Source organism: Dysgonomonas sp. GY75, assembly GCF_015234155.1.
GTDB lineage: Bacteria > Bacteroidota > Bacteroidia > Bacteroidales > Dysgonomonadaceae > Dysgonomonas > Dysgonomonas gadei.
In genome coordinates this window covers 1-57,671 of the sequence record NZ_JADCLQ010000009.1, presented here as the reverse complement: position 1 = coordinate 57,671, position 57,671 = coordinate 1, and the positions used below count along the sequence as shown (strand labels likewise).

58 protein-coding genes and 1 tRNA gene (1 of these 59 running past the window's edge) are annotated in these 57,671 nt (G+C 37.9%); 43 read left to right on the top strand and 16 right to left on the bottom strand.

Going from position 1 to position 57,671, the window contains the following annotated elements; genetic code table 11:
• A protein-coding gene (locus tag IR083_RS04595; protein ID WP_194223424.1) for a DUF3943 domain-containing protein crosses the window boundary here: on the top strand, positions 1-611 show its 3' portion. The gene continues 868 nt to the left of window position 1, outside the view; only the last 611 of its 1,479 coding nucleotides appear in the window; its start codon lies off the left edge, out of view; its stop codon occupies positions 609-611.
• 6 nt (positions 612-617) lie between these two features.
• Here the strand turns inward: IR083_RS04595 and IR083_RS04590 are convergent, their stop codons facing one another.
• Both IR083_RS04590 and IR083_RS04585 read right to left on the bottom strand, forming a co-directional pair.
• A complete protein-coding gene (locus IR083_RS04590; RefSeq protein WP_194223423.1) occupies positions 618-1,880 on the bottom strand; it encodes a hemolysin family protein in 1,263 nt (420 codons plus the stop codon).
• Between the two features lie 73 nt (positions 1,881-1,953).
• On the bottom strand, positions 1,954-2,619 hold the full coding sequence (locus IR083_RS04585) for a DUF2461 domain-containing protein (RefSeq protein WP_194223422.1): 666 nt from the start codon (positions 2,617-2,619) through the stop codon (positions 1,954-1,956).
• Positions 2,620-3,094: 475 nt separating this feature from the next.
• Here IR083_RS04585 and IR083_RS04580 point away from each other — a divergent pair, with 475 nt between their 5' ends.
• From IR083_RS04580 to IR083_RS04560, 5 genes are all read left to right on the top strand, one after another.
• A complete protein-coding gene (locus tag IR083_RS04580) occupies positions 3,095-4,483 on the top strand; it encodes a hypothetical protein (RefSeq protein ID WP_194223421.1) in 1,389 nt (462 codons plus the stop codon).
• A 75-nt stretch (positions 4,484-4,558) separates the two neighbouring features.
• Positions 4,559-5,611 carry a hypothetical protein gene (locus IR083_RS04575; protein WP_194223420.1) on the top strand — a complete coding sequence of 351 codons (1,053 nt, stop codon included), beginning with the start codon at positions 4,559-4,561 and terminating at the stop codon, positions 5,609-5,611.
• Between the two features lie 226 nt (positions 5,612-5,837).
• Positions 5,838-6,407, top strand: coding sequence for a hypothetical protein (locus tag IR083_RS04570; protein WP_194223419.1), 570 nt, complete (start codon positions 5,838-5,840; stop codon positions 6,405-6,407).
• A 120-nt stretch (positions 6,408-6,527) separates the two neighbouring features.
• Positions 6,528-7,481, top strand: a complete 954-nt coding sequence (locus IR083_RS04565; RefSeq protein ID WP_194223418.1) for a TIGR01777 family oxidoreductase — start codon at positions 6,528-6,530, stop codon at positions 7,479-7,481.
• 188 nt (positions 7,482-7,669) lie between these two features.
• On the top strand, positions 7,670-8,704 hold the full coding sequence (locus IR083_RS04560) for a threonine aldolase family protein (RefSeq protein WP_194223417.1): 1,035 nt from the start codon (positions 7,670-7,672) through the stop codon (positions 8,702-8,704).
• A gap of 241 nt (positions 8,705-8,945) precedes the next feature.
• Here IR083_RS04560 and IR083_RS04555 read toward each other — a convergent pair whose 3' ends face one another.
• The 4 genes from IR083_RS04555 to IR083_RS04540 form a co-directional block, all read right to left on the bottom strand.
• Positions 8,946-9,752 (bottom strand): metal-dependent hydrolase, encoded by an 807-nt coding sequence (locus tag IR083_RS04555; RefSeq protein ID WP_194223416.1) that lies wholly within the window; start codon positions 9,750-9,752, stop codon positions 8,946-8,948.
• A gap of 12 nt (positions 9,753-9,764) precedes the next feature.
• Positions 9,765-10,304 (bottom strand): hypothetical protein, encoded by a 540-nt coding sequence (locus IR083_RS04550; protein ID WP_006799400.1) that lies wholly within the window; start codon positions 10,302-10,304, stop codon positions 9,765-9,767.
• A 226-nt stretch (positions 10,305-10,530) separates the two neighbouring features.
• Entirely contained in the window at positions 10,531-11,535 is a 1,005-nt protein-coding gene (locus IR083_RS04545; protein WP_194223415.1) for a helix-turn-helix domain-containing protein, read from the bottom strand.
• A gap of 243 nt (positions 11,536-11,778) precedes the next feature.
• Entirely contained in the window at positions 11,779-12,288 is a 510-nt protein-coding gene (locus IR083_RS04540) for an RNA polymerase sigma factor (protein ID WP_194223414.1), read from the bottom strand.
• 474 nt (positions 12,289-12,762) lie between these two features.
• On the opposite strand from IR083_RS04540, the gene IR083_RS04535 reads away from it, so the two are divergent.
• The 4 genes from IR083_RS04535 to IR083_RS04520 all read left to right on the top strand — a co-directional run bounded on the left by IR083_RS04535 (position 12,763) and on the right by IR083_RS04520 (position 18,912).
• Positions 12,763-15,351 (top strand): hypothetical protein, encoded by a 2,589-nt coding sequence (locus IR083_RS04535; protein ID WP_194223413.1) that lies wholly within the window; start codon positions 12,763-12,765, stop codon positions 15,349-15,351.
• 27 nt (positions 15,352-15,378) lie between these two features.
• Positions 15,379-15,891 carry a hypothetical protein gene (locus tag IR083_RS04530; RefSeq protein ID WP_194223412.1) on the top strand — a complete coding sequence of 171 codons (513 nt, stop codon included), beginning with the start codon at positions 15,379-15,381 and terminating at the stop codon, positions 15,889-15,891.
• A 72-nt stretch (positions 15,892-15,963) separates the two neighbouring features.
• Positions 15,964-17,517, top strand: coding sequence for a family 43 glycosylhydrolase (locus tag IR083_RS04525; protein ID WP_194223411.1), 1,554 nt, complete (start codon positions 15,964-15,966; stop codon positions 17,515-17,517).
• A 330-nt stretch (positions 17,518-17,847) separates the two neighbouring features.
• Positions 17,848-18,912 (top strand): glycosyltransferase family 9 protein, encoded by a 1,065-nt coding sequence (locus tag IR083_RS04520; RefSeq protein WP_194223410.1) that lies wholly within the window; start codon positions 17,848-17,850, stop codon positions 18,910-18,912.
• Positions 18,913-18,995: 83 nt separating this feature from the next.
• Here the strand turns inward: IR083_RS04520 and IR083_RS04515 are convergent, their stop codons facing one another.
• From IR083_RS04515 to IR083_RS04505, 3 genes are read right to left on the bottom strand one after another with little or no spacing between them, the layout of a single operon-like run.
• The gene (locus IR083_RS04515; protein WP_194223409.1) at positions 18,996-19,838 is read right to left on the bottom strand and encodes a M48 family metallopeptidase; all 843 of its coding nucleotides are present in this window, start codon (positions 19,836-19,838) and stop codon (positions 18,996-18,998) included.
• Positions 19,839-19,867: 29 nt separating this feature from the next.
• Positions 19,868-20,278 carry a large-conductance mechanosensitive channel protein MscL gene (mscL, locus tag IR083_RS04510; RefSeq protein WP_006799392.1) on the bottom strand — a complete coding sequence of 137 codons (411 nt, stop codon included), beginning with the start codon at positions 20,276-20,278 and terminating at the stop codon, positions 19,868-19,870.
• Between the two features lie 56 nt (positions 20,279-20,334).
• Entirely contained in the window at positions 20,335-21,150 is an 816-nt protein-coding gene (locus tag IR083_RS04505) for a hypothetical protein (protein ID WP_194223408.1), read from the bottom strand.
• Between the two features lie 34 nt (positions 21,151-21,184).
• Here IR083_RS04505 and gldG point away from each other — a divergent pair, with 34 nt between their 5' ends.
• The 19 genes from gldG (at position 21,185) to IR083_RS04415 (ending at position 36,378) form a co-directional block, all read left to right on the top strand.
• Positions 21,185-23,578 carry a gliding motility-associated ABC transporter substrate-binding protein GldG gene (gene gldG, locus IR083_RS04500; protein ID WP_194223407.1) on the top strand — a complete coding sequence of 798 codons (2,394 nt, stop codon included), beginning with the start codon at positions 21,185-21,187 and terminating at the stop codon, positions 23,576-23,578.
• A 407-nt stretch (positions 23,579-23,985) separates the two neighbouring features.
• Complete coding sequence (gene ligA / locus IR083_RS04495; protein WP_194223406.1) at positions 23,986-25,983, top strand: NAD-dependent DNA ligase LigA; 1,998 nt, start codon at positions 23,986-23,988, stop codon at positions 25,981-25,983.
• Positions 25,984-26,022: 39 nt separating this feature from the next.
• Positions 26,023-27,165, top strand: coding sequence for a galactokinase (gene galK, locus IR083_RS04490; protein ID WP_006799388.1), 1,143 nt, complete (start codon positions 26,023-26,025; stop codon positions 27,163-27,165).
• Positions 27,166-27,316: 151 nt separating this feature from the next.
• Entirely contained in the window at positions 27,317-27,826 is a 510-nt protein-coding gene (locus IR083_RS04485) for a DUF6913 domain-containing protein (RefSeq protein ID WP_006799386.1), read from the top strand.
• A gap of 83 nt (positions 27,827-27,909) precedes the next feature.
• Positions 27,910-28,803: a 4-hydroxy-tetrahydrodipicolinate synthase gene (dapA, locus tag IR083_RS04480; RefSeq protein ID WP_044215870.1), complete on the top strand. Its 894-nt coding sequence runs from the start codon at positions 27,910-27,912 to the stop codon at positions 28,801-28,803.
• Between the two features lie 91 nt (positions 28,804-28,894).
• Positions 28,895-28,968: transfer RNA gene (locus IR083_RS04475), tRNA-Arg, on the top strand.
• Between the two features lie 297 nt (positions 28,969-29,265).
• Positions 29,266-29,904 (top strand): DNA polymerase III subunit beta, encoded by a 639-nt coding sequence (locus IR083_RS04470; protein ID WP_194223405.1) that lies wholly within the window; start codon positions 29,266-29,268, stop codon positions 29,902-29,904.
• Position 29,905: 1 nt separating this feature from the next.
• Positions 29,906-30,388, top strand: coding sequence for a DNA polymerase III subunit beta (locus IR083_RS04465; RefSeq protein ID WP_052303076.1), 483 nt, complete (start codon positions 29,906-29,908; stop codon positions 30,386-30,388).
• Between the two features lie 3 nt (positions 30,389-30,391).
• Positions 30,392-30,715: a hypothetical protein gene (locus IR083_RS04460; RefSeq protein ID WP_006799379.1), complete on the top strand. Its 324-nt coding sequence runs from the start codon at positions 30,392-30,394 to the stop codon at positions 30,713-30,715.
• Positions 30,712-30,861, top strand: coding sequence for a hypothetical protein (locus tag IR083_RS24605; RefSeq protein ID WP_006799378.1), 150 nt, complete (start codon positions 30,712-30,714; stop codon positions 30,859-30,861). Before IR083_RS04460 ends, IR083_RS24605 begins: the two co-directional genes overlap by 4 nt.
• Positions 30,862-30,966: 105 nt before the next feature.
• Complete coding sequence (locus IR083_RS04450) at positions 30,967-31,329, top strand: PcfK-like family protein (RefSeq protein WP_006799374.1); 363 nt, start codon at positions 30,967-30,969, stop codon at positions 31,327-31,329.
• Positions 31,330-31,332: 3 nt separating this feature from the next.
• The gene (locus tag IR083_RS04445; protein WP_194223404.1) at positions 31,333-31,992 is read left to right on the top strand and encodes a hypothetical protein; all 660 of its coding nucleotides are present in this window, start codon (positions 31,333-31,335) and stop codon (positions 31,990-31,992) included.
• Complete coding sequence (locus IR083_RS04440) at positions 31,989-33,317, top strand: PcfJ domain-containing protein (protein WP_006799372.1); 1,329 nt, start codon at positions 31,989-31,991, stop codon at positions 33,315-33,317. Before IR083_RS04445 ends, IR083_RS04440 begins: the two co-directional genes overlap by 4 nt.
• Positions 33,283-33,462: a hypothetical protein gene (locus tag IR083_RS24440; RefSeq protein WP_006799370.1), complete on the top strand. Its 180-nt coding sequence runs from the start codon at positions 33,283-33,285 to the stop codon at positions 33,460-33,462. The genes IR083_RS04440 and IR083_RS24440 overlap by 35 nt, the downstream gene beginning before the upstream one ends.
• An 8-nt stretch (positions 33,463-33,470) precedes the next feature.
• Entirely contained in the window at positions 33,471-33,665 is a 195-nt protein-coding gene (locus IR083_RS04435) for a hypothetical protein (RefSeq protein WP_006799369.1), read from the top strand.
• A complete protein-coding gene (locus IR083_RS04430; RefSeq protein ID WP_006799367.1) occupies positions 33,666-33,893 on the top strand; it encodes a hypothetical protein in 228 nt (75 codons plus the stop codon). It abuts the gene before it with no gap.
• Between the two features lie 12 nt (positions 33,894-33,905).
• Positions 33,906-34,178 (top strand): hypothetical protein, encoded by a 273-nt coding sequence (locus tag IR083_RS04425; protein ID WP_006799366.1) that lies wholly within the window; start codon positions 33,906-33,908, stop codon positions 34,176-34,178.
• Between the two features lie 257 nt (positions 34,179-34,435).
• A complete protein-coding gene (locus IR083_RS04420) occupies positions 34,436-35,794 on the top strand; it encodes a replicative DNA helicase (protein WP_006799365.1) in 1,359 nt (452 codons plus the stop codon).
• An 11-nt stretch (positions 35,795-35,805) separates the two neighbouring features.
• Positions 35,806-36,378 (top strand): hypothetical protein, encoded by a 573-nt coding sequence (locus IR083_RS04415; protein WP_194223403.1) that lies wholly within the window; start codon positions 35,806-35,808, stop codon positions 36,376-36,378.
• A 51-nt stretch (positions 36,379-36,429) separates the two neighbouring features.
• On the opposite strand, the gene IR083_RS04410 is transcribed toward IR083_RS04415, so the two are convergent.
• A complete protein-coding gene (locus tag IR083_RS04410) occupies positions 36,430-36,606 on the bottom strand; it encodes a YodC family protein (protein WP_006799361.1) in 177 nt (58 codons plus the stop codon).
• A 92-nt stretch (positions 36,607-36,698) separates the two neighbouring features.
• On the opposite strand from IR083_RS04410, the gene IR083_RS04405 reads away from it, so the two are divergent.
• Genes IR083_RS04405 through IR083_RS04370 form a run of 9 tightly spaced genes read left to right on the top strand, consistent with a single transcriptional unit; the run spans position 36,699 to position 43,881 of the window.
• Positions 36,699-37,199, top strand: a complete 501-nt coding sequence (locus IR083_RS04405; protein ID WP_194223402.1) for a phBC6A51 family helix-turn-helix protein — start codon at positions 36,699-36,701, stop codon at positions 37,197-37,199.
• The gene (locus IR083_RS04400; RefSeq protein WP_242052363.1) at positions 37,183-37,503 is read left to right on the top strand and encodes a hypothetical protein; all 321 of its coding nucleotides are present in this window, start codon (positions 37,183-37,185) and stop codon (positions 37,501-37,503) included. Before IR083_RS04405 ends, IR083_RS04400 begins: the two co-directional genes overlap by 17 nt.
• A 1-nt stretch (position 37,504) precedes the next feature.
• The gene (locus IR083_RS04395; protein WP_194223401.1) at positions 37,505-38,413 is read left to right on the top strand and encodes a sialate O-acetylesterase; all 909 of its coding nucleotides are present in this window, start codon (positions 37,505-37,507) and stop codon (positions 38,411-38,413) included.
• A gap of 12 nt (positions 38,414-38,425) precedes the next feature.
• Positions 38,426-39,244 (top strand): hypothetical protein, encoded by an 819-nt coding sequence (locus IR083_RS04390; RefSeq protein ID WP_194223400.1) that lies wholly within the window; start codon positions 38,426-38,428, stop codon positions 39,242-39,244.
• A gap of 2 nt (positions 39,245-39,246) precedes the next feature.
• Positions 39,247-42,336, top strand: a complete 3,090-nt coding sequence (locus tag IR083_RS04385) for a hypothetical protein (protein ID WP_006799355.1) — start codon at positions 39,247-39,249, stop codon at positions 42,334-42,336.
• Positions 42,337-42,385: 49 nt separating this feature from the next.
• Positions 42,386-42,559: a hypothetical protein gene (locus IR083_RS24600; RefSeq protein WP_006799354.1), complete on the top strand. Its 174-nt coding sequence runs from the start codon at positions 42,386-42,388 to the stop codon at positions 42,557-42,559.
• A gap of 44 nt (positions 42,560-42,603) precedes the next feature.
• The gene (locus IR083_RS24595) at positions 42,604-42,861 is read left to right on the top strand and encodes a hypothetical protein (protein WP_006799353.1); all 258 of its coding nucleotides are present in this window, start codon (positions 42,604-42,606) and stop codon (positions 42,859-42,861) included.
• On the top strand, positions 42,848-43,366 hold the full coding sequence (locus IR083_RS04375; protein ID WP_194223399.1) for a glycoside hydrolase family 108 protein: 519 nt from the start codon (positions 42,848-42,850) through the stop codon (positions 43,364-43,366). The genes IR083_RS24595 and IR083_RS04375 overlap by 14 nt, the downstream gene beginning before the upstream one ends.
• Positions 43,363-43,881, top strand: a complete 519-nt coding sequence (locus IR083_RS04370) for a hypothetical protein (RefSeq protein ID WP_006799350.1) — start codon at positions 43,363-43,365, stop codon at positions 43,879-43,881. The genes IR083_RS04375 and IR083_RS04370 overlap by 4 nt, the downstream gene beginning before the upstream one ends.
• Positions 43,882-43,957: 76 nt before the next feature.
• Here the strand turns inward: IR083_RS04370 and IR083_RS04365 are convergent, their stop codons facing one another.
• From IR083_RS04365 to IR083_RS24780, 3 genes are read right to left on the bottom strand one after another with little or no spacing between them, the layout of a single operon-like run.
• Positions 43,958-44,407, bottom strand: a complete 450-nt coding sequence (locus tag IR083_RS04365; protein ID WP_006799349.1) for a hypothetical protein — start codon at positions 44,405-44,407, stop codon at positions 43,958-43,960.
• Positions 44,407-44,847 (bottom strand): hypothetical protein, encoded by a 441-nt coding sequence (locus IR083_RS04360; protein WP_006799348.1) that lies wholly within the window; start codon positions 44,845-44,847, stop codon positions 44,407-44,409. The genes IR083_RS04365 and IR083_RS04360 overlap by 1 nt, the downstream gene beginning before the upstream one ends.
• Complete coding sequence (locus IR083_RS24780) at positions 44,844-44,975, bottom strand: hypothetical protein (protein ID WP_260397859.1); 132 nt, start codon at positions 44,973-44,975, stop codon at positions 44,844-44,846. Before IR083_RS24780 ends, IR083_RS04360 begins: the two co-directional genes overlap by 4 nt.
• Before the next feature lie 726 nt (positions 44,976-45,701).
• Here IR083_RS24780 and IR083_RS04355 point away from each other — a divergent pair.
• Positions 45,702-47,174, top strand: a complete 1,473-nt coding sequence (locus IR083_RS04355) for a T9SS type A sorting domain-containing protein (RefSeq protein ID WP_006799347.1) — start codon at positions 45,702-45,704, stop codon at positions 47,172-47,174.
• Positions 47,175-47,224: 50 nt separating this feature from the next.
• Here IR083_RS04355 and IR083_RS04350 read toward each other — a convergent pair whose 3' ends face one another.
• Entirely contained in the window at positions 47,225-47,377 is a 153-nt protein-coding gene (locus tag IR083_RS04350; protein WP_006799346.1) for a thermonuclease family protein, read from the bottom strand.
• Positions 47,378-47,566: 189 nt separating this feature from the next.
• Between IR083_RS04350 and IR083_RS04345 the strand changes: the two genes are divergently transcribed.
• Genes IR083_RS04345 through IR083_RS04330 form a run of 4 tightly spaced genes read left to right on the top strand, consistent with a single transcriptional unit; the run spans position 47,567 to position 56,297 of the window.
• Positions 47,567-48,715, top strand: coding sequence for a T9SS type A sorting domain-containing protein (locus IR083_RS04345; protein WP_199343185.1), 1,149 nt, complete (start codon positions 47,567-47,569; stop codon positions 48,713-48,715).
• A 12-nt stretch (positions 48,716-48,727) separates the two neighbouring features.
• On the top strand, positions 48,728-52,387 hold the full coding sequence (locus tag IR083_RS04340) for an RHS repeat domain-containing protein (protein WP_194223398.1): 3,660 nt from the start codon (positions 48,728-48,730) through the stop codon (positions 52,385-52,387).
• A 13-nt stretch (positions 52,388-52,400) separates the two neighbouring features.
• Positions 52,401-55,745 (top strand): DUF6443 domain-containing protein, encoded by a 3,345-nt coding sequence (locus IR083_RS04335; RefSeq protein ID WP_242052362.1) that lies wholly within the window; start codon positions 52,401-52,403, stop codon positions 55,743-55,745.
• A 6-nt stretch (positions 55,746-55,751) separates the two neighbouring features.
• Positions 55,752-56,297, top strand: coding sequence for a hypothetical protein (locus tag IR083_RS04330; RefSeq protein WP_194223397.1), 546 nt, complete (start codon positions 55,752-55,754; stop codon positions 56,295-56,297).
• Positions 56,298-56,491: 194 nt separating this feature from the next.
• Here IR083_RS04330 and IR083_RS04325 read toward each other — a convergent pair whose 3' ends face one another.
• Positions 56,492-56,845, bottom strand: a complete 354-nt coding sequence (locus IR083_RS04325; protein WP_194223396.1) for a hypothetical protein — start codon at positions 56,843-56,845, stop codon at positions 56,492-56,494.
• Positions 56,846-56,889: 44 nt separating this feature from the next.
• Positions 56,890-57,671 (bottom strand): helicase-related protein (locus tag IR083_RS04320; RefSeq protein ID WP_194223395.1); only part of this gene is annotated, 782 nt, incomplete at its 5' end.

The window sequence follows — 57,671 nt, the reverse complement described above, 5'->3', positions numbered from 1 at the left end:
GGCTATATTCGGCCGAACTTATTGATAATTCGAAGGATTTTCTCAGTATAGGAGTATATCAGCATTTCGATTATTATGATTCCGATACGATATCGGATGTATCGTCACGCATACCTTACAAGATATCTGCGCCGGCTTCGTTCGGGGTGGGGCTGATACATAAGAGCAAACGGTTTTCAAACTGGGTGTTCGACTCCTTTGCTCATTTCAATGCCATTATATTGGGTGGTACTCTTAGCGACCATTATATTCTTGACGACCGTAATTATAATCTGGCTAGCGGCTTTAGCTGGAAACTGGGGGCTAGTATTTCTTATAAGGATATTTTCAGTGTCTCATTGACTGACGATGGATACCGTATGTTTACATGGAAAGGCTATCCACGCGATATAAATTGGGAAACAGTGAATGAAAAAACACTGAATGCGCAAGGCGACCATTCGCAAGCGGTGTTGAATGTAGTCTGTCTGCGGATGGATCTGAAGCTGAAAGACCGTTTTTATCTGACAGGTATTGGTTATAATTACGCGCGTGATACGAATTATAAATATTTCGATAATGTATTTTCTTCCACAGCAGAGGGCCGTTTGATGCTTACATATAAATTTTAGCAGGTGTTACGGCTTTTTCACCAACACTTTGTCGATACGTGCACCATCCATATCTACTATCTCGAAAGAGAATCCTTTCCATGTTAATAATTCGCCTGTTCTGGGTATATGTTCCAATAAGTCTAGTATCAGTCCGCTAAGTGTATTGTATTCATATTTGGAATATAAATCGCCTTTTTTGAAATAGGTAAGGAAATCATAGAACGAACATTGCCCGTCTACAAGGCAGCTGCCATCCTGCCGTTGCACAATGTCGGGTTCTTCATGCGGGTCGAGGATTGTTCCTACCAATGCTTCCAGAATATCTTTAAGGGTGACGATACCGCGTACGATACCGAATTCGTCACAAACAAGGGCGTATTGTACATGCTTCATCTTCATTTCTTCCAAAGCGCTGTAGACTTCCATGTTTTCGTGAAAATAATGGACGGGACGTACTACCTGCATAATATCAAAATCGGGGTCTTCTATTTTTCCGAACATATCCTTCAGGTGCACAATACCTTCTACATGATCCAGATCCTTATTACCTACAGGATATTTGTCGAATGGATTATTCTGTATAATCCCGATTATTTCCTGATTGGTCATATCGGTATCTATCCATACTATTTCCCCCCGGTAAGTCATAATAGATTCCAGATCCCTGTCGCCCAATGTGAAAACACGTTCTACTATATCCTGTTCTACCTCCTGAACTTCGCCCCCTTCGGTTCCTTCCTGAATCATTGACTTTATCTCTTCTTCCGTCACTTTTGTGTCCGAATTTTTAATGCCCAGAAGGTTAAATATCAGAGAGGTGCTTTTAGAGAGAACCCATACAAAAGGAGATGCGACTATGGAGAGATAGTGCATGGGGCGGGCTATAAATTTGGCTATCTTTTCGGCGGCACTTAAACCGATCCTTTTAGGAACCAATTCACCGAAGACAATTGTAAAATAGGTAACCACAATAACAATGCTCACCTTTGAAACGGTCAGAACATACTGCTGAGAAATGCCTGTATTACTTAGTACCTTGGCAAAATCATCAGCTAATACATCTCCCGAATAAAGACCGGTCAGGATTCCGATTAAGGTAATCCCAACCTGCACAGTAGATAAGAACCGGTTGGGGTTATTAGCCAGATTTACAGCAGACTGGGCAGATTTGTTTCCTCGTTTGGCTTCATTGTTCAAACTGGACTTACGGGCAGACACAACTGCTATTTCCGACATTGAGAAAATACCATTCAATAGTATTAATGCAACGATTATTGCGATTTCCATATATATTCTTTATTGATACCGTAAAGATATTGGCTATCGCTATTTTTTCCAAATTAAGAAAAAGGAATATTTGTTAATCCTCTATTATTAAATCGTTCAGAAATTCGCTCAATGGCTGCATCAGTTTATACATGTCTTTGATGTATGGTATCAGGTCGTCACTGAATAGCATTTCAGCAGGGATTGGCTTGTAGGCATAAAAATGCTTCAATTTCAGATATTCGGCTGCGGGATGGTTTTTGTCGAATCCATTGGGTACACGCTGCAAGGCGTCCTCGTCGCGGTAAAGATCTCCTATCTCCTTTTTGAAGCGCTTTTCGTTGAGTATTTCCTGAAACAGTTCGAAGTCGTCATATATACCTCTTCTTACTTTTTTTAATTGATCAGGCATCAGCATATAATGCCCGCACGAAATAAAACTTTCCTCCGGGTCGATATGCAGGTAATAACCTGACGATTTATCAAGTGTGCGTGGACGGAATACTGCCCCGAAATGCGTTTTGTAGGGAGACTTATCTGTAGAAAAACGCACATCCCTATAGATGCGGAAGATACATTTCTTCGGCTCCAGCAATCCTATTTCAGGGTCGAATGTGGCTATTGCCTGTATTGTCTGTCCTACCAGTTTTTCATAGTCGGCACGTGCTCTTTCATACCATTTTTTGTTTTCGGTAAACCATTCGCGATAGTTGTTTTCCTTAAGTGCGGCGAGGAAATCCAGTGTATCCTTTTTTAGCATGTTTATATTGTTTTCGTTTTTTAGTTTGTCGAATTGTTGTCATTTTTTTACAATGTGAAGATACTTAATTTTTTCTATAGCAAATATTATGAACGATAGAAAATTTTAGAAAAACGGATATCCTTGTTAACATATAATTCATCAGAATTTTTTTGTGATTTTAACAGCTATTTACGTGCTATTTGTGTGATATTTTTAAAATTAACTTAAAATAATTATTTAAATGATGAACTTTTATTAAAAATCGATGTTGTAATATTAACAAACGATGCCCAATTTGCCTTCTTACTAAATCTATTGAGATTTAGACTGTATTTAGAAATAGCTTTAACAAATCATATTGAGAGTTTTCGTAACATAATATTGAATTATTATATTTAATAATATTCGGGAAAGGAAATTCCCATTTCAAATATGAAATATATGAATGCATTCTATATAGTTACTAGAGTACTAATCTAAAAACATTACTACTATGGCAGACATCGATAAAATGATGCTACAGTCTATTTATGACACGTTGTTTAGTGCCTATGCTGATCCGCCTGCAGACCTCAAGCTACAGGGAACAAGCCAGAACCAAAACATATACTTGTCGCTAAACTGGCCCGGACAAGCTATTGATCTCGAATCTTTTGCCAATCCTCAATCGCCGGCAAATCCTAATGGAAGTGAAAAATCTGTACAGAATTTCTCGCAATTGGTTGACCGGTTGTTTAGTATCAATCCTATTACTGCCGAAAACGGACACACTCTGTCGAAGGGTATTTACCCCTTGACTGTTAAGGCAACGGTAACACCACCACCTATTGACGAGTATGCAAAAAAGAGATATGAAGAAGCGTATAATTTTTTGCATGCAGATGGTACGGACTTTGACGGTGAAGGAAAACCTATCACCGTAAAGGTAGACTCTCCGGTTTATACTAACTATAAGCGTAAGATGGATGCATATAATGATGCATTGACCAGTTTGATAGCTGCTTATTTCGCCCTTGATATGAGTAAGCCGGCAGATCAAAAACAATGGAGCTTATTAGGCCCAAGGTATATATCGAAGGCAGACTCTGCTTATCAGGACTGGACTAATGCCCAGAAAGCCAGGGTCGAAGATATGCTGGCAGTTGAAGCTCAGTATATAAACAATCAGGTCGGTCAGGTATTTAATAATGCGCAATTGCAATATGATAAATATCAGCGAGGAGATATATCCGACCCGAATAGTGTATATTATCCGGCTTATGCGATACCAGCCAACTGGTTTGCTCCGAGTGCCGCCAGTACATGGACATCAGTGACTCTGGATTCTAAAACTCTGAAGACTAATGAACATTCCGATTTCTCAAAAATCAGTGCAGGTGGTAATGCCAGTTGGGGATTATGGCATGTAGGCGGTAGTTTCGATAAAGAAGACTCACATGTATCGATGAGTAAACAGACAACAAATCTGACAGTGTCATTTAAGTTTACCCGTGTGCAGATCAATCGTCCGTGGTACAATCACTTGCTGTATTCTATCAAAGGATGGTCGCTTGGGAATGCATATAAAAAAGGAGGATTATCCAGTGGAACAAGAAATCAACCACTCAACACACCTTTCCCTATGTTGCCAACCAGTTTTATTGCTGTAAGGGATTTGTCCATAAAAGCAGATTTCTCGAAAGAGGATTCAGAACTGATAACAAGCAAACTGAAAACGAAGGCTTCTTTCGGATGGGGACCATTCGCTATCAGTGGGGGATACGAGCATGGTAGTAGCGATAAGAAATTTGCATCCTCTTTTGACGGAAAAACGCTCAAAAATGAAGGTTTACAGATTATAGGATGGCTAAGTACCATTGTGCCGGAATGTCCGCCGCAATAAGCAACTGAATAAGGGGGCAGGGGATGGGATATATATCCTCTGCTACCTCTTTTTACCTTAATGATATATACATAAATGAATCCAATCATAAAAGACTCTAACGTACAGCGAGCCCTGAGGGCTCTGCTCATCGACGGATTTATAACCCAGTCATTTATGGGTACGGCTGGCGATCAGCTCAAATATTTATTCTCATGGCCTCCCGATGTCCTGGAAGAGTCGCAGTATGCTAATCCCTGGTCGGTAAATAATCCGGATGGAAGCCAAATGGCTATAGAAAATATCTCGTCACTGGTAGATCCTATTCCGATGTGGAGTGATAACTATTTTCCATCCAACAACACGGTAGAAAGCGTTTACCGTAATTTGATCTTGCCTGCTCAACCTGTGCGTAGTACAAAAACGGCGGTAAGCAATGGGAGTGCAGATGGGATGCTATCTGATGAAGAGTTTGAAGAAATAAAAAATCAGCTGCCGGAAATGAAACCGGACGATTCGGAGCGTATCAAATCGGTGGAAAGGGCTAAGGAAAAGATTAAATCGCTGACCATATCCGGTATCGTAGGCACAAAACAAATAGAACAGATAGAAACTGAGAATGAAGACTTGGTAAAAAGAGGAAAATTGAAGTTATATACATCGGGCGGTGGTACTACCCTGCCTGTTGAACGGGTCTTGTTATATGCAAACTCTTTGGTGGCCAGGCTGGAAAAGAGCAGCGTAAATAATCCTATGCTTACTTATTGCCCGTCAAATATATTACCACTTCATTTTGCTTCACCAGCCGATGTTTCTTTCAATTGGGCAGATACTTCCTTTACTTGCATGAGTGAGGATAATGAACAGGTAGATATAAGCCTGAAATTTACACGGGCCGATATAGAAAGACCCTGGATTGTAGATTATCTTTTTAGTATGAGGGGGTGGACAATACCGGGACAAAGTCCGGGTTGGCTATCTAATGGTTCATCTATGAATAATACAGGATTGTTTCCTCTGCTTACACTTTCTTTTATTTTATGCAGGGATTTTTCTATAAGGGCGAAAAATCAGACACTTTTTCAGATGAATGGGTTGCAGATACTTGCTCGATGCTGTAAATTGATGCCGGCTATGCCTGCGGGATAAAACGGGCCGTAAAGCAATGCTTATCCGGATAAACAAATAAAAGTATATCATTAATATAAAAAGGATTCTGTAGCGCAAGAAGAAAATAAACAGAAAATATCTCAAGTTTAATGTATGCAAAAATAAGTTTTATTTTGTTATTCAACTTAATAATAACCGGCATTTTACCTTTGCTATAATGGCATTTTCCATACATTTATCCGTTAAACGATAAAATGATACCGCTATGGAACTTTTAAAATCTAAAAGACTACTTATCCTGAGTTTTTTTCTTCTCGTTTTCGCAGCTGCTTATTCTCAAAAAAAGGATGACGACAGAGTATATTGGAATGATAGACAAAAGCTGATTGTTGATGATTTTGGTATCAAAACAAAGAATCTGGAAAGCGGAGCCACTTCGGCAGATTTCGCTATCGACTATGAGGTGAGCCGTTTTAACTTTGTCAGTAAGAATTTCAATAAAAATGTTCGTAATTATATGGTTAAATCGACTTCCCAGATTGATACTACCGGTAATGTACAACAATATTTACTTTACCAGCAAACGCTTTTCGATTTGAGTGAAGTGTATGCCCGTGAACTCCGAAAAGCGCTAAAAGAAAATCGAAAATTGTTGATCTCGGGAACTAAGGTTGCTGATGAGCTGAACTGGAAAGTGATGTCGGAATTTCTCGATCGCAGAAGTAAATATACTCAGGAAACCAATTCGGCAAGCGATCCGGTTAAGCAAAAAGAATGGGAAGATCAGATTGCCTATGAACTGAATGAGCTGAAAGACTACATTTACGGAAAATAGAAAGTTCATAATCAAAAGCCGTAATAAAAAAGAAAACATTAACGGACTCAGGTAAACATTAAGATGTATATTGCTGTTTTATAGTAGATAAGTAACTCATTGCTCAAAAAAAAGACAGCTATGCATATTTTTATTACCGGAGGCACAGGGCTGATTGGTACAGCTTTGGTTAAGACACTCATCAGGCAAGGCCATGATGTTATGGTTCTGAGCCGTAATCCGCTTAAGGCTGAGAAGAAGCTCGAGAAACAGGCAAAATTTTGTACATCATTGCAAGCTATGAAGTCTCTTGATGGGTACGATGCTGTCATAAATCTGGCGGGAGAGCCTATTATCGGGAAACGCTGGACTAAAAAGCAGAAAGAGCGTTTGTGTAATAGCCGCTGGAATATAACCCGTCGGCTCACAGAGTTGATAAAAGCCAGTGACAGACCTCCTAAAGTATTTATATCCGGTTCGGCTATCGGGTATTATGGTGCGCAGGATAATAATATTTTGACTGAGAAGTCAGGGTTTAACGATGAATTTACTCATCAATTATGCAAAAAATGGGAAGAATTGGCATTGGCAGCTCAAAGCGACAAGACGAGGGTCTGCATATCGCGTACGGGGGTCGTTCTATCAAAGGAGGGTGGGATGTTGGCTATCCTTACTTTGCCTTTTCGTCTGGGCTTGGGATGTACACTCGGTAAAGGGAGTCAGTATATATCATGGATACATATACAGGATATGGTGAATGCCATTATTTACCTGATGGATATGCCCGAAGCTCAGGGTATATTTAATCTTACAGCTCCCAATCCGGTGACAAATAAGCGTTTTTCCAATATATTGTCAGCTACCCTCTATCGACCACGTATATTTCGCATGCCTGCATTTATAATGAAACTTGTTATGAGCGAAGCGGCCACGATGGTAGTAGATGGTCAGCGGGCAATTCCTCAGCATCTTTCCGATCTGCATTATCGTTTTATTTTCGAACATTTGGATGAGGCATTGAGCGCATTGTTGAAAGGACGAAAGTACAAAAAGCAACTTGTCGGGTCCGGTTCTCAGAAGGGTATAAATGGTTAATTACCATTTATTGAATATATGATTTATTTCATACCTTACATTCCTTTTTTTCCTGTTAAGATATTACATTTGTAGGCAATTAAGTAAAAGTAAGTATTTAATGATAGTCTTAGAATCTCTGACTAGTCATTAGGTTTAACTTAATGAATCAATGAATTGGTCTGCGACCTTAATAACTACAGATAAAGATGATATACAGTTTTGCGAACGATTATGCAGAAGGGTGCCATCCCTCTATATTAGAGGCTTTGACAAGAAGTAATTATTCTCAGCAACCCGGATATGGCGACGATGAATATAGCCGCAATGCTGAAAGAATGATCAGGGAATTGACCGATAGTGATGCCGATGTGCATATGATTTCGGGAGGGACTTTGGCTAACCTTACAGTGCTAGGCTCTATACTTCGCCCATTCGAATCGGTGGTCGCTGCCACCACAGGGCATATTTATGTGAATGAAGCCGGAGCTATAGAGGCTACCGGACACAAGGTTGAGGCAGCTCCCACAAGTAACGGGAAATTATATCCTGCAGATATAAAACCGTTTCTGAACAAAATAAGAGGACACCATGTGGTGCGTACGAGGGTAGTATATATTTCAAATTCCACGGAGCTGGGGACAGTATATACAAGACAGGAACTGACTGATTTATATACGTTTTGTAAGGCTAATGATCTTATCTTATTTATGGATGGAGCCAGATTGCCGATGGCTTTGACTGCCCCCTCTAATGATATGACTTTGGCAGATATAGCAGCGCTGACCGATATGTTTTATATTGGAGGTACTAAATGCGGAGCATTACTTGGAGAGGCCGTTGTGATAACAAATCCTGAACTGAAGAAAGATTTCAAATTTCATCTCAAGCAGCGGGGGGCACTTACCGCAAAAGGCCGGGCAATGGGAATACAGTTCGATAAGCTACTGCGGGACAATCTAATATTTAATCTGGCAGACCATGCCAATCGTATGGCCGCAAAGATGGCGGCCGCATTCAAAGCGAAAGGATTTTCTTTACTTATCGATTCAGATACGAACCAGATATTTCCAATATTGCCAAACGAATTATTAAAGCATATGCAGGATAATTACGGGTGCCTGGTATGGAGTATTGTAGACGAAAAGCAAACGGCTGTACGGTTTATTACCTCATGGGCTACTCCGGAGGCTATAGTAGATGAATTTGTTGAAAAACTGAGAATGAAAGGTGGGTTATCCTGACTTATATAAAACGAAAAAGTCCGCAACATCACATCGCTGACTTTCCCAACCTTAACACAAACTTTACAAAACTACACAAACATAGAACCATTATAGAGGTAAAATGTTCGCTGCATATTTCGATTTAACAGTGTTAAAATATTGGGGAGTTATTATTGTGCTGTAAATCAGATATTCGTTAAAGAAGGTTGTTTTTGTTTTTAATTTCTGTTAACATTACATGGTGTTTTAATGGGGAAATTTAGAAGTGAATTTTCAACCTGCGATCAAATTTATCCATTAATTTATACACGTGTTTTCCCAAAATACGTTCTTGCTCTTTTTTCGAGTTTTGTTCCATTTCAGCATAAATCGCTGCTGTATTTTTTGTATAGGCATAATCATATTGCCGGCTATTTATCTGTATAAGTATAAAGATAAAAGTAAGAAATAGGACTGTTGAGGTAATTATCTTTGATTTATCCCTCAGGATTTTGAATGCAGGGAAAGTAAGATTAATGATAATACAGCATACGATGAGCAGAAATATATCATAATTGTTCCACCACCATATCTTTCCATATCCCCCGGTATAGTTTTCCCCCGGCCACCAAAGCGCTATACCTCCCCAAGCCGAAGCGGGAGTAGACAGGTCTCCGGCCAGATGTGCCCAGAAGCCCAGAACAAAGGCTATAAAGTAAATTGCATGGTTTTTCATAAAACCGGTAAAGTGTATATCTGTTTTCTTTAATGATTTCTGTATAAGATAAATGCTAACAATAAGCAGTATTCCTAGAATGATACTGGCCGGCAACGAGTGAAAGAATGCATGATGCGAATACCAAAATTTACTGCTATAGACAACTTTGCCTGTGTCAGAGAGCCCGAAGAATTCACCCAATGTAGTATCGAAACGCGACCACATACTGATGGCATCTATATCGGGGAGTATACCGCCAATAGTACCAAGCAATATTATTTTTGCTTTTCTTAAGGGTGTCGTCTTAACGAAGGTTGAAGCACAGGTTGCTACAGCTGCTCCGGACAAGGCGTGGGTAAGTATATCCATAGGGTGGGGTAGTTATTCGGGTTGAGTTGGTACTGATATTTTGCTTACACGGTCATTTATGCTTTCTATCAGGGCCTCTTTGTTTGCCAGCGATAAGAAACTGTTTATATAGCCCAGTGGTACGGGTATTTCATCGTTACTCTCTATAATAACCGTAGAGCCTGTCAATCTATTCTTTTTTATGTATGCCCTGCCTATATTTGCATATGCCACATAGTTTTTGTGTATTTGCATTTGTCCCTTCATTTCGGAGAAAAACAGGCCATCGTCCGCAAGACGGGCTATTTCTATTTTCTTGAAAAGGTTGGCATAAGCTCTTATTCCAAACAATATTGTTATTATTACAAATAATAAGGAAATAAGTACTAATCCTGCTATAGATCCAATTGTACTGTCTTCTGCCCACTCGATACGGACTGCTTTGATCCCGTCAGAAATGAAAAGAAATGAAAAGATAATAAAGACACATGTGATGAGTAAAAAGATAGTACCGAAAATATAATCCTGCCTTTTGTTCGAATAGTATACTATGTCGGTTTTTCTTTTTTGCATTGGTAATAGGTTTGTATGATGATTTTTCAAATATACGATAAATGTTTTATCGGTGTATATCGCAATTTGAATATAAGCTTATATATAGAGTGATATATGGCCGGATTCCATAATTTACTCTAAACTTTCTTTCCAGGTAATCACGAAGTTATGTACAAAGTAGGACTTGAACCCGTATTTTTTTATGAAAGAAGATAAAATAGAATCATCTGAGTTATATATAAAATTATCTATACAATACCTCGTGCTTTATTGCTGGTATTCCGAACCTCATGGCGTTGATAAGAGAGCGCTGTGTGCTGAAAAAAGATGTTTGTTCCATTTCATTACATTGAGTGATGAGAGTTGTGTATCTGGTAAGGGATTCGATCCATTCCTTTTTTTGTGCGCAAAACACCGGATTGTGGGTGGTTGCCAGTTCTGATTGCGGAGACCAAAAACTAATGGATACTTTGTCTCCATATTCAGCATATAAATAACTGGGCTCTATGTCTATAGCAGATAGGTAGATGCGTATTTTAGCCCCACTGCTGCCTGTCCCCGTTCGTACCATATGTTCCATCCGGTCTACGGCCTGTAATAATCCTTGTTGTAAATCAATCAGGTCGTTGCTGTTGAGCAAACCACGCCTGCGGAAATAATCAATTTCCTTTATCATATAAAGAAATATATTTTCGTCTAATATCATGATCATCTCACCGGTCAGTAAGTTATCATTCATTATATATTGTCGATGTTTTTCATATACTATATCCGGAACGGTAAAGGTGCTAAAGTCACAATCCAAATCGCCTTTCAGTGCATTTACACACCATTTATAATAGTAGAACTTTGATAGGATTTTCTGTGTTAGCGTAAAACAAAATGGAAGTCTGTTCAATACAAAATACATTTTGAATGTACCGGATTTTTGAAGTTTCCACATGATTTCTATATTATCCTGCAGAATTTCCAAAAAAACATTTTCCGGTTTTGCCGATGGGTGCATCTTCAGATCAAAGTACACCGTATCTGTATTTTTTAATCCGATAAGCTTATCTATCGACAAGTCCAAATCCTGTGCAACTATACAAATCTCCTCAAACGAGAAAGGTACTTCGCTTCTGAGCCGGCGGTAAACTGATTCGCGGCTCAAATCGAGAGTGTCCGTTAAATAGTGCGCAAGTTCTTTAGCTTGAGGAAAGTATGAGTTAAAAACAGATACGATTTTTTTATTAAAATCATTTTTCATATAATCAATTGTCTTTTTGCCCAGACCGATTAATACTTAGTATCTTTAACTAGCTATAAAATTACGAAAATTATTTGTATTAGGGCCTAAAACTGCCTGAAAAAGTCCCTGGTGGAGAAGGTGTTTCAAAAAGTGACTCCGTATATATGTGTTGTTTGCATAAAAGGATGCAAAAAAACTTCCGGTTTTATCCGGAAGGCCTTAATGCTTAACTTATGCTTAGTTGTTTATTTACTTACAAAATTATTTATAATCTTTCAGTATTTCCTGTAGCCGTTTACGTGCAAAAAATATCCGGCTTTTAACCGTACCTAGTGGCAGGTTTAATGATTTAGCTATTTCATCATATTTGAAGCCTGTAAAATACATAGAAAAAGGTGTTTTGTAATCGTCATTGAAAGTGTCCAGTACATTCATTATTTCATGGTACGTAAAAGAGCCTTCCGGTGAGTCGAAGCCGGATTCCTGAGGCATATTTAATTGATATAGGCTCTCCGAGTTGTCCAAAACCGTTTGTGTGCGTACTACACGGCGATAGTTGTTTATAAACAGATTGTGCATTATAGTAAAAACCCATCCTTTGAAATTGACATTATCGTAATATTTGTCTATATTACTCAAGGCTTTCAGTGTAGTTTCTTGAGTAAGATCTTTAGCCTCATCTCGGTTAGTCGTCAGGGTTAATGCGTAGTTTAGCATGTTGCTTTGCATCTGTACCAAGTCGTGTTCCAGTGTTTGTTTGCTAGTTTTCATTACTCTTCAGTTTTTGTAAATGTTTTATAATTTTTTGTTCTTGACTTTGCAAAGATATATGTTTTTTTATAACTGATTGCATAAACAACTAAAAAATATCATTCAAATGTTAAAATTTGATATAAATAAATTGTTAGTAATCAATAAATAAAATCAATAGATATCATAATTAACATTTGAGTGTGACTTGATGTTGTTGATTGAGTTAATTAACATACTGTTTTGTCTTATTTTGCTCTGTTTTCGTGAAAGTGTAATGAATTAACTTAAAATGACAGAACAAGTGATTGAGAATTTTTGTTCTTTTAATGCGTTTTATTTGATAATTACTGAAAGATAAGTTGATACAGGTTTATTAGAAAGTTTAATCTTTATAGACCAGCTTTTTCAATTTTTTTTTGTTGGAGCAGTTAAGGAGGTAATCTGTATTAATCGTAACTTTGGTTATTTAATATATAAAGGAAATACTTAATCGTGAATAATTTGTCAAAACACAACAAGAAATATACAGCTATATTATTATTTATCTTTTCGATATCGCAGTTATTGCTGCCTGTAATCTTGTCGGCACAGACAGGAGGGACTAATAATGATACGATTCCGTTATATTCGGGTGATACAATACGGAAATCCATTTATTCGCAGCAGAAGAAAAATAGAAATTGCGTCTATGACTTTGTTTGGGGAAAACATTACAGGGAGTTATATACTATTCCTGTTTCGGTAGGTTCATCTACCCTGAATTCCCTTTTTGGAACCCTCGAAGTAACGGGGCAGGCACCGGAATTTCACGGGCTTTATATGGTTGATAAACGTGGCAGGAATTATCTGGTGAAGCCTTTAAGCGGTTCGTCAAGTTTTCTCCAATCCGAGTTCTTTCAGGAAATGTATAATAAAAACGACTTTAAAGACACATATCTTGATAGTTTTATAGGAGATGCATATACTATTGTAAATCCATATACATTTATAGCTTCCGACTACATGGCTAAAGTTTTGGATTTGAATTCAAATAATCCACGCCTTTATTATATTGCCCGTAACGCTACGTCAGATACTATTATTGATGGTACGGAGATTCAGGATAAGCTTGTAAGCATAATGAATGTCCCTGATCTTGCCATAAGAAAAGATATCATTAGTACGGGTGATTTACTGAAAAAATTGCAGGATGATAAGTCTCACGTTGTAGATCAGGACCTTTATATCCGTGAACGTTTATTTGATATGCTGATAGGAGATTGGAACAAAACACCTGAGAACTGGAACTGGCAGAGAAGTGTAGCGGATAATAAGATTGTGTATAAGCCTATTGTTATAGATCGCAGCCATGCTTTTATGAAAGTAGATGGCTTGCTGACAGGCCAAATGTTGAGCGTGCTTTCCCTCGGTTTTATATCTGACTATAAAGATCACATAAGTAATCTGAAAAAATTCAATAAATTGGGCTTTACGCTTGATGTGGCTCTGACTGCCCAAAGTGGACGGAAAGACTGGCTCCGGCAGGCGCAATATCTGAAAAATATATTGACCGACAGTGTGGTTGATTATGCTTTTGCCCGATTGCCTAAAGAAATACATTGCGAGGAAATAAATAAGATCAGGCAAAAATTGAAAAAACGAAGAGATAACCTCAATGTGATTGCAATGGAATATTATAAAGAATTGCAATTCAATCCTGTAATAACCGGTACGAATAATAATGATAAGTTTATAATAAATAAATTTCATCGCGACAGTATACAGGTCGATATATATAACAGGAATACCGGTAAACTTGTATTCAGGCACAGATACACGAAAAGAAACTCAAAAGAAATATGGTTGTATGGCTTGACCGGAGACGATAACTTTGAAGTGAAGGGAGATAAAAGAAATAAGATACCATTGTATGTCCTGGGAGGAAAAGGTGATAACAGATATAGTATGCAACCTGAGAGTAAAATAAAAATACTTGGATATAAATCTCAAAAACAGGCATTGGACTCTGTAAAGGATGCGAAGGTGGTCATTACAGACAATGATAAGATACATGATTATGATTATGAAAAGACGCGCTATAATAGTATTTCGTTCAGCCCGTGGGGGGTATATGACTCTGACTGGGGCTTGAGTTTGGGTAGTTTCGTGACATATACCCGTTACGGACTTAAACGCTCCCCTTTTTCGTATCAGCACCGTATAGGCTATAACTATTTGAAAGGATTTATGTATAAAGGTATTTTCCCGATGTACGACGATCGCAAAAGTATTTATCTGGATGCCTTTGTCGGTTCTCCGACAAACTTCTCCAACTTCTTTGGATTTGGGAACAATACAGATGGGTTTAAAGATGAAAAGAAAGTATATAATCGTGTGAAGGTGGGGCAGTATTCATTGACACCATCCTTTCATTATACGCTGGAGAAAGATTATCAGCTCATATTATCAACCTCATTCGAAATATTCAAAGTTAAAGAGGTCGACGGCAGATATATCAATGAATACTACAATAATGGCTATTCTATATTCGATACCCGTTACTTTGCAGACTTGAGTGTGTCGTATGATATAGATAAGAAGGTTTCCGATATTGTTCCCACTTTTACCGGGTCACTTACTGCCGGATGGAAGATGAATATACTTCACCCGGAACGCAATTTTCCTTATGCAGAACTCGATATGGCGCTCAATGTTAAGCTTACCGACAGGATTACCTGGGCCACGAATCTGAAAGGTAAAGCCATTTTTAATGATAAGTATGAGTTTTATCAATCAGCTTCTACCGAGTTGCGTGGATATCGTGATAGCCGGTTTATCGGCAGGCAATCTTATTATCAGTATTCAGATCTACGCATAGATATGGGAAAAATAAAGAATCCGTTTACTCCCCTTAAATATGGTTTGTTCGCCGGATTCGATTTTGGCCGGGTGTGGTATCCGCACGAATCTTCAAAAAAATGGCATGCCTCTTATGGTGGGGGTGCCTGGGTAACCATAATTAATAAAATAACCACTAAATATTCATGGTTTGGTTCAGGAGACGATTTCCGGTTTATGTTTGGTTTAGGAATGGGATTTTAATATCTTTGGGTAAATAAAGATATAACCATGAAAACACTGGGATCAAAAGGTATAAAGTACCTGAAAATACTACATCTTCTTCTAGCTATTATGTGGATTGGTGGAGCATTGGCAATGTCGGTTCTTGCTTTGACAGGTAAGCCTGAAACGGGTGATGAACTGTATATGTTCTCGCGTATGCTGCAAATAATAGACGATTACCTGATTATTCCCGGTGCGATGGGAAATATTCTTATCGGTATCGTTTATGGTATATGGACAAAATGGGGGTTTTTCAAACATCGTTGGTTGACTGTGAAATGGATACTGACTATTGCTCAGGTGTTATTCGGTACATTTGTATTAGGCCCTTGGATAAATGGAAATGTAACTCTGGCGCAGACCCTCGGACCGGATATACTTTCCAGCGCCGACTATTTTAATAATCTCCAAATGACACGTGTATGGGGAACAATACAAACTACGATATTACTTAGTTTTATTATAATATCTGTATTGAAACCTTGGAAGAAGATGGTCGACGGAACAGATAAGAAATAGGTTTCTTATGCATCTGGATAACCAGGAATAAACATCCCGATTTGAATGAACACTTATCTAATATAACGATTTATGTACAAATTGACTTTTTTATTATTCTTTATTTCGGTCTCTCTTTTTGCCCAGAATATAGAGCAGACATACCGTAACCCGGTCATTGCAGGTGACTTACCAGATCCTACGGTGATTCGTGTAGGTGACAATTATTATGCGGCAGGGACAACCTCTGAATTTGTACCCGGCTATCCTTTGTTTCACTCCAAAGACCTTGTTAACTGGGAACGTATAGGTGCTGTGTTTAATGAGCATCCGGCTTGGATTAAAGGTGACTGCTGGGCTCCGGAATTGTACTACAACAACGGTACATATTTTGTCTATTACACTGCTCGTAAGAAAAGTGACAACATATCGTGCATAGGTGTAGCTACAACAAAAGATATTACAAAAGGATTTACCGATCATGGACCGCTTTTAGAATGGGGAAAGGAAGCGATAGATGCCTATATATTCAAAGATGATGACGGAAAGCTTTATATCACATGGAAAGCTTACGGTCTCGAAGAGCGTCCGATAGAGATACTGGCATCGGAGTTGTCGTCAGACGGCCTGTTACTTAAAGGAGAGCATTTTACGCTCACCGATCACACCAAAGGCTGGATCGGGCGTGGTGATGAAGGGCAATGTATTGTGAAACGTAATGGTTACTATTACCATTTTTATTCTATCGGTGGATGCTGTGACAATCGTTGCGATTACCGGGTACATGTTGCCCGTGCAAAAAGCCTCAGGGGAGAATGGGAACAATATGAGCCTGACGCGATACTGCAAGGGGGTAAAGACTGGCGGTGTTCGGGACATGGTACACTCGTACAGACTCCCGATAACAGATATTTTTACCTCTATCATGCGTACAATGCTTACGATTTCGAATATGTAGGCCGTCAGGCACTTTTAGACGAGCTTGTATGGAATGATGTTACAGGATGGCCTTATTTCAAATATGGCGATACCCCTACAGCCCAGGCGCCGGTTCCGTTCAAAGGGACTGTGCAAAAGAGGAATATAGATTTCTATGACGATTTTACTATTGCAGACGAGGAAAAAGATAAATATTGGCAATGGGATATGTATTTATCCAAACCGCTGACAGAGAAGGCTGACGGCTCACTGACCGTAACAAATAATAAGGAAGGCCTTGTCTTTCGTGGAATAAATGCACAGACAGGTAATTATACTATGACTACGAAGGTAAATGCTGCAGGTTCCAACTTTAAAGGATTGACTATATATGGAGGATTTGAAAATCTCTATGCGTGGGGTGTTGAAGGCAAAGATATAAAGTTGTTCAAACTGGAGAAAGGGCAGAAAACAGAACTGTATTCAGCCCCATTCGGCAACTACCAATCTATAATGCTAAAAGCTGAAGCTATAAATGCCAGACTATACCGTTTCTATTGGTCGGTGGACGAAACGGAGTGGCATATATTTCCGTCCGGTAATCAACGCGTAGATATAACAGGGCTGCCTCAATGGGGACGTGGATTACGTGTCGGCCTGCTTACCGAAAATAATGGAAAGGATAATAAAGCTGTATTCGGATACTTTAATGTGGAAAATAAATACTAAGAAGCTATTTAGATTTTATTGACGCATTGTAGATTGTACGGGTGAATGAATATTACTCCTGAAAAATAGGATATTAATTTTTAATTGATTATTTAGGCAATGAGCCAGGGCAGATTTTAAAGGAGTCTGCCTTTTTTATAAACATCTTATAATGAGTCGTATGTGTTGATTTTTTGAAGGTGCGCGATTATTATAATATGCTCTGTTTTCGTACAGGAAATATTTCTGTGAAAAATTTTATTTCCAGTCATTTTTTTTCTGATAAAATGTGATTTACATTGTTGTGTTTATTCATATATTTGCTGCCAGAGAGTTTGAGTAAAATAACATATGAGCTTTAAAAGCGTTGTAAATGGCAAAAGACGGGCCATCATGCGTGGATTGACCAAAAATATAGGTCGTTCTGCGCTTAATAAGGATGCCCATGGTATATCTGATTCTGATATTAGAAGAGTTTTAATCTCAAGACCAAACAGCCGGTTGGGAAATCAATTGTTGATAACTCCTTTGGTACAGGAAATCTCCAATACATTTCCAAATTGTAAGATTGATCTGTTTGTAAGGGGAAACATTTCTTTTATTTTGTTTGAGAATTATGAATGCATCGAGCGGATAATCAGGTTGCCCAGAAAACCCTTCAAAGAACTATTTAAATACATTAAAGTCTGGTTTTCTTTAGAAAGGTATAACTATGATATCGTAATTAATGTAGATAAAAATTCTTCGTCGGGGAGGTTGTCCACACAGTTTTCTAATGCCCGCTTTAAATTTTTCAATGATTTGGAAGAAGATCTTCTGGCAAAGTATGAAGATTACGAACATATGGCTAAGTTTCCGGTATATAATTTCCGGCGAAATCTTATCCGGTTAGGATTCACGGGAATAGACTTAGATAACCCGATGCCCGTTCTGAATATAAAATTGAGTGCCGCTGAAGTTGCTACAGGAAAAGAAATTTTAGATAGTCTGGTAGATAAGAGCAAAAGAACAATATCTATCTATACCTTTGCTACAGGTGATAAATGTTATTCAAAAGATTGGTGGCTCAATGCTTATGGGAGACTTAAAGCCGAATATGGTGAAAAATACAATATTCTGGAAATTCTACCTATCGAGAATGTTTCACAAATAGACTTTCAGGCTCCATCATACTATAGCCGGGATATTCGTGAGATGACCGCTTTTATTAATAATACAGCGGCATTTATCGGCGCAGATAGTGGTATTATGCATTTGGCAAGCGCAGGACAAACTCCTGTTATAGGATTGTTTTCCGTTACAGATATAGAGAAGTATAAGCCCTATAATGAAGGAAGTGTGGCTATAGATACAAATACTATGGATATTGATGATATAGTTGCTGCCATTGATAAAATACTTGGAATAAAGGGATAAGCTGCTTTCCTTATCGGATTAAAAACAAAAAGCCGGAGATAGTAAATTCTCCGGCTTCTTTTGTTTTTATTAGAAGTATACTATTAGAAACTCCATTTGTTCGATGTTTTAGCGGTACCCGTTTTGCTTGATCCTCCTTTGTAATATTTCAACGCTTCAGGCAAGTCTTTTTGTATCTGTTTAATACGAGTGTCATCCGAAGGATGGGTACTCATAAATTCTGGCGTGCTGCTTCCGTTCTGGGCCATACGTTGCCAGAATGCAGATGCGGCGCCAGGGTCGTATCCGGCCATAGCCATGAAGATAAGCCCCAGTTGGTCAGCTTCAAGTTCCTGCTTACGTGAGTATGGTAACAGGATTCCATACTGAGCCCCTAATCCCAAGGCTGCAGCTGCTACTTGTTGCGTAACTGCAGATGTTCCACCAAGGGCAGCCCCGACAGCCGCAGTGCCATATTGTGCAGCCATCTGGTTGCTCATACGCTCGTTAGCATGTTTTGCAACGGCATGTGCTACCTCATGTCCTAATACAACGGCCAATCCGGTTTCGTTCTGAGTGTAAGGCAATATACCTTCATATACTACGATTTTTCCGCCGGGCATACAGAATGCATTTACATCAGTGCTTTTTACCAGATTAAACTCCCACGAGTAATCTTTTACCTGATCGGCATAGCCATTGTTTTTGAGATAAGTCTCTACGGCATTAGCTATATTCCGGCCCACTTTTTGCACCATGGCAGTATTGGTTTTATCCGTAGATATAGGAGCCGATTTTATAAATTCGTCGTATTGTTGCAGGCTAAGAGTCAGCACTTCGCTGTTCGAAACCAGGTTCAATTGCTTCCGTCCTGTTACCGGAACACTTCCGCATCCCGTAAAGAGTAATGTATAGCCAAGAACTAATATAAGACATTTCTTTACCATAATAGTTTGTTTAGTTTGATAGGTTATAATTATTTATTATTCTGTTCTTTCAGTAGATCCCTTATTTCTGTCAACAGGGTTTCTTCTTTAGTTGGGGCAGGAGGTGCCGCCGGTTCTTCCGCTTTCTTGGTTTGCAAAGCATTTATTCCTTTAATGGCAAAGAAAATAGCTGTTGCAATTATAACGAAGTCTAAGATAGTTTGAACAAAAGTACCATAGTTGATGCTTACTGCCGGAACATCGCCAACGGCATCTTTAAGCACGAATTTCAAATCCGTAAAATTGACTCCTCCTAAAATAATTCCTATAGGAGGCATTATGATGTCACTCACCAGAGATGATACTATTTTACCAAAAGCTCCACCGACAATAACACCGACCGCCATATCCACCACGTTGCCGCGCATCATGAAATTCTTCAATTCTTTTAAAACCGCCATATCCTTTTTATATGTTTTAGTTTGTTAAATACTACAATTAAAATTAAAACACAAACTTAATATATTTTGTTTAATTTAATTTTAACGGCCGTCGGTTTATTTTCATCCGATATTGTGTAGCTTTCTATACATATACTATCGGGCAGGTTTATCATAAAAGGAATCACCTCCCGGTTAGGGGTAATGGCATCACCTTCATTTAGATTGAGAATGTATCCTTCCATCTGTATGGTGTCGTTATGTATATTGTAATCTATAGCCAGCATATCGTTATGCACTTTAATATACATGCTGACAGGTGCGCTGAGCCTTACTTTTTCTATAATCTCTTTATACTTTTCTCCGGAGAAGAATGTATTTTCGGGATCAGAGTTCAGAATGTTTTCAACAGGCTTGTAATGATGGCTTACAAAAAACAGCCCTTTATAAAAAGAATATACAAGGAATTCACTATTGGTTAGTGCATGTATATATATTTCAGCATCTTTATATTTTACTATTTTAGGAGGGAAGGGTAAGGATATCTGTTTATCGATATATTCCCTTATTGCGTATTCCTGCTCATGGCTGGTCTTCATCGCCAACAGCATTTTTCCATTGGCATACTTTGATATTATGACCGGATAATGGATGTTATCACCTAAGGTTTCTATTAACCGGGACAAGGATGGCTCGTACAGAAACAACTTTTCGAAGTTATATCCCCTGTTTATATTTATTACTTCCGTAGCCTGAGGTGACACATAACTGTACAGGTCTGTATCGAAAGATTGCCTGTTATACTTCAATCTCCGGTACATCTGCCATCCGCCAATAAGAATAGTGATTATCAGAACAAATAAAATAACTATCTTTATCCTCCGTTTAGTCATAGATAAGTAAAAGAATGTATTCTTACAAAGATATATGAAAGCTTTAGTATTAAGAGAACTTAAATCTGTTTTTTGCACCCCTGCGGGCGCTTTTTTTGCTTTGGCTTTTCTCTTAATAATAAGTGTGATGCTTTGGGCATTTCCAGGTAGATACAATTTTATCGATGGCGGATATGCGGATATGAGCCACTTCTTCGGCTTAGCGCCTGTCTTATTTGCTATATTGATACCTGCACTGACAATGCGTTTGTTTTCAGAAGAAAGGAAAACTAAAACTCTCGATATACTGAAGGCCAGGCCGGTAAAGGCTTCTACAATTTACTTTAGTAAGTTCCTGGCTACTTTTGTCTTTGTGCTGGTTACCCTTCTGCCTACTCTCATTTATGTCTATTCATTGTATCAGTTGTCGAATCCGGTAGGAAATATCGATTTAGCGAGTATCGCGGCATCATATATTTCTCTGATATTAATAGCTTTGGTATTTATTTCCATCGGATTATTGGGATCTGTGACCACAAAGAATCAGGTAGTTGCGCTTATCGTATCCGTTTCTCTCTGTTTATTTTCTTTTTATGGATTCGATCTGCTGTCGGGCTTCTTCTCTTTGGGAAAAATACAAGCCGTAACAGCTTCTTTCGGATTGGCGGAACATTATAAGTTGATGCAGCGGGGTGTGATAGAAGCCGGAGATCTGCTGATAGTGGCAAATTACCTGATTATATTCATACTCTTGTCTATCTTATATCTGAAACAGAATAAGCCGCGAATGCTAATTTCTTTGGCGTTGACGGTGCTGACTTTAAATATAGCATTTCTTTTTATCCCAAATTTCAGATTTGACTTTACGGCTGATAAGCGTTACACATTGAACGATTATACCAAAGATATACTGGAGCGGGTGGGGGACAAGAATCCTTTAACGGTGAATGTTTACCTGACAGGCGACTTAAATTATGGTTTTCAGCGTTTGAAAAATGCTACAACAGATTTGCTTTCAGATTTTAACCGATATGCCGACGATAATATCAATATCAGATATATAAGCCCCTATGAAAGTGGCAAATCATTGGATGAGACATTTGAATCCTTTTCTTCAAACGGAATGACCGGTATCATGCTGAACGAAGTAGACCGTGAGGGGAAAGCCAGCAGGAAGATGATCTATCCTTACGCGCAGGTTACAAACGGGAGAGATACATTGGTGGTTTCCCTACTCAAAAATGTAGCTGGTAATACGGCTGAAGAAAACCTGAATGCATCTATTGAAAGCCTGGAATTTGAATTTATTGATGCTATGCGTCTGTTGGATCAGGAGAATGTTAAGAACATAGCTTTTATAGAGGGGCATAATGAACTGCCCAGAACATATGTGTATGATGCAGAAGAATTATTGTCCAAATATTATTCTGTCAATCGTGGCGAAATAGGTGATAATATAGAGATACTGGACGACTTTGCGGCGATTATTATTGCCGGCCCGCTATCAAAATATACCGAGGCCGAAAAGTATATTATCGACCAGTATATAATGAATGGAGGGAAGGTACTGTGGCTGATAGACGGTGTGTATTATTCGCATAAGGATCTGGCCCTGACCGGACAATCGGCTACAATGAAGAATGAGGTAAATCTTGACAACCTGCTATTTACCTACGGGGTGCGTATAAACCCCGATCTGATACAGGACAGGCAATGCGTATCCACATATCTGGTTGCCGATGAAAAGACGCAGGCCGAGACGCTCTTGCCCAGTTTTTTTCAACCCCTGCTGATTCCTTCTCCAAACCATCCTGTAACCAAAAATATAAGAGATGTAAAAGCAGGCTTCACCAGTTCTATAGATGTAGTGAATAATTCGCCTGCCGTGAAGAAGAATGTATTATTGACAAGTTCGGCAAATGCTCATTTACTACAGGTTCCTGAAATAATTGATTTTGATGTAGAACGTATACAGGATAAGCCGGATTATTTCAATCAGCCGTTTGTAGCTGTCGCGGTAAGCCTCGAAGGTGAGTTTACTTCGGCATTTATAAACCGTTTGGTACCCGATAGTGTACATGGTGTGAATAAAAGTATAGGTCAAAGTACACATACAAAAATGATAATTGTTTCATCTTCCGATATTATCAGTAACGATATACAGGGGCAAGGGCAAAGCTCCCGGGTATTGCCAATGGGATATGACAGGGTATCGGAGCAGCAATACGGGAACCGTGATTTTATCGTGAGTGCTGTTAACTGGCTCACTGATGAGGATGGATTGATGTCGTTGCGCACAAAACAACAGAAACTCTATATATTGAATAAGAAAGAAGCCCTTGACAGCAGGGATAACTATATGGTGCTGAATATTGGGTTTCCTGTTTTGTTTATGGTTTTTCTTATGGGAATTATTTATATTTACAGGAAAAGAAAGTATGAAAAATAAGCTACTTTATAGTTGATTAAAATAGAATTGATTTATCTATAATAGTATGGCCGCTGGCCGCTAATTTATTGAAATATTGAATGGAAAGCGATAAGCTAAAAAATAACAAAAAGTGTCAGGTTTGTCAAGTTTTTAGTTCCGTGGGGAGGTTATAGCATAATTGAAAAATGGGGAAAAACTGACAGATGAAAAAAACTGTGAAATGTGTCAAGTTTGTCAGGTTTTTAGAAAATAGTTATGGGTTAAAAGGTGGAAATTACCTGAATGAAAAATATGTATTCTCTGTTTATTGCTAACTGATAACCGTTTATCGCTAACATATATCCGCCAAATCTGAAAAATAACTAATTATTTGTTTGGTAAACCTATTTCTTTCTATATTTGTATATACACTTTTAGCATTAATAATGGACCATATAAAACAGCAGATAGAAGCTCTCAGAGAAGAGTTGAATAAACATAATCACGACTATTACGTACTGTCTTCACCTACAATATCTGATTTCGAATTTGATAAAAAATTAAAGGAATTATCTGAATTGGAAACCCTGCATCCGGAGTATTTCGATGCTAATTCACCGACTCAGCGTGTAGGTAGCGATATCAATAAATCATTCAGGCAGGTGATACACAGATATCCTATGCTTTCGCTTGGGAATACTTATACCGAAGCCGAAGTAACAGATTTTTACAACCGTGTACAAAAGGGGCTGAATGATGAGTTTGAAATAGTCTGCGAACTCAAATATGACGGAACATCCATATCCCTGACATATGTAAACGGCGAACTGACACAGGCGATAACCCGTGGCGACGGCGTACAGGGGGATGACGTAACAGCTAATGTGCGTACAATTCGTAGTATTCCATTGCGTTTGCATGGCAATGATTACCCTGCCGAATTTGAAATACGCGGCGAGATACTCATGCCTTGGTCTGTCTTCGAAGACCTGAATAAAGAGAGGGCAGAGCAGGAAGAGGCGCTTTTTGCCAATCCGCGTAATGCAGGTTCGGGTACACTCAAGCAGCAAGACCCTAAGATTGTAGCTTCGCGCAAGCTCGATTCTTACCTTTATTATATGCTCGGAGAGAATCTGCCGACTGATGGACACTACGAAAACCTGATGAAAGCAAAGGAATGGGGTTTCAAAATTTCGGATGCAACAAAAAAGTGTAAGACTCTGGACGAGATATTTGCTTATATTCACTATTGGGATATTGAGCGTAAAAATCTACCTGTAGCTACCGATGGAATCGTATTGAAAGTGAATTCGCTTACGCAGCAACGGAATCTCGGGTATACATCGAAGTTTCCGCGTTGGGCGATAGCATTCAAGTTTCAGGCCGAAAAGGCGGTGACCACCTTGGAATCTGTCTCTTATCAGGTGGGTAGGACAGGGGCTGTTACTCCTGTAGCCAATCTGAAGGCTGTGAAACTGTCCGGAACCACAGTCAAACGTGCTTCTCTCTACAATGAAGACTATATAAATCTGCTCGATTTACATATCAACGATCAGGTGTATGTGGAAAAAGGCGGTGAAATCATACCTAAAATAACCGGGGTAGATACTACCAAAAGAGGAATCTTCGATGAAAAGGTAGAGTTTACCAAAAACTGTCCTGAATGTGGTACTCCTTTAGTGAAAGACGATGGAGAAGCAATTTATTACTGCCCCAATGACATATCCTGCCCGCCCCAGATAAAAGGGCGCATAGAGCATTTTCTTACCCGCAAGGCGATGAATATAGCCGGAGGATCGGAAACGGTAGAGCATTTGTATAATGCGCGTCTTATACATAATATTGCAGACTTGTATACATTGAAATGGCAGGATGTATCCCGTCTTGAGCGGTGGGCCGAGAAAAGCGCCAGAAATCTTGTGGATAGCATCCATGCATCGGTTTCGGTACCTTATGCCCGTGTTCTTTATGCTTTGGGTATCCGTTATGTAGGAGAAACCGTGGCTAAAAAGCTGGCTCTCGCATTTCCTAATATAGATGCGCTTATGGCTGCCTCGGCAGAAGAACTGGTGCAAGTGGATGAAATTGGTGACAGGATAGCACAAAGCATTGTCAGGTATTTCGGCGAAATAAGCAATGTAGAGGTGGTCAATAAACTGAGAGAGTTTGGCATACAATTTGAACTTAGTGAGGATATCGTTTCTCAGCGAACAGAGAAGTTGAAAGGCTTGTCGATCGTTATCAGTGGTACCTTTGAAAAACATTCACGCGATGAATATAAAGCCATGATCGAACAAAACGGAGGAAAGAACAGTGGTTCTATTTCTTCAAAAACAAATTACATACTCGGCGGTGATAATATGGGCCCGGCTAAGCTGGAAAAAGCTGAAAGTCTGGGTGTGCCTGTTATAAGCGAAGAGGTATTTCTGGAAATGATAAAATAAAGAAACTTATTTTTTATAAACCTAAATAAAAAAACAACCATGGAATTGAAACCAATCCAAGAAAAATTTAAATCTCTTTACGGGACTGATGGTGTAACATATACATCGCCCGGACGTATCAATCTTATCGGAGAACATACAGACTACAATGGTGGTTTCGTACTGCCCGGAGCAATAGATAAAGCTATGTATTGCGTGATTAAACCGAATGGTACACCGGATCGCATCAGGGCATACGCTATGGACTTGTCCGAAATGGACGAATTCGGACTGGATGATATTCCAATTAAACAGTGGGGTAAATACATATTCGGAGTATGCAACGAAATGATCAAGCGTGGAAAGAAAGTTGAAGGTTTCGACTGTGTGTTCGCAGGCGATGTGCCTCTGGGTGCAGGTATGTCTTCTTCTGCTGCTTTGGAAAGCTGCTTTGGTTTCGCAATCAACGATATGTATAACCTTGGTTTCGACCGTTTCGAACTGGCATTGATAGGTCAGGCTACCGAGCATAATTATGTAGGTGTGAAATGCGGAATTATGGACCAGTTTGCTTCATGCTTTGGTAAAGAGGGTTCGCTTATCCGTCTCGATTGCCGTTCTCTGGAATACGAATATGTTCCATTCGATCCGGTAGGATACCGTCTTGTATTGCTCAATACCTGTGTGGCTCACGAGTTGGCTTCTTCGGCTTATAACAAGCGTCGTGAATCGTGCGAAAATGCAGCTTCTTACATCCGTAAATATCATCCGGAAGTAGAATTACTTCGTGATGCTACCTTGGATATGCTGAAAGAAGTGGCAAATGAAGTCAGTGCAGAAGATTATATGCGTGCTGAATTTGTAATTGAAGAAATACAACGCTTACAAGATGCTTGTGAAGCATTGAAGAAAGGCGACTACGAAACTGTAGGTAAGAAGATGTATGAAACTCATATCGGATTGAGCCGTAAATATGAAGTAAGTTGCGACGAACTAGACTTCCTGAACGATGTAGCCCGCCAATGTGGCGTAACAGGCTCACGTGTGATGGGTGGCGGTTTTGGAGGCTGTACTATCAACCTTGTGAAGGATGAGTTACACGATAGCTTTATCAAGCGTGCGACCGAAGCTTATGAACAAAAGTTCAAAATCAAACCTAAAGTATACGATGTCGTGATCAAAGACGGCGCAAGAAAACTTTAATAATCAAGCCGGATTTTAGAGAAAACTAAATATAGGGCATTGATACTAATATTTATAGTTCCCTCGTTTATATTAAACGGGGGAATTTGATACACAACGCACAAACACTATACCAATAACAAAGATAATTTTTCACCATATATTCAGTCATATGTTTGGTTTTAAGGTTAAAAAGAAGATACATGCTGCCCTTGAGAGCAACAAACGTACACATGTTTTTCATAAACTGAACGATATGAAAAAAATCCTCATACTATTTACCCGTGAAGATTGGGATGAAGTCGTTCAAATCAGTCAGGATTTAGGAGAGAAGGGTAAAGAGGTTATTTTGTGGACGGTGCAAGCGGGAAAAGATGGAGGAAGTCAGGTGTATCCACCTGAAGTGAGGGTTATAGCTCAAAAAGATATTTCGAAATGGATGGGGTTGTCTTCCATCGTGATTGATGAATTCGAGAAACTCTCGTATGATACATTGTTGGATTTAACTACAAAGAATGATAAGACATTGCTGTTTTTGCTGGCAAATAATTCCGCCGAATTTTGTATCGGTATCAGGGAACAGGATTTTAAAGTTTATGACCTTATTATTCTTAAAGAGGAAGATGCTAATTTACTTGAAACATATGAACAGGTTAAATTTTACCTGAACAATATATGCTGAGGTGTAAATTAATTCTTAATTTTGCACAAACAAAATGCAGAAAGTCTTTTTGGAAGAAAAGACAAATGTCTTGAACTATTTTTATGCCTAGAATAAATCTCAGAGGAATGGGAGTTGCATTGATAACTCCTTTTAAAGACGATGAAAGTGTAGATTACGATGCACTGCTTCGCCTTGTCGATTACCAACTGCAAAATGGTACTGATTATCTTGTGGTGCTGGGTACTACAGCCGAAACCCCTACACTGACCGAAGATGAAAAGAAACAGATTGTAGAACTGGTAGTAAGCCGTGTGAATGGCCGCATTCCTATTATTTTGGGTGAAGGTGGTAATAATACGCGTGCCATCGTTGAGAAACTAAAGAAGAACGACTATGCGGGTATCGATGGCATTCTTTCCGTTGTGCCATACTATAATAAGCCTTCGCAGGAAGGTATCTATCAGCATTATAAGGCTATCGCAGAGGCTTCGTCGCTTCCAGTTATATCATACAATGTACCGGGCCGAACGGGGGTGAATATGACTGCCGATACGACATTGCGTATTGCTAATGATTTTCCGAATATAGTTGCCGTGAAAGAGGCTTCGGGTAATATGAGCCAGATGGATGAAATAATCAAGCGTAAACCCGAGAATTTCGATGTTATATCGGGAGATGACGGGGTTACCTTCCCTTTGATAACTTTAGGTGCTATAGGGGTTATTTCCGTTATAGGGAATGCATTTCCTAAGGAATTTAGCCGGATGACGCGTCTTGCCCTTGAGGGTGATTATAATAGCGCCCTTACAATACATCATAGCTTCAACGAATTATTCAATCTGCTTTTTGTGGATGGTAACCCGGCAGGAGTGAAATGTATGCTGAATATGATGGGATATATTGAAAATAAACTGCGCTTGCCTCTTGTACCTACGCGAATTACCACATATGAGCAAATAAGAAATGTCCTTATAGAGTTGAATATCAAGTGCTGATCAAGGTTTAGACAATTTTTTTGTAAAAAATCCTACTACAGATTTGGAGAATATACAAAACTATTTTACCTTTGCAACGCAATTAAGCAATGGCTACGTAGCTCAACTGAATAGAGCATCTGACTACGGATCAGAAGGTTGCAGGTTTGAATCCTGCCGTGGTCACTTTTGAAAAGTGAATAGGCGTGTAAATCAATGGTTTACGCGCTTTGTTTTTTATATACTTAGGAAAGTACTTAGGGAAATGAAGCATTTTACCACTCTTCAAAAATATTATAAAAAATAATTCGGAATAATTTGCATATGTAAAATATTATTGAATATATTTGAATCGAATGTTTGAGTCGAATTTCGTAAAAGTACGAGATTTGGCTTTTTTGTGTTTATATACCTACCTCGTACTTTTCTTTAAAAACCGCATCAGCACTTTGTCTGGTAGCCTACTAAAAACAATTAGGCACTATGACGACAATTTCAATTTCAAAATCAGAATTATTAAACCGGCTACAGTCGGTAAGTAAAATCATTTCGCCGAAGAATACGCTTCCGATCATAGACAATATTCTTCTGAATATCCAAGACGGAACAGTCAAATTCTCGGCAACAGATACACAAGGTCGGATAAACACTTCCATTGATGGAATATTGACCGATAATAATATATCGGTTTGTATCGAACCTAAATTATTAATCGAGGCCCTAAAGACATTGCCGGAACAGCCCCTTGCAATTTCTATTGACGATAAGTTTAGTACTACAATCAAATACAAAGGAGGTAAATTCGAATTGGTTGGTATATCACCCGAAGGCTTTCCTAAAGAAAAAGATGTTACCAATGCAAAGAGTATCTCAATCCCATCTAAAGTATTATTGAATGGTATTGAAAAAACAATCCTCTGTGCTTCTACCGATGATCTCCGTCCGATAATGACATCTGTCTATCTGTCTATAGCAGAAGAACAAATCAACTTTGTAGCCTCCGACGGTCATAAGCTTGCGCTGTTAGAAATTCGTGATGAATCAATGACAGAAAAGATAAGCTTTGCCCTCCCTCTTAAAAATCGCAACCATTCTAAAAGGTTCCATCAAACCATCCGATGAATTGATAAACATATTCATCAATGGTAATTCAGTCCGGTTCGAATATGGATCGGAAAGCATTGTTGCAACCTTGCTTGAAGGGAACTACCCAAACTACCGCTCTGTTATTCCGCAAAATAATGATAAGGTATTATCTATTGGTAAATCTGAGCTGAACGGAGCTATAAAACGTGTATCTGTTTTTGCTAATCAATCTAGCAGTTTGGTTAAGCTGGAACTATCGAATGATATCATAAAGCTTTCCGCCCAGGATATTGATTTCTCTACGGCAGCCGATGAAACCGTTGCTTGTGAGTATAGCAATAAACAAATAGCTATCGGCTTCAAAGGACATCTTCTTACAGAGCTAATATCTGCTATCCCTACCCCTAATATGCAAATGTCGTTCTCCGATCCAAGTCGGGCCACTCTCATTACTCCTGTTGATGATAAATCAGGAGATCAACTTACCTATTTATTGATGCCAATGATGTTAGCAGATTAAGCCATGACAAAGTCAGATTTAATCAGAAAGATAAAGCTCATTCTCAAGCACGATAATATCAATAAGGCTGAGAATGCCGGAGCCAAGCAAGGACTTGAAAAAGCTCTCGAGATACTGGAATCGAATCAACGTGATTTATCCGGATTGGATGAACTCGATACTACTCAAGCAAAAGCGATCGCAAAGTTTGCTATCGACTTTAATAACATGAAGCATAACGGTGAGTTCTTTGTCGCCCTCGGTGAATCTATCGAGGGAAAAGTACCTGATGAGCAATTCTACAAGAAGTTATGGAAGATTATGGACGAACAAAATAAGAAGTCATGAAAAAATTTCAAGATTTAGTTTTCGAAAGACATCGTATTGTGATAAATTCTCTCCCTGATTATAAGGATGCAAAACAAGCCATATTGGATTTCGATAATGGTTATGGAGTATCCGTTCTTATTGGTCGCTGTTATGAAAGGCGATAGTATATGTTACAGTACACCTATCACAGATGACGTTATTGGGCGGCTTACAGCTGAACAGGTATCAGACGTCATGAAGCAAATTCAAGAACTTAAAGACTAACAATCATGGCAACAAATAATTCACAACAAGACAGAATCAAAGTATATTTAGATAAGCGAGCAGAAGAAGATCCTCTCTTTGCCATAACGTATGCAAAGGAGAACAAAAACATAAAAGACTGCTGTTCCTACATAACCAGCCAGGCAAAAAAGCAAGTAATTAACGGCTGTGCGATGATCGAAGACGATGTTGTATACGGCTGGGCGGTTCATTATTACGACGAGGATGATATTAAAGTCGAAAAGACTTCAAATATTCGATCTGAGGTAAAGACTTCGGTTCCTAAAACAGAGGTTAAGAAAGAAGCTCCTAAAGCGAAGATCAAGCCTAAGAAGAAAGAAGATGTTAGAGAATATAGCTTGTTTTGACCTATGAAAGGAATATGCTTTATAGAGCCGTTACATGGCAAAACGGTCAAAAATATCAAGGTTCAGACAAGAAGGATTATCACTCCGCAACCTTTAGATATAGTTTGCTCTACAATTATCGATAATAAACTTTTATTCGCAACCAGAGACGAAAATGATGCATCAGTATTTATTGAACCTCGCTACAAAGTCGGTGATGTTCTTTATTTGAAAGAACCGTATAAGAAGTGGACTAGAGGATTGAGCGAAGGTAGGCACACATCAATACTCTATAAATATGGAGAAGAAACTCCATGTGATAAAGTCGGCACAGAAGGTAATTCTTATTATACCGATTGGAAAAACAAACTCTTTATGCCTGCATCAGCCGCACGTCACTTTATCAAGATCACAGAGGTAAGAGCCGAAAGATTACAAGATATAACCGAAGAAGATTGCAAAAAAGAGGGCATAATTGATGTAGAATTCTATCCTGATGAAGGATTTCCTCTAAATATTGGCCATACTCATTATGATGATGGGAAAAGCGTATTATACACGACCCGTAAAGAACCTTACAAAGCTCTTATCAATTCCATTGATGGCAAAAATACTTGGGATAATAACCCTTGGGTGTGGGTGTATGATTATAAACTGATTGACAGAAAGGAGGTGCAACCATGAAACCGAAAACAAAGCTTCAAAAGAGAGTCGCTGAATTGAGGACTAAACTACCAGCTATAACCGAAACTCAGATACAATATGCTTATGACAATTGCTTCGAGCATAATGGATATATGAATAAAAGAATTATATCCTGTCTCGATTGCGGTAACCAGTGGGAAGATAAACAACCTCCATTGTTAACTTCCATCGATGGTTGTATTTGTCCGAATTGCGGTATGAAACTGAAAGTAACCCATACCAAAAAGAAGAAAGATAAACAGGGTGCATACTATGGGGTGATAACCACGTGTGGAGAGTTTCAGGTAATCCGATTCATAGACGTGATGGCATATTATGAAACAGGCCAAAAGCCACACTATGCTTCAAATGAGATTGTACAATATTGGATATTACCGAATGGGGAATATGAGACAATGGCAAAACTCAGGTCCCAATTTTTTAGTTGTTATGGTGATTCATGGAGCTGGGCCAGCCCTATGGAAATCAGACCTAAAACAAATACAACCTGTTATTCTCTTATTCCTCCGAAAATATATCCTAATATGAAGCTGCTCCCGGAATTAAAACGAAACGGTTTTAAGGGAGGCTTTCACGGACTTGCTCCATTCCGGATGTTCTATCTCCTGCTCACGGATAGCAAAGCCGAAACTTTGTTGAAAGCGAAACAATACGGTCTACTGAAATATTATACTGAACATTCATATTCTGTTAATAATTACTGGCCTTCAATTAAAATATGTATCCGGAATAAATATAAAGTAAAAGATGCTTCCATGTGGAAAGACTATTTAGACTTACTAAATCATTTCGGTAAGGATCTGCATAATGCGAAATATGTCTGTCCCAAAGACCTGAGAAAAGCACACGACAGGTATGTCCGTAAACAAAGAGGCGTAGATGAACGCGAAGAGCTCAATGAAAAGAGACGAAAGGTTAAGGAACAGGAAAAAGAATTCAGGGAGTTAAAGAAACAGTTCTTCGGTATTTCATTTTCGGAGGGGAATATTACAGTTAAAGTTTTGACTACAGTTAAGGCCCACCTCAAAGAAGGGGATGTATTGCACCATTGTGTCTTTAGCAACAGTTACCATCTTAAACCGGAATCATTAATTCTGTCAGCAACCGTCGACGGTAAGAAAATGGAAACAGTAGAGGTGTCTCTAAAGTCTTTTACTGTAGAGCAATGTAGAGGCAAGTTCAATAATAATACGGCTTATCACAAGCGTATAATTGATCTTGTAAATAAGAACATGCATTTGATCAAAGAACGTCTTAAACCGAAAAAGAATGGAACTAAAAAAGATGTCACTGCAGCAGCTTAAACATGGTATAATTCGATGTGAGGCCAGATTGTCTGGTATTCTTCCAATTGGCTTAATGCGTACCGAACATCGTGTTCGTGAAGCTATGAGAGAATACCAGACTGAACTGGATAATAGAAAACAAAAAGAGTTAGATTTTAAATAATTAATGATATGGCAACAATATTGAAAATAGAAGATACCATTAAAGGTACGAATTTAGAAGTTTATCCATACTCAGACAATTCAGCGAAAGAAATTACTATATGGGCGAAGGAAGGTGAAAATTATATAGATATTGATTTGGATAAACAAGAGGTTGAAGAACTGATCGAGTATTTGCAGAAACGACTTAAAGAAATGTTTTAAATGGCTAGTAGATTTACAGAAACAGAAAAATGGAATGATGCTTGGTTAAGTGGACTTAAGCCTCTAAGCAAGCTCTTGTTCTTGTACTTGTGCGACCAATGTGATGTAGCAGGATTTTTAGAGATTAATATCCGGAAGATCTGCTTCGATCTGGGAATTGGTAAGCAAGAAGCTGAAAAGAGTTTGACGGAGGTTGAGACGCGACTTCTTTATTCAAAAGATAAATGATTTGTTTTTGTATTGAACTTCCTAAAACACCAAAAGAACCAAAAACTGAATCCTTCCAACAATGCCCATAGAGGTATTATAAAAAGATTAGAAGATAATCTTTTATTGTTTGATTTTGAAGATATTAATCAATTTGTAATTAGCCCCTCACTAGCCCCTAGTGAGCCCCTTTTAAGGGGCACTGGTAAAGGTAATGGTAATATAGGGGATAATATAGATAGTAATAAAGGGGGTGTGGGGGGAAAAGAGAAAGGAAAAGAGAAAGGAAAAGAAGGGGATACCTGACGAACATCTTACGATGTTTACAAAAATGATCAGAGAGAAGCCTATCAAAATTTGATATCTAACCAAGAATGGCTGGAACAGCAACAACGATATCACCCTAATCTGGATATAGAATTATCCCTAGAAAAAGCATGTGTTCAGTTTTGGGCATTAGAAGCCGGGTGGAAGCATAAAAAGAAGTCAAAGTCTGTCAATATTGATTGGAAATCAACTTTAGCTAGTGCTATTGATCTCAATAAAGTTTATAAACAAAAGCAATGAATTATCCATACGACATAGATTTAGAAAATATTGTTCTGGGGACTATTATTTCAAACTCTTTCGGATACGATGAAGTGCGGGATATTATCAATGAGGATTGTTTTTACAACGATTTCAATAAAAAGATATTCCAAATTTTCAAAGATATTGAATCGAAAGGAGAACAGCCGGATGCTATCATTATCGCTCAAGAATATCGAAAAAAATATTCAGAGATTAAAGTGGCTGAAATAATGAAAATTTGTGATAGTTCTTCCATGACAAATCTCTATTCGCATACATGCCGGTTGAATGATCTGTCAGCTAGACGAAAATTTGTTGATCTTGGTATGTATCTTCAATCGAAAGGACAATCTGAGCGAGACGATATTACAGATATTTCGTCTTATGCAAGCAAGTTCTTGGAGAATATTTATTCTTTTTCGGAAAATAACATTTCTACGATAAAAGATGCCGTAAAGTCTGTCTACAAGATCGTTGATGATAATAAATCGTCAAAATCGGTTTTGACTGGATCGCCTACCGGATTTCAGAAGATAGATAAGAAAACCGGAGGATTGCAAAAGTCTGATTTGATAATTATTGCAGCTGAAACCTCTCAAGGTAAGACTTCTTTAGCTCTATCGATACTGAACAATACGGTGAAGTATGGAACAAAGGCGGCTGTATATTCCCTTGAAATGAAAAAAGAACAATTGGCAGCTCGATTGATGTCAATGGAAAGTGGTATATCCTCCAGTCAGATTTTGTATACACCTCTTGATGACTGGCAGTTTGAAAGACTGGATAAATCGATAAACGGATTATGCAATTCATCTATCCTATTCGATGATAGAAGTACTTCAAATATTGATACGATTATAAGCTCTATCAGAGCAATGGTTTCTAAGTATCAAATAGATGGGGTTATCATTGACTATTTGCAGATTCTTAGTGTGAATATGAAAGGCAGCAATAAAGAACAGCAAATGGCCGATGTCGCTAGACGATTAAAGAATTTAGCCAAAGAACTGGACATTTGGATCGTCGCCTTATCTCAGCTAAATAGAGATAGTCAAAATCCGGTCCCATCATTGAATAGGCTCCGGGATAGCGGACAGATCGCAGAGGCGGCAGATGTTGTAATATTTGTATACAGGCCTGAGATATATTTAAGATCCTTCCCTGAGCCCTATGAAGATAAAGAAACAGAAGGCTATGCAATGATAGATGTAGCGAAAGGAAGAAATATCGGCTTATTAAAGATGCTATACAAGTTTGAAAAAGAAACGACACATTTTATCGATGTATATGAGAGCGATATACCAAATAAATCAATAAGTACGATCAAACAAGGTAATCAGTTACCCTTTTAAAATTACAGCAGATGGCAAAAGATATAATAAACAAATATATTTCCGAAAGGTATGATCGTTGGCTCGATTACGCTCGTTATCACTGTTCCCATGCAAACATGGTGGAAGAAGCCATCGACGTATTGAACGAAGTACTCGCCATGCTGATTGAGAAATGTGAGTCCAATGAATCTCATGTTCTAAAACTATACGATAGTAAGAAAGGACAATATAGAGAGCTTGATTTCTTTGTGCTTCAAATGATAAAATTGAACATACAATCACCGACTTCTCCTTGTCGTCATAAATACAAGTCTATTCCCATTGATGCAAAAATTGACTTTCAGCGTATGGATATAATAGATGAAGAAGATCCTGAGCAAGACAGATCTGCAGATATCTTACAGAAAATGCAAAAAGTAAGAAGCATATTCGACAATCTTCAATTATCGAAAAAGGCAAAGCGAGTATTTTCGTGGAAGTTTTTCGAGGGTAACAGTTTCTCAGAATGGGAAGGTCCTGAAGACAAGAAAGACCTGTATGATATTTACAACGGAGTACTCGAATTAATCAAAAACAAGTTGAATAATAGAGAGTTATTTTGAAATATAGAGAGAACTTCGCATGGTGTCGATCGATCTCTCTATATGGACTGCTTAATCTTCAATAAATCTGAGTGCCTCTAATTTAAAAGTATCAGATATTTTTTTCTTTTCATCAAACCATGTACAAACAGCTTTCGTCTCATACATATATTCTCCAATACTTTCTATTGTCATTGTTGGCCCACCAGACTTTAAGCAAACAATATCACCAATCTTTAATTCTGCCATACTTTTTAATTTAAATATGTTACATGATATTAACTACTTCAAATTTAAATAAAATAATTGATATTTATATTTTAGGGTAAAACAATTACTCTATGGCAAAGCATAATCAAAAGATTGTAAATCGTATCTGTGACTTGATAAGTAAGGACAGTTATACCATTGCCGAAATATGCGAAAAAGTTAAGATTTCAGAGAGTACATACTATGAATGGTTAAAAACCAAATCGGAGTTTTCGGAGGATATAAAAAAAGCCCAAGATAAATTAACTCAGAACCTACTAATAGAGTGCAACCGTTCCTTAGTGAAGCTTATTAAAGGCTATACTATACAAGAGAAGAAAACCGTTACAGCCGATACGGGCCGAAAAGACGAGAACGACAAACCGATCGTCAAAGTCAAAGAACATTCTGTCGTTGAAAAATACTATCCTCCAAGTCTTGGTGCTATTATACACTTTCAAACAAACCGTGATCCCGACAACTGGAAGAACCGGCAAGAAAACAAACTCTCGGGCGAGCTTGGCATCAAGAGTAACCTTGAGAACCTATCAGACGAAGACTTGCAAAACATTATAGATGGCAAAACTGAGTGACAGAGAGATACTCATAAGAAAAGCCGAAGCGGCCATCATACTGCGAAAGCGAGAGGCCCGGAGCGATTTCTGGGTTTATTGCTTGTATATGGACTCTTCGTTTTTTGCTAAGCGTCACTTCTTAAAGAAAGTCGCTGCAGCATTTATGCGTGTTTATCTGGCCTTCTCTAACAATATGATTTATCGACTGGCTGTCAGTATGCCACCTTGCGCCGGAAAGTCTTACATTTCGTCATTAGTTTGTTGCACACGTAGAGAGACAGGACGCCGAAAACGGAGAAACCCCAGCAGCCGGAACAGCTGATATGTTTATCAAGTCGTCCGAACTGAACGAAAATGATAATAAATATATTTTGTCCTCATGTTGCGCACGTGGTGCAACTACTGTCAATGAATTATCAAAGGGGACAACATGGTATAGTAATATCATTGCAGACGTAACCAACGGAAAACGGATAGCAGAGGCACAAGGCAAGACATACAGGCTCATAGCTGTGACCTGGACTCAGGGTGAATATGATTACGGCAATGGTATTGCTTATTATAAAGGTAAACTAAAACAATTGCGCAGCGACCTGATAAATGATGTTCACAACATTGCAGGCGATGATTATTCCGATCTGCCTTTCATTACCTATCAGGTATCATCTTCATATACGGCGGGTAAATCATACCCGGACATAGGGCTTGCATTGTTACAGCTTGCACAGGAAGAAAACAGCGGCTTTTATATGGCGACCCCTATCTATCAACTTCAATATGCGGACAGCTGGCATTTGAAGAATTTTTCTTCCAAGCTGATGGGTGATTATTACGGGTTAGCCTTGTTCAATGTCCTGTATGGCAATGGCTGGAAACCATTATATCCCGTATCTCATATTATATCGGGAAATAGTATATACCTGAAATTTAATAAAAAAGGATTGACATTCAGTAAGCCGCCCTATATAACCGCCACAATAACAAACAGAGGGCTTTCTCTGCTAAATGCATCGAGTGCCGAGATTATCCAGTCGGTAACCATCATAGAATCGGACACGATAGAAATAAAGTGTTCTCAAAGTCCTGCAGGGCTTACCCTGACATATGGCTTTGCCAACTCAAACAACAGAAACGCCGGAGAAATACGGGATAATTCGGATATGACTTATACGATTGCCGATGTAACATATCCTCTGTATAACTGGTGTTCAATATTCGAATATAAACTTTAAAAAAATAATCATATGGGAGTAGCAATAGTTGTACCCGAAGTGGATTGGAGCGACAAATCAGTAGCTCAGGTAACAATAGTAGGCGGAGAAGTTCCAGACCCTACAATCCCGGCAGAAGTGCGGATAATGTACACTTCTTATCTGTCAAAAACAGGCCGTGCAACAAACGATAATTTGTTGAATATGCTGGCCGAATTGTACGCGGCATCAGTATTAAGTAAGTCTACAGGTTTATTCTATCTTGCATCACCTGAAAACAATCTGGAACATGTAAAGTACAGTATTATTAACCTTAGAGCGCTTACTGTGAACAATACGCCTCTAGTAACTGCTACCGGAACCGGAGGGACTACAAAAGCGGGAGACTTTACAGACACAGGAGGCTACAATCTTTCGGCAAAAGGTTTGTTAGTTGTTTTTATGCTATCCGCAGCACCTACCGGTACCGGTATCGATTGGGGGGCAGATGCTAATAAAGTTTGTGCGTTTGTTTCGAATGGAAGAGATGGAAACTATATTAGTAATACCATAATGGTTTGGTCTGATGGTACTGCTATATCGACAACAGAAGACGCAACCGAAAAGAAAGGCGTATATTCTTATTATGTAAAGGGTACATCTGCAAGGTTTAAGCATAATACGGTAGATTTAACAAAGACACTAACAGCAAGTTCTACAAATCCGTGGAATCCTAAGTTATTAACTTATGGCTCTGTGAATAACCGTACAACCGCTGTACATAAAATGTATGCAACATTTAATAACGATATGACTGTGGATGAGATAAATGCTATACATGGCATTTTTGAAAAATATAAGGATTTGATATAATTATGCAACTATACACACCCGATAATCAACTTTTAATTAGCGAAGTCGATGACAAAAGTTATCGTATTCGTGAGATAATGAGCCAGCATAATGTTACTATTTATGTATCCAGTGCAGAGCCGATAGATTTTAAAGTGGGTTGTTATTTGGATTTCCAGGGCATAAGATATACCATAAGAAAGAAGTCTGGTATAAAAAAAGATGGTATCCGTAATCTGACTTATACTATCATATTCGAATCCCCTCAGGCAGACACAGAGAAAAGGACAATCCGTAACCGGGCTGATAAGAGACTAAAGTTTCCTTATACAGCAACACCTAGGGAACATGCAGAATTAATTGTATGGAACCTGAACCAGATAGGAAACGGAGGTTTTACTTTGGGTGAATGTATTGTTGCTGAAAGAGCAGTAATTAATTACAATCATACAAAGTGCTGGGATGGCCTCAAGATGATAACGGATACATTTAATACGGAATTTGAATTTGTCAATAAAACACTCCATATTCGTAAGGTTGAATATAATAGAGAGAATCCTCTTGTGCTGGCATATGGTCGGGGAAATGGCTTTAAGAAAGGAATAGCACGTGAGAATGTGGATAGTCGTGTACCTATTGAAATATTGGCAGTACAGGGCGGTTCCCGAAATATAAATGCTTCGAAATATGGTAACAGCGAACTATTATTACCGAAGGGACAGACAATTGCTTTTGACGGAGCTTTCTTTGAAGATCAGGTTGGTTTTGACCCATCGTTAGCCAAGACTTATAAAGTCGATGCGGAGGGTTTTTCAATACAGCGAGCAGATAAACCTCTTGTCTCTTATGAGGATAGTTCTACAGATCTCTCAAATATCTATCCAAACAGGGTCGGTACAGTAACAAATGTTGAAGTAACCGGATCCGGAAATTATAATATCTATGATACTACTATTCCTGAAAATCTCGATTATTCACTCTATCGCATAGCAGGCGAAGAAATGAGTATTATATTCCAAAGTGGTGACCTTACCGCAAAAGAGTTCAATGTTTTGCAGGATAAGGACAGGATAACCGGCTATATACATTCTCAACGCAAAATCATGCTTGTATCACAGGAATACGAAGGGCAGATTATGCCGAACCAGACATGGGCTCCGAAAGTCGGAGATAAGTATGCGGTCTTCGGAATGATGATGCCGGAGGAGTATATTCGGGATGATAATAGCAAGTCTGGAGCAAGCTGGGATATGTTCAGGCAAGCAGTCAAGCTCCTTTACGAAGAAGAACAGAAAAAATTTTCATTTACAGGAACGCTTGATGGCATTTGGGCGAATAAGGACTGGGTGAATATCGGGGGGAAGATTGTCCTTGGAGGTTATGTCCGCTTTACTGACGATCACCTGATAGAATCAGAAGATGAAGTAGCCGAGAGTGTCCTTATCAGACAGACGGCGATTAAAGACTTTATTAATAAGCCCACTTATACTGAAATTACATTGGCCAATGTTACTGCTGCGACTTATAATGAAGACTTTAGAAAAATCCCAGAGAATGAAGTAAAGGCTGAAGCTGAGAATAGAAATACAGTTAACTATGTGAAACGCTCTTATCGCGGAATGATAGAGCTTGTAAACAATATTTACGATCCATCAGGCAGTTTCCAAGAGGATATCTTGAGCGCTGTTGCTGTTCGTGCCATGATGGGAGCTTTCGGCGACGAACTGCTGCAATATGTATTTTTGGATGAAACTTTCACCAATGAGATAGAACCCAATATTGCATATAGCTCCACAAACAAGCGTATAGAATGCGATGCTGCTTATATCCGTCACATGACAATCGGTATCGACACCGTGCAGCCTGACAGGGATAAAACAGAGTATCTTCACTGGGTAGTACCGTCTTACAATTCGGCTGTTTTAGTTGATTTTCCTACACAGTTTTATTATCTGTATTTGAAAGTCTCTAAAGCCTATACCACAAATGAAGATGGTTTTAAAATAGGTGATGGCGAGTGGTTTATCTCCGAAACGAAAGTCGACTTTGACAGTGATCCCGATAATTATATTCTTTGGGCTGCATTCATCAACTCGGAAGAAAGCGCAAACAGACAAATAACAAACATGTTCGGGTTTGCTGAGTTAACCCCGGGTATGCTTAGAATAAATAACATGGCATCTTTGGATGGTAATAGTTACTTGAGATTCTTGGCGAATCAGTTTAAATTTGGGAACGGCAATCAGTCCATTGATTGGAATGTCACAGAGCCGAATACTCTTTCATTGACAAATGCCACTGTGCGCGACACACTAAAAGTAGCTGGCAGTGCATTGATAGCAGGATTTAAGTTTTACAATGACTGGATTGAAAGCGTTAAGACTGTAACATATAACTCCGTCACCTATCATGCTGTGAAAATAATAGGAAATGATACTCAGGGATATATAGAGTTAAATTCAGTTGTTACAAAATGGACGGAAGACAAAGGGAATGTTAATGTCTTGCAGAAGATTAAAATAGATTCGAACACAGGCGAAATATCGTCCAGCGCTGAAAGTGAAAATGAAGTAAGCCATTTTAGCTCTCAAGGCTTTTTTTCTAATAGAGCAGGTGTCGAAGCTATTTCAGCGGCTACGGGTGCCAGCCTTAAAGCGGCTATGGTTGGTCTTGGTTTCGGAAAGATGGATGAGTCCGCATGGGGCGGTGGCTGGGGGATTGTCGGTGTGTATGGAGATGCAAATAACAGTTCGGCAAATCCAGCCCCCGCTTATGGCGGTTGGTTCAATGTTCTTAAAGCAAATGGGTTGTGTTTGGCTTCAAGAAGAGTGTCAGTAAATACGGTATTAACTAATAGAGATTGCTTTGTGAGTTGTTACAACGCGTCATCCATAAGTTTAAATCTTCCGGAAAAACCATACGAGGGACAATTTATTAGAGTAAGATTGATATATCAAGGCCAAAGTGTCAATATTATTAGTGAGTATAATGGTAACCAGATTAAAATTAACGCTGGACAATATGGAATAATATCCTCAATAAATATTTCAGATGCTATAACATGCGATTTTGTTTATGACGGTCAGGCATGGATATTTACACGATTAGATTAATTTATTTTTTAGAAAAATTTTAATTTCTAGGTTATATTTTAAAGGAAAAATGACACTAGAAATTAACTATCAGCAATTATTTGTAGTCTGTGTCTTATTATTTGCAGAATACATACTTGTTTTATTAGCTGTTGTGGCCGATCTGATATCCGGATGTAGGAAGGCTAAAAAAGAGGAGAACTTAGAAGTTCATTCGGGTTTAGAAGAACCGTCGATAAACTAGCCAGGTATTACATTCCCTTATTTGCTTTAACTGTTGTGGATGCTATGCAAATGATTGTAGTCGGCTACCTGAATGGTTATCATGGTTATTCGATCCCACTTCTGCCAGTTTTTACTCTATTAGGCGCAATAGGCATTGGTATAATAGAAGTGAAATCCATACTTGAAAAAGCTGAAGATAAGGCCAAATTTGAAAGGGTTGGCACATTGGCCAGCAGTATTATTAAAAATAGAGATGACGCGGCAGCTGTCATCGCAGAATTAGGTAAATATTTAAAAGAAGATAGTGATGGCAAAAGTTGAATTATTGGCTACAATTATTCTTAAGTGGGAGGGAGGATATGTTAAACATCCTAATGATAAAGGAGGGCCAACAAACAAAGGGGTTACCATTGCAACATGGCGAAAAGTAGGTTATGATAAAGACGGTGACGGGGATATTGATGTAGATGATCTCAAATTACTTTCAAATGAAGATGTAGTTAGTCGAGTGATGAAGCCTCACTATTGGGACAAATGGAAAGCCGACATGATAAAAAATCAATCTGTTGCAAATATTGTAGTTGATTGGATGTGGGGATCTGGTGCATGGGGAATAAAATACCCTCAAAGAATACTCGGAGTTAAAGATGATGGTGCAGTAGGGCCTAAAACATTAGATGCACTGAATAACTATCACGATCAGTCAGAGTTATTCAAAAAACTTTGGCTTCGGAGAAAACAGCACTTTGAAGATATAGTAAAGGCTGATCCTACACAAGCGGTATTTCTCAAAGGTTGGTTGAATAGGTTGAACGATATCCAATGAAAAAAGCAACTATAGTCATTATTTATGGAATTATCTGTTTAGTTATTGGCTTCTTTTTCGGTCGTTTGTACATTGACTCAGAACCGAAGTTAGAATATATAAAAGGGGCCACAACAACCGGATCAGTAAGTCTGACACAGTTTGAACCGATAAAGGAAGAAAAGCCGGATATCCAATACCGGGATACAGGCAGTATAAAGTATGTGAATCTTCCGGCAGATACTGCCGCTATAATTGCAGACCGGGAACTAAAAAGGACATATAAACTAACAGCCTTCGACAATAAAACACAAGGTAAGTTAGAGTTATTCCCGGTTATTCAATATAACAGACTTGCGGCTTTAGATTATAATTATACTCCAATAATAGAACGGCAAACAATATATAAGACAAAAGTATGGCAGCCATTTATATCAGGATCATATTCTACTTTGAATTATTTATGTAGGTATCGGCGGTGGGGTGTTTTATCACAATCTAGGATTGGAATATCAGTATCAAAAGAGTTTGGGTAATCAAAATAACGGGCATTTGATAGGTGGGAAGTGGATGTTTTAAGTATATAAATTAAGACTGTTTCAGAAAACTTAATCATGAAGATGGGTGATCTTTATCTTCAAATTGTAAAGTAACATCAGCATCTATTATATTTGAGTTTATTGCATGTAATATAAAAGGTTTTTTATCATGCGTTTCTATTGTAGCGAGAAGATAACCCCTCAAGATATTTATAGAATCATTAAACAAATTTATCAACAAACTCTTTTTTAAAACAATTTGATTATCTACACAGTGTTTTGTCCAATATCCATTGTCAATTTTAAAATACACACTGATAGCTGAGTTTAGATATTTTTTTTCACCAACTCTGTATTCTAATTCTGGAATTAGTTTGATTGAGCTATTGTTTTTTACTGAAACACCTATAGATAGTGATGTTGAAATAGTTATTTTAGTCCCTTTTTTCAACTCCTTCATATTGTCAATTATGGCAATATCTTTTGTTTCTATATTTTCTATTTTATATTTATTTAAAGCCATTAGCAAGGGATACTCTTTATCTTATTATCTTTAAAAATAGATACCTCTTTTGTGTATTTATCCTTATTTGTACTCGACGATCTTTCTATTAATATCGTGGTCGTTTTGCTTAATATTTTATTTTGCGCGGTATTATAACTAATTTGAAATATATCATATGCTGGAATATTATTTTTTTCATAGGATATAAATTCATTCGTTATTTTGAACCTTTTATCTTCAGTCGCAAAAAGGAATGATTCATTTTCAAAATCCCTAGACAAACTTTCATAGATAGAATTCTCTTTTTCACAATAATCTTCACTATCTACAATATCCTTAGGAAATACTGCGATATAATGTGACTTGTAGTTTGTATTATATTTATAAAAGAATTTGATATTATGATATTTAGCAATCATCTCACCAAACCACTTAAATAATATATCTTTTGATTTCATAAGTTTAATCCTCCTAAAGCATTTTTTACTTTATAAATAACAGCTTTAGCTTCTTCCAAAGCATCTAAACTCCCATCAGGTCCGACTTCTTCTTCGCAGTAATCTGCTATTTTCCGCTTTTCTTTCAAAAATATGAAATCTTCTCTGATATTTTTATTGTTTTAGGATTATTTATTTTTTTGAATAAATTCTCCAATAGAAAGTTGTGGGACTCAGGTCTATCTTCATTTTGTGTAGAGTATGATAAATTGAGATTGTTTTTAAGTATACATTTTAAATATTGAAAACAGCCATAATATGAACAATGAACACTTGCATTATATTCACCTAGGTTGATTAAATCTTGAGCAAGTTTTAGATTCGTATCTGACTTTTTCTTCATTAAGCTCATAGCGTAACGTAATGAGACTCTATACTTTTAGTTTCAAATAGTAGTTATTCTTTCAGCCGACAAAGTAACAAATAATAATTACAATAACAATAAAATAAGTAATAAATAAAGTAATATATTATTCCAGTCACTTCACATTATAATAACAACCTTTATTCCCTTTAGTTCACTCTATTGATAATTGGATTCAGATAAAATGCAAAATTTTCAAAAATACTCATACATCTTTTTCTCACTAGTAGTAGGCATTATATTAAAGTAACTGATCATTATAACATTCTCTCTCAAATTAAACCTATTTCTTTATGTTAAATTTATAGATGTTGTATTATCTTTGAAAGAGTTATTAACCTTAAATTAAATGCCTATGAAATAAAATTACTCATCTTTCTATTTGTGATAAAATATTGTATGCAATAGGCTTCCCCAAAGTGATTATTGTTTAATTAATATTTTATTGATTATGAAGAAAATATTGTTGATTATAATATATATAATGGGTATCTCGGTTTGTGCTTATGCACAAATTAGGGATATTCAAGGAAATTATGATGTAACTACAGGTTCAACATGGCTATATAGATTGAATTTTACCTCTGCGTTGAAAGAGGATACAAAATTTATTATCAGAACTAGTAAATATGGTACTTTTACAAATAGCCAAGATACATCGCGTATAGAAACTGTGAAAAAAGGTGCAACTATGTATGAATTTCATGTTCAATGGGGTGGAGTGGCAACTAATGATGCGAAAATAACAACATATAAACAAGGTGATATACCTGCAAATACTAAAACCTTAAAAATAAAAATAACAAAAGCAATCACTGATCCACCACAGCAACAATATGGTAGTATTAAAATCGACGGGCCAGATTATATTCCGTACGGGGAAATTGTTCAATTTGTAGCCTATCAGGGTAGTGAGGGATATGAATCATGGCCAAAATATGATATTAATACTGATTTATTTGAAATAATAAATACAGAATACACTTATGCTCCTGTTTACCGCACTTATATAAAACTGAAAGCCAAACAAAATATATATAGCAAAAAAACAATAAAGGCTTATTACCACGTCACTATGAATAACATAGAATATCATTATTCAGGACGAAAAGACGTTATAATACATCCTAAACATAGCATTAAAGCTGAAAATTTGATACTATGTACAAGCCAAACTATGGTATATAAGATAGAACCTTTGGCTTCTGTCATCACATGGCAATCCTCCACCAATATGACTCTTGTCTCAGGTCAGGGGACTCCTAATGCGACTTTCCGTGCTTCAGGGAATGGATATGGAACAGCGAAAGCAACTGTTATATATGATGGCGTAAGTTATCAACTGGAAAACTCTCAAGTGTGGGTAGGAAAGCCATTAACACCAATTATAAGAGGTAATGAGAGGCTAGAAGAATATCAATCCCAATTAGCTTATTTTTTCGATGGAGAAATTACAGGGGCGAGTGAATTTGAATGGAGAATAGAGGGGAATGCTTCTATGTTAGATGTTTCTAAAGGCAACGTAATCACAATACCTTCTGAGACAAATATATTACCAATGTCAATAAGAACACAGTCTATAGGATTAGGTAGATGGGGAGAATTTAATTTATTTTTGAAAACAAAAAACATTTGTGGAACAACTCCAGAGGCGTTTGTCCATGGACGCATTAAAGGTGGAAAACCAACTCCAGAAGAAATATCTGATTTTTCTTTATCTTCATTGAAGACTTACACTTCAGATGATGTTGCCTCCGCTAACATTCGCATCTACTCCTTCCCTACAGGTTCGCTTGTTTACAAAGAAAATAAAGCGATCAATTTCGATATCCAGAATACGACCCTTAATGCAGGTATCTATATTCTGGAAAAAACTGACGAAGAAGGTAATGTGACGCGTGAGAAAGTGATGAAAATAAAATAGTGAAGAATAGCTTCCAATAGTTGAACCGCCTATATTCTAAGAAAGGAGGTTCATTTTCTTTTCTCCTTTCTCCACTGCCACGGATCGACAGCATTATTATCTTTCCAAAGACCTCTTTTATCAGCTTTGGCTTTCTCCTGAAGCTTGATGTAATATTTACCTTTTGAGTATTTGTAATTGCATGCATAACCGGATCGGATCATTTCTTTACACAATTTTTATGTTTTAAAACCTGCTATCAAATATTAAATATTAATTAAATTATGTTATTTTTATATTTTGTTTGTGAAATATGAAGGAGACATTTATCTATATGATAAAAAGAGAAACATTTCTCTTTATATAAAGTACCTGAAATCGTAATTTAAAGACTAATAATTAATATCTTAACTATGAATCTTGCCCAAATTCTCGTCCTGCTATCCCTGTGGGTAGCATTACCCGGTTTTAGTCAATTGAACAGTTCTCACAACCATCTTCGTCCCGGTGATGTGTTAATAAAACAACAGGTAGAATATAGAGATCCCGGCAATGCTGGCAAAGATCAGCTGTGGGATTTCAGTAATCTCAAGACTCTGAATGACGCCTATACCCTGACATATTCGTTACCACCTCTGGAAGGGGATAGTGTCTATATACTGGGAGATACCCGCTATCCTAAAAAGGATATTTCGGACAATGAGCTGATTGTGGGTACAGAACATAATACAATGTATTATTACCGGATGATACATGATTCCCTGTTACAGACCGGGCATGAAAACCCCGTTGTCGAACTGAAATATACCAACCCTATGATACTGATGCAATATCCGCTGAATTACAGTCAGTCGATTAGCTCGGATTATACCTCTAAAGGTTTGTATTCTGGTACAGTGGCTATACAGACCCATGGCACAATGGTTACCGCAGCTGATGCTTATGGTAAGATGATACTGCCTTCGGGAGATACGTTAAGTCCTGTACTTCGGGTAAAGACAATACAAACCATCCTGAATACCCCTGTAGAAGGTTCATCTGGCATAGAGACGGGCGATCAGGGCAAACAGCTCGAGACCTGCCGCTGGTACAGTAAAGGCTATCGTTATCCGGTATTTGAGACAGTGAGGAATATTAACATAAATGACAGTACGGAAATCTTTTCTACTGCATTTTTCTATCCGCCACAAGATCATCTTTATCTGGATACTGATCCTGAAAATCTTGCTTTGCAGGAAGAGGTATGGGATATGGATAAGAAACAGGAGGAACTGCAAGAACAGGTAAAAACAATTTCTATGGAAGATATAATGACCTGTAAGATATATCCCAATCCTGTAATATCGGTTATGAATCTGGAATATGAGTTGAAGACGGACGCTAATGTGTCTTTCGAGCTATACTCGATCGATGGTATGCCTGTAAAGAAGATAAAGACACAAAAGAAGACAGTAGGGAATTATTATGAAACGATTGATTGCTCGGGTTTGTTTCCGAAGAATTATGTGTTGAGGATTACAGCAAATGGATTGAGTGTTAATGAAGTGATTATTAAGAAGTAAAAAGAAAGTGTTATGAAAAAATATAAATTGATAATTTTTATAATCTGCATTGCATATTATCAACTAAATGCGCAAACACCCACTCCGGAAGAAATACTTCGTTCATATTCCATTCAACCTGTAGAGCCGACAACATCGTCATTAGGAAGATACGGTGAATATCAGATGGATTATTCCAATGGATTACCTGACATTTCGATTCCGTTATATGAAATCAAGAGTGGGGATCTAATCGTTCCTATAACATTACGATATCAAGGTGGAGGTATCAAGGTGCAGCAGGAAGCTACCTGGGTCGGCTTGGGTTGGGACCTGTTTTATGGCGGACAGGTTACCCGTGTAGTGCATGGGTTTCCGGACGAAGATGAACCTGATGTATCGCAATGGCCTACGGCTAGTCAGATACGCGATTATATGGACCAATATAAATCAGATATGGACAATAGTTATCTCAAATATTTAGCAGAAGGTAAAACTGCGGGCTATTCCTTTATGCCGGATGAATATTATTATAATGCAGGTATGGAAAGTGGCAAATTTGTAGGAGAAGCAGAAAAAGTATTGATACCTTACAAACCCGTAAAAATAAAAGGAGGATCAACGGGTTGGAGTATCACTAATTCAGAAGGCATCACATACTCTTTCAAAAAAAATGAGACATCTACTTATACCGCTCAACATGTGATATCTCGTTATACATCGGCATGGGGAGTCGAAAAAATAACATCTCCTCATAATCACACCATTACTTATGAATATCAAACCGATGGTAATTATGTACCCGATAAGGCTTCGATGTATCAAGGTTATTATCATTCTTATATTGATATATCTGCACCTTGGTATTCAGAATCTAATATTAATCATACTATTCCTTTACAAAAAACAATCCTCGGGATGAAAATAGAAAGTACAAAGCCTCAATATATTTATTTTGAAGGAGGCCGGGCGACATTTATATTATCACCGCGAACTGATATAACAAACAATGACGGTTCGGCTCCAATTCAAAAACTGGATAGAATCCTTATAGAACGCATACAGGAAAATGGTTTATATGAACCAGTCAAATACTTTCAGCTCAATTATTTCTACAGAGAAAACCGGCTGTTTTTAAGTGGCGTTGATGAAGTCTCTAAGGGTGAAAGCAAACAGGTTGCTAAATTTGAATATGATACGACTCCTTTACCTGATAAGGGCAGCTATTCATATGATTATTGCGAATATTACAATGGTAGTATGAACATAACTCCAATACCACGCTATAATATTCTCACTAGAGGAGGAGAAATTATCTCATTTGGAGGAGCCAATAAAAATGTTGTGGAATCATATACAAAGGCCGGAACTCTTATCTCGGTAGTATACCCGACCAAAGGAAGAACAGTTTTTACATGGGAAAATCATCGTTACGGATCGGCACAGCCGATATATGACAGGCAATATACAAAAGAAGAATCGGTTAGGGTGGCTGGAAGTAGCGATATCACATGCTCCGACAATCATCCTCCCCATAAAGAAGATAATTATATAACTTTTACAAATTATGTGGATCAAAGTATAAATGTATCAGGGTTAATAAAGTTAATCAATACAACTGATTTCCAACATGAAAAATATGATTGGGGAAGTATCACGTTTACAGACCTAACTTCAGGAAGAGTATGGCTGAGTAAATCTTTAAGTAAATATACTACCATTTCTATTAATGAAGTAATTAGCCTACAAGCTAACCACACATATTCTGTAAGAGTTATGACTAATTGTTCTAATGTAACTGCCTATCTCGGATTTACTTATAACAATTACGATCCTAATACTGATAAGTATAATTATCCTTATGGCGGTTTGCGGATTAAGGCAATAACCAATTATGATGCAGATGGAAAGTTCCTGGATAGGAGCAAATTCACTTATACAATTCCGGATAATCCAAATAAATCCAGCGGATATATAACTAATACGGCAGATGTTTTGCTCTCAAAGCATACAAAAAGTGTAGGATGCGTCTATAAAAATCCAGGTTATCTCGATCCTGATTATACGAATGAATATACTGAAACTCATTTATATTATGATAATCCGACTACAGGAATCTATTCGAATAATCTGAGTTATCAATATGTACAGGTGCAAAAACTGGGACCGGATAATAAAAATAATGGGATTACCAAGTATGAATTTAAAACATATTTGGATCAACAATTGGATAGTGAATTACCTGTCATCTCCAATTCATCATTGCGCGGCCAATTATTAAAAGAAAGTATTTATGACAGTGAGAATAATCTAATAAATGAGACGACTAATTATTACAGTAATCACAGGGGAGTAAACCGATCGAGTCGCGGATTAAAAGTAAAACAGGGTACCCACATCTCATCAGTAGGGCTATGTCCGGCGGGTCATGAAGGAATATATTTATTAGAACATTTATATATTCCCTATGATTATACCTACTATTCCGAATGGTGTAAGATGGATAGTACCGTAAGTACCAACTATTACGGAGCCAGCCCAGTCCGGCAAAAAAGTGAATATGTTTATAATGACCTGGCCAGTTGTCGTCCTACCCAGATAACGACAGCATTGAACAATGGTAAGAAAAAGATAACTAATATCACCTATCCTCCCGCAATAACCAAGGAACTGCAATTTGATACGAAAGAAGAAAAAATAGATAATACTGTTATTTATAAACAAACGAATAAATATAGTAGCACTCCATCCGTACCTATAGGTTTTTCTTTTCTATCATTGGATAGTGTTCGTATAAAATATGGAACTGGGGAAGAAGAGACTGAAGTAAAAATGAAACGTGATACAAAATATAATCTCATTGAACTTTTACCGCGTTCAGCAAGCCCTACAGTCTATCTTTGGTCTTACTCCGGCCAATACCCAATTGCTGAGATCAAAAATACCACCTATAAGGATGTAGAAACAGCATTGGGTAAAGTTTTGATAGATCGAGTTTCCACTGCAATAATACCATCCGAAGCTGACATGAAAGTCATAAACGATTTGCGGAAGAATACGGCAACTCTTAAGAATGCCCATATCACCACCTATACTTATAAGCCCCTTGTCGGCATACTGACAGTTACCGACCCATCTGGCACCACCATTACTTACGAATACGACGCTTTTGACCGCTTGAAACGTGGCAACGATGTAGACGGGAAGACCGTTCATGAATACGATTATCATTATAACGGGGGGATATCAATACCTCCTATAGAACCTCCGATATCGCCTGAGGAGCCACCTGTAACTGAAAACGATATAATTCAATTCTCTGATATACAAATAAATAATGTGACTGGAATCGCGAAAGCAAAAATATCTTTGTCAAAATCCCAGACGATCACTTTTAAAGCGGAACTATTTGGCGCCCTGCCTAGAGCTAGGATTGCTATACCTATAGATGGTTGTGGCGCAAACTTTAGAATTGGAAATGAAAGCTTTTCTTTATTAGGCAATCGAAATGAAGTAAAAACATCTGAAAAAACAATTACATTGGGTGCAGGTAATCATGATGTAGTGATTGGTTTAGATATTATGAAACCTGATATTCTGGGAGTGTCTGCTTCTATAGAGATAATAAGTGTGAACGATGTAAAGGCAGAGATAGGAAGTAATAAAAGTATATCTGTTTATATGATGCAATAAAAAATAAATGGCTATGAAGAAAATACTATTATATATATGTTTATGTATAAGTCTGGGGACTTATTCCCAATCAGCAGATCAAAACTATGTTCGTACGCGTACTTATACCAAAGAAAATCAAAGTAATTATTTAGATCAGATCCAATACTTCGACGGTCTAGGCCGCCCCATGCAAACCGTAGAACGGGGTATCACTCCCAATGCCGCCGATCTGGTCACCTATCAGGAATATGATGCCTTCGGACGTGAAGCAAATAATTGGCTACCGGCAGTTGCGACTAGTAATAATGGAGCTTATATGCCTTTAGTCTCTTATAAAGCAAAAGCAATGGCTACTTACGCTAATGATTCGGCCTACAGCAGGCCTGTCTATGAAGCCTCACCGCTTAACCGTGTACTGGAACAATATGGTCCGGGTAAAGAATGGAGAAGTGATAAAAAAGCTGTAAGAACCGGATACCTGACTAATAAAAGCCGTACCGGAACTACAATTTTTGTTGCTGCTGATTCCCTGGCATGTGGCTTATATAAAACTGTTGATGATGTAAAAACCATCAGTTTGTCACGGACTGCCAACTATAATGCGAACGAGCTGCATGTTACTCGGTTCAGCGACGAAAATGGAAATATATCTTATGAGTTCAAGGATAAGTTAGGACAAGTAATATTGACACGTCAAATAAATGCGGGAGGCGTGTATGATACCAATTATATTTATGATAGCTACGGCAATCTCCGGGCAGTTCTTCCACCCGAAGCATCGGACAGACTGCTGAGTTCGTCAGCATGGTTGGAAACAGATGCGACTCTGAAGCAGTATGCCTACCTATATAAATACGACACCCGCAACCGCTGCATAGCAAAGAAAATACCGGGCTGCGAATGGGTATATTATGTCTACGACAAGGCTGACCGCCTGATATTCACTCAGGACGGCGAGCAACGTACCAAAGGAGAGTGGCTTTTTAGCATCCCTGATGCGCTCGGCAGAACAGTACTAACGGGTACTGCGAAGAATATATTTGATTATACAACCAATCCTTTGGGAACTATCGTTGTAAATGCTACGTGGGCGAAAGCCAACAATGCATATAAAGGTTATACTATTATAGGCGTGACCATAACTAATCCGACTATTTTATCTGCCAACTACTACGACAATTATGAGTTCATGGGTTTGAATACTATACCTGAAAATACAGATAACAATTTCAAATATATAGCTGAAGCAGGTTATGGCATATGGTCTGGGACGGATTATACCGATGCCAATAAGTATAAAAACAGGGGTTTGCTGACAGGTACATTAACAGCGCAGATAAATTATAATGGGACAGCATCTTCTTACCTGTATTCGGTGATGTACTATAATACTAAAAAACAACTGATTCAAACCAAATCGAACAGCCATCTGACTGGAGGAATCGAAAAGGAATACATTGCCTATAACTTCACAGGACAACCGACGCAAAGGAAGCATATACACTCCGCCACAGGCAAGAATACCCAGACAGAAGTCTATACTTATACTTATGACCATGCAGGCAGGTTATTGACCACTATCCACCAGCTGACAGACGGCACAACGGTAAAACCTCAGGTAACACTCGCGGAGAATACCTATGACGAATTGGGAAGGTTAAAGACCAATAAGAAAGGAGGAGTGGCTGGTACATTGGCAACCTATGCTTATAATGTGCGTTCGTGGACTAAATCCATAACTAGTCCATTATTTAGTCAAACATTGTATTACAACGAATCGTATGGCAGTAGTACCAAACAATATAGCGGTAATATTTCAGCTATGAACTGGTTAGTGCAAGGAGAAACCATGCTAAGAGGTTATACTTTTACTTATGACAACCTATCGCGGCTGACGGCAGCTAACTATTTAATTAATGGTACAGCCAATACGAACTTCAAGGCAGCCTACACATACGACAAACATGGCAATATGAAGACACTGCAACGATACGGAAAAACGGCAGCTTCGACTTACGGGCTGATCGATAACTTGACCATGACTCATACAGGCAATCAGTTGCTGGCAGCTAATGATGCCGTTGCCAATATCACCCTGACCGAGTCTGCCGATTTCAAAAACTACAGCAATGTGGCTACCGAGTACACCTACAATGCCAATGGTGCGATGAATAAAGATTTAAACAAAGGTATATCGGAAATCCAGTATAATTCGTTAAATTTACCACGTCAGATGGTGATAAACAGTCCGATAGCCAAGGCCAAGAACTATTACACCTATTCGGCTTCAGGCGTGAAGTTGAAAACAGAGCAGCGATATGATCCCAGCCTGAATGCTTCACCTATAGGCACTACCACTCCGGCCAATGATGGGCTAGCTGATTATAAGAATACCGATTATGTAGGCAATATTATTTATGAAACCACCAAGACAGGTTCTTCAATAATCAATAAGACCCGTATACAGGTTGAGGGGGGATATATCGAAAACGGAGTATATTACTATTACCTGACCGATCATTTAGGAAACAATCGTGTCGTTATAAATGCAAGTGGAACGGTAATCCAACGTAATCATTACTACCCATTCGGTATGGCCTTTGCCGAGGATACGAAAGCTGAACAGGGTTTACAACCTTACAAGTATAACGGTAAGGAGCTGGATCAGATGCATGGGCTGAATATGTATGATTATAGTGCGAGGTTTTATGAGCCTGGTATAGGGAGGTTTGCGACCGTTGACCCTCGAGCAGAAGATGATTATTTTTTATCACCATATGTTTATACATATAATAATCCTCTTCGATTTACAGATCCAACGGGAATGACTCCAAATGATTCAATAAAGGATGGAGGTATATTAAATACTATAACAATAGAGGGTACTATTAGTGCTGCTAATACATTTGCCTATTATTCTTTACCAATGGTATCATATGCAGATGATGCTGATAGAGCTTGGAATAAAGGAAATTATATAGGTTGGATCGGCAATGTACTATTAGGCACAGGAGATGGTTTGCTGTATTTTGCATCTTTGGGTTCCACTTCTTATATAAAAGGAGGTTCGGCGAGTTTATTAAAAGGAACTGTAAAGTCTGGTACCAGAGGTTTATGGGTTTTATCAAAAAAATATGCCGCATCAATAAAATCTCATAGCAAATGGGGTACATTCTATAAAAGTAAATCAGATGGACTCTGGTGGGTTGTGGATAAGACCAAACATGGAGGTAGTGAATTTAAAGTGTTTAAAGAAACGAATCAAGGCTTAGAATGGATACATGATGCTGACAAATATGGGGATTTTATTTCCGATAAACATAAAAGTGTAACAGGAACATTCATATCTTGGGGAGAATTAAAAACAGTATATTAAAATAATATGAATATCATAAGAGTAGTTGAGCCAAAAGAATTCCCATTAAAATGGGCGAATTTTAATAATTATCCAGAGAGCAAAGCTTATAAAAAAGAAGTTTATCTAAAAGAATTTGATAATATAGTTAATGGATTAATTGAGTTGTTCTATAATCTTTTTGATAACTATAAAACAAATCTATATGTCTATAACGATTCATGGTGGGATTTTACACTTGATACATGGGATTTTCAAAATAATACTCATGATTACAGTCTTGATAATAAGTCGAAAGAGGTAATAGACTATCTATCAATGCTTAAAAATTCAGGAATTGAAAAAGGGTATTCGGGTGTTTGTGCCTGTTTAAACTGGACCAATTTTTTACAAATAATACTTTCTTGTATTGTATCTCATCAGGCTATTTATAGTCCAATCTTTTATAATGCAAAAGAAAATTTCTTTTTCTATTTTCATCATACAGGGAGTATAGGTTTATATTATGAGAAAGAAAGCAATGCAATATTAAATATTTTGAATTTAGCAAACAAAAAATATCTAATTGAATAAATCAATAATCAGATAGTAGTCTCTCTTTTTCGGATTTACAATTACCAAGTAATTTTTTAAGATTTTTTGTTAGACGATTAAAAAATAAGATATAGTCCCCTTCTTTCGGAGTGGTCTCTATCGAGAACACTTACGCTCGCGCAGACGTCCCGTCTGAGTGTTTCGTAGCAATAATTATAATCCTGTCGGTATCATCATCGGCAGGATAATTTATCTATATACTTATTCATTTTTTTTATCCCAAACTCAATATACTCACTTCCTTTCTTTACAATTTCGGTTTCAACGATAGCCTTCTGTATAAGTTTGTCGTTGAAACCGTATTTCTTGCTTAAGATATCTTGAGTCGGTTTTACAGGATTATCCCAATCCGAAAGGGAGTTACTGAAGCCGAATTTGAAATGGATCTCATAAGGTGGCTCCGGTATCTTTATTTTAGGTAAAAGCCAGAGTAAGGTATTTTCGTATTGCTTATATTTTTCTGTCTTGAATCGTTTGCCTTTCCATGCTTCGTTAACAGAGAGAGGCTTAATGTCGATGCGTACCATTTTATATTTAAAATATAATAACGTTCAACAAAAGCCTCTTTCTCTTACAAGCTATTAACAATAGCCTGTTTCAGATTCATATTCGCAGCATGCCAATCGAATGATTTGAGCATCCATACTCTATACTCTTTAGGGATATCTTTGAATATTATTCCTTTATGTAACCCGAATGGCATTGTTTCAAGAGGTTTTCCGATTGAGCTATTTTGCTGTATTGACTTCTCTGCATCGCCTTTCTTTACTGTACCGATCTCGTGTATAGGAATGCCGGAGAGTAATCTTCCATCAGTACCGTACATCTTCCATATCCGTTCTTTCTCGAACGTTATATCTTCCACTTTTCCGAAACGATCTATATTGCCGGCAAGGTCGGATATTAAGCAATTCTCTTTCTCATCGTCGATACGCGTTCCTCTCCCTAGTATCTGATAATACAGAGCGATAGAAGCCGTTGAGATACCGAGGATAATACAATCTATCTTAGTGTAGTCAAAGCCTGTTGAAAGAACACGCACATTGAATATGACACGGATATTACCTTTCCTGAATTCGGAGATCACCCGTTCACGTTCCGAATCGTGCATGCCTGAATAGATGGCCGCCGAATTCGGATACTCCTGTGCGAATTGAATCGCTTCGTCAATAGATGGAACAAATGCCAGGATATGCTTTCGATCACTATTTATATCAAGTTCTTGTTTGATCTGATTATGTATATCGTTGTCTGCAAAGGCTCGTTGCATACTATCTTCGGTGAACTCTGATTTGGAAGAGTTGTAAACGAGTTGTGAGCTGTCGAATCCGGATGTTTTATATTCTAATTTAC

What these genes read in the sequence shown, in the direction of transcription:
- IR083_RS04470 (WP_194223405.1), top strand. Translation starts at nt 29,266, where the DNA reads ATGACGACAATTTCAATTTCAAAATCAGAATTATTAAACCGGCTACAG.
- IR083_RS04330 (WP_194223397.1), top strand. Translation starts at nt 55,752, where the DNA reads ATGAATATCATAAGAGTAGTTGAGCCAAAAGAATTCCCATTAAAATGG.
- IR083_RS04555 (WP_194223416.1), bottom strand. Translation starts at nt 9,752, where the DNA reads ATGGATATACTTACCCACGCCTTGTCCGGAGCAGCTGTAGCAACCTGT.
- IR083_RS04445 (WP_194223404.1), top strand. Translation starts at nt 31,333, where the DNA reads ATGAAAGGAATATGCTTTATAGAGCCGTTACATGGCAAAACGGTCAAA.
- gldG (WP_194223407.1), top strand. Translation starts at nt 21,185, where the DNA reads ATGAAAGCTTTAGTATTAAGAGAACTTAAATCTGTTTTTTGCACCCCT.
- IR083_RS04400 (WP_242052363.1), top strand. Translation starts at nt 37,183, where the DNA reads ATGGCAAAACTGAGTGACAGAGAGATACTCATAAGAAAAGCCGAAGCG.
- IR083_RS24440 (WP_006799370.1), top strand. Translation starts at nt 33,283, where the DNA reads ATGGAACTAAAAAAGATGTCACTGCAGCAGCTTAAACATGGTATAATT.
- IR083_RS04575 (WP_194223420.1), top strand. Translation starts at nt 4,559, where the DNA reads ATGAATCCAATCATAAAAGACTCTAACGTACAGCGAGCCCTGAGGGCT.
- IR083_RS04410 (WP_006799361.1), bottom strand. Translation starts at nt 36,606, where the DNA reads ATGGCAGAATTAAAGATTGGTGATATTGTTTGCTTAAAGTCTGGTGGG.
- IR083_RS04570 (WP_194223419.1), top strand. Translation starts at nt 5,838, where the DNA reads ATGGAACTTTTAAAATCTAAAAGACTACTTATCCTGAGTTTTTTTCTT.
- IR083_RS04365 (WP_006799349.1), bottom strand. Translation starts at nt 44,407, where the DNA reads ATGGCTTTAAATAAATATAAAATAGAAAATATAGAAACAAAAGATATT.
- IR083_RS04585 (WP_194223422.1), bottom strand. Translation starts at nt 2,619, where the DNA reads ATGCTAAAAAAGGATACACTGGATTTCCTCGCCGCACTTAAGGAAAAC.
- IR083_RS04435 (WP_006799369.1), top strand. Translation starts at nt 33,471, where the DNA reads ATGGCAACAATATTGAAAATAGAAGATACCATTAAAGGTACGAATTTA.
- IR083_RS04345 (WP_199343185.1), top strand. Translation starts at nt 47,567, where the DNA reads ATGAATCTTGCCCAAATTCTCGTCCTGCTATCCCTGTGGGTAGCATTA.
- IR083_RS24605 (WP_006799378.1), top strand. Translation starts at nt 30,712, where the DNA reads ATGAAAAAATTTCAAGATTTAGTTTTCGAAAGACATCGTATTGTGATA.
- IR083_RS04395 (WP_194223401.1), top strand. Translation starts at nt 37,505, where the DNA reads ATGTTTATCAAGTCGTCCGAACTGAACGAAAATGATAATAAATATATT.
- IR083_RS04530 (WP_194223412.1), top strand. Translation starts at nt 15,379, where the DNA reads ATGAAAACACTGGGATCAAAAGGTATAAAGTACCTGAAAATACTACAT.
- IR083_RS04335 (WP_242052362.1), top strand. Translation starts at nt 52,401, where the DNA reads ATGAAGAAAATACTATTATATATATGTTTATGTATAAGTCTGGGGACT.
- IR083_RS04550 (WP_006799400.1), bottom strand. Translation starts at nt 10,304, where the DNA reads ATGCAAAAAAGAAAAACCGACATAGTATACTATTCGAACAAAAGGCAG.
- IR083_RS04430 (WP_006799367.1), top strand. Translation starts at nt 33,666, where the DNA reads ATGGCTAGTAGATTTACAGAAACAGAAAAATGGAATGATGCTTGGTTA.
- IR083_RS04565 (WP_194223418.1), top strand. Translation starts at nt 6,528, where the DNA reads ATGCATATTTTTATTACCGGAGGCACAGGGCTGATTGGTACAGCTTTG.
- IR083_RS04525 (WP_194223411.1), top strand. Translation starts at nt 15,964, where the DNA reads ATGTACAAATTGACTTTTTTATTATTCTTTATTTCGGTCTCTCTTTTT.
- IR083_RS04370 (WP_006799350.1), top strand. Translation starts at nt 43,363, where the DNA reads ATGAAAAAAGCAACTATAGTCATTATTTATGGAATTATCTGTTTAGTT.
- IR083_RS04545 (WP_194223415.1), bottom strand. Translation starts at nt 11,535, where the DNA reads ATGAAAAATGATTTTAATAAAAAAATCGTATCTGTTTTTAACTCATAC.
- IR083_RS04385 (WP_006799355.1), top strand. Translation starts at nt 39,247, where the DNA reads ATGCAACTATACACACCCGATAATCAACTTTTAATTAGCGAAGTCGAT.
- IR083_RS04590 (WP_194223423.1), bottom strand. Translation starts at nt 1,880, where the DNA reads ATGGAAATCGCAATAATCGTTGCATTAATACTATTGAATGGTATTTTC.
- IR083_RS04340 (WP_194223398.1), top strand. Translation starts at nt 48,728, where the DNA reads ATGAAAAAATATAAATTGATAATTTTTATAATCTGCATTGCATATTAT.
- IR083_RS04560 (WP_194223417.1), top strand. Translation starts at nt 7,670, where the DNA reads ATGATATACAGTTTTGCGAACGATTATGCAGAAGGGTGCCATCCCTCT.
- IR083_RS04485 (WP_006799386.1), top strand. Translation starts at nt 27,317, where the DNA reads ATGTTTGGTTTTAAGGTTAAAAAGAAGATACATGCTGCCCTTGAGAGC.
- IR083_RS04360 (WP_006799348.1), bottom strand. Translation starts at nt 44,847, where the DNA reads ATGAAATCAAAAGATATATTATTTAAGTGGTTTGGTGAGATGATTGCT.
- IR083_RS04420 (WP_006799365.1), top strand. Translation starts at nt 34,436, where the DNA reads ATGAATTATCCATACGACATAGATTTAGAAAATATTGTTCTGGGGACT.
- IR083_RS04540 (WP_194223414.1), bottom strand. Translation starts at nt 12,288, where the DNA reads ATGAAAACTAGCAAACAAACACTGGAACACGACTTGGTACAGATGCAA.
- IR083_RS24595 (WP_006799353.1), top strand. Translation starts at nt 42,604, where the DNA reads ATGCAAATGATTGTAGTCGGCTACCTGAATGGTTATCATGGTTATTCG.
- IR083_RS24600 (WP_006799354.1), top strand. Translation starts at nt 42,386, where the DNA reads ATGACACTAGAAATTAACTATCAGCAATTATTTGTAGTCTGTGTCTTA.
- IR083_RS04405 (WP_194223402.1), top strand. Translation starts at nt 36,699, where the DNA reads ATGGCAAAGCATAATCAAAAGATTGTAAATCGTATCTGTGACTTGATA.
- IR083_RS04450 (WP_006799374.1), top strand. Translation starts at nt 30,967, where the DNA reads ATGGCAACAAATAATTCACAACAAGACAGAATCAAAGTATATTTAGAT.
- IR083_RS04350 (WP_006799346.1), bottom strand. Translation starts at nt 47,377, where the DNA reads ATGATCCGATCCGGTTATGCATGCAATTACAAATACTCAAAAGGTAAA.
- dapA (WP_044215870.1), top strand. Translation starts at nt 27,910, where the DNA reads ATGCCTAGAATAAATCTCAGAGGAATGGGAGTTGCATTGATAACTCCT.
- IR083_RS04520 (WP_194223410.1), top strand. Translation starts at nt 17,848, where the DNA reads ATGAGCTTTAAAAGCGTTGTAAATGGCAAAAGACGGGCCATCATGCGT.
- IR083_RS04460 (WP_006799379.1), top strand. Translation starts at nt 30,392, where the DNA reads ATGACAAAGTCAGATTTAATCAGAAAGATAAAGCTCATTCTCAAGCAC.
- galK (WP_006799388.1), top strand. Translation starts at nt 26,023, where the DNA reads ATGGAATTGAAACCAATCCAAGAAAAATTTAAATCTCTTTACGGGACT.
- IR083_RS04440 (WP_006799372.1), top strand. Translation starts at nt 31,989, where the DNA reads ATGAAACCGAAAACAAAGCTTCAAAAGAGAGTCGCTGAATTGAGGACT.
- IR083_RS04515 (WP_194223409.1), bottom strand. Translation starts at nt 19,838, where the DNA reads ATGGTAAAGAAATGTCTTATATTAGTTCTTGGCTATACATTACTCTTT.
- IR083_RS04355 (WP_006799347.1), top strand. Translation starts at nt 45,702, where the DNA reads ATGAAGAAAATATTGTTGATTATAATATATATAATGGGTATCTCGGTT.
- IR083_RS04580 (WP_194223421.1), top strand. Translation starts at nt 3,095, where the DNA reads ATGGCAGACATCGATAAAATGATGCTACAGTCTATTTATGACACGTTG.
- mscL (WP_006799392.1), bottom strand. Translation starts at nt 20,278, where the DNA reads ATGGCGGTTTTAAAAGAATTGAAGAATTTCATGATGCGCGGCAACGTG.
- IR083_RS04415 (WP_194223403.1), top strand. Translation starts at nt 35,806, where the DNA reads ATGGCAAAAGATATAATAAACAAATATATTTCCGAAAGGTATGATCGT.
- IR083_RS04375 (WP_194223399.1), top strand. Translation starts at nt 42,848, where the DNA reads ATGGCAAAAGTTGAATTATTGGCTACAATTATTCTTAAGTGGGAGGGA.
- ligA (WP_194223406.1), top strand. Translation starts at nt 23,986, where the DNA reads ATGGACCATATAAAACAGCAGATAGAAGCTCTCAGAGAAGAGTTGAAT.
- IR083_RS04325 (WP_194223396.1), bottom strand. Translation starts at nt 56,845, where the DNA reads ATGGTACGCATCGACATTAAGCCTCTCTCTGTTAACGAAGCATGGAAA.
- IR083_RS04505 (WP_194223408.1), bottom strand. Translation starts at nt 21,150, where the DNA reads ATGACTAAACGGAGGATAAAGATAGTTATTTTATTTGTTCTGATAATC.
- IR083_RS04390 (WP_194223400.1), top strand. Translation starts at nt 38,426, where the DNA reads ATGGGAGTAGCAATAGTTGTACCCGAAGTGGATTGGAGCGACAAATCA.